We start from the raw sequence: 44,477 nt of genomic DNA, 5'->3' as shown, positions 1-44,477 counted from the left end.
GGAACTCCTTCGGATACGGCTTGGGCACTGCAACATCCTTCCAGGCCGCCTCTCAGCAAGCCAGGTCAGGTGTCACCTGTCCGTGCAGCAGTCCCATCCGTCCAGGCAAAGCGCCAGATGGGCATAGATACAGGCCAGAGCCGGAATCGCGCGACGCATGATCATGCCCTCCGGAGCCGTGTGCGCAGGTTCGAATCCTGCCGGGGGCACTCGCCACGCAGTCAGCAGGAAAAAGATGCTGAGCTGGGCGGATGCCGACAGGAGAGAGCGGGAGTCAGTCTCACTGACTCCCGCTCTCTCTCGTTGTCTCTCACTGTTCGCGCACTATCTGCGATACATGCGCGACACACTTCCAGGCCCCTCCGCAGCCGCCGCCTTGACCAGCCGGACTGGGCCCATGACACTCGATGTATGACATCTGTATGACAGAGCCGGGGAAGGAGCAACGATGACCCCTGAAACCCGAAACAAGAAGAGCAAGACAGGCGCTGCCAGCACGAAGCACGCCGAGACCAGCGTCACTCGCAACAAGGCCGCCAAGTCTGCCGCGATCTCCAGGACCCTGAAGCCTGCCGCCATCACCAAGAAGAAACCTGCTAAGTCCGGGCAGTACCGATCACCACGGTTGCCTGCGGGCAGCTACACCAGTTCCACCGAGGTGGCTCAAGTCCGGCTAAAGCCTGATGAGATGGCAGACCTGCGATTGGTAATGCAGTCGCTCAATCTGGCATCGGTCTCTGATGCACTTCGAGAGGGACTCCGCCTCCTCTCACGCGAGGCGGCAGAGGTGGCAGCCTCTGAAGAGATTCGGGCCTTCTATAAAGAAGATGCGGCCCCCATCCCAACAGGTGCATTGCTCGCCACTGCGGATGAACTGGAAGCGGCAGACGAATACGAATGGTGAATGTCGGGACCGCAGTGCGTGGCGAGGTCTGGGGCTGCGCTCTGCCAAGAATTGGTCCACACCCCGTAGTAATCCTCACGGTCAAACGCATCGCAGAGCCGCTAGCAGCCGTCACCGTCGCGGTGGTCACAGGCACGTCTGGACCCGCTGCAACTCATGTCCCGATCGGGCCCGAGTGCGGAGTAACCAAGTATCCCGAGTCCTATGTGAACTGTACCGACCTGCACACCGTACCTAAATCAAACCTCCGGAAACGTCTCGGTCTGCTAGATGCAAGCGAGCTGAAGCGAATTGAGGACTGCGTTCGCGTGATCCTAGGTTTGTCGTAGAGCATTCCGGCAATGGGGTTCCGCACCTTCTTCAGTCGCAGTCGATCCCATGGACCGAGGTCGCCCGGATAGGGAGGAGACGCCACCAAGCGCGGTGGTGAGTGGTGGGGCCTGTGCCCCGTCCGGGTCCACGGACGGTCACGCACGGATCCGGGCGTTCACCAGCAGCCGGTGGGACGCCGACTTCGAGGAGAAGTGGGCGATGATCCGCGAGTACTGGTCCCGCGCAGTCGCCGGTTGACGGCGCTCAGGCCGCAGTGGCTTCGGGCCGCTCCACGAGCAGTCCGCGTTCGAAGCGGGCTCCGGCCCGCACGAGGGCAACGAGATGAGGGGCGTTCACCGCCCGCCACCGGACCTGAGCGGGCTCGACGAGTTTGAAGACCGCGGCGGTCGCGGCAGCTGCGCTGCCGGCGCTCCTGGTGACCTTTGTACGCAGGCGAACTGTGGCGAAAGTCGACTCGGTTCGATTCGTCGTCCGCGAGTGGACCCGGTGCTCGCTCGGCCGGGAAGAAACGTAGAAGGCAGCAGCTTCCACCCAAAGCCGCTCCGGCCTTTGTTGCCGACAGCAGGCAGCCAGGCAGTGTCCGATGTGCCGAATCAATACGTGATGCCTACTCGGCAAACTTTTTAACCTGTTCAGCGACACGGATTCGAGGTGCCGTCCACGTGTGAGACGTGGCACACCACCTCGACACGAATGCGATTGGACAGTGAGAGCCCTGAACGGGATATCGAACGCGGGTGCCTCCAGCGCGCACCAGCAGAACCGCGATTTGGGGCCTCGCGCGTCCCTGTTAGGTTCGCTGGTGCTCACCCTGCTACTGGGTGCGCTGTCGGCGCTGATGACGTTTCCAGCGGCCCATCTGCGCTCCCTCCAGAATGGTGAGCGGGCTCGTGCGACGTTGCACACGAGCGGCTCGTGCATGGTCGGCCACTGCCAGGTCGACTTCGAGGCCGACGGGCGGACCGTCGTGGCGGATCTTCCGATAGGCAGCGGCGGGGGCAGGAGCTCTGTCGGCACCTCACTAACCGTTCGGTACCAGGCGGACGATCCCCACGTAGTCGCCCGTGAAGGTGATGTCGGGGGCGGCGGGGCAGCCGTACTGGTGGTGATGTCGGGCGGCGGCGCCCTGTTCTTTCTGGTGCTCTCGGTCGTCGCGGCTGTATTCGTGGTGCGGCAGCGACGTGCGGGCTCAAGTCCTGGAGTGGAGTCACCCGGCTGGCAGGCCAGTCCAGAGGCAGCCCGTCCCCTTGAGCGCTGACAGGCGCCGTCTTCGGGTGCGCCGGCGTCGCGGGTGGGGTACTGGCGGCCCGGCCGATGGCGAAGGCGGCGGACAGGGCGACGGTGACGCGGTCGGCGTCGGCCGGGCCGGTGATGACACGGTTCTCGAACACGTGGGTCCTCGCCCTCAAGGGGTAGCTGAGTCGAATGACGGAGCGTCAGTGGTCAGGTGATGAGGCAACGCCTTCGCACCCTCCGGCGCGGTGCCGGGGGGTGCGCTGGCTGGCATTGCTGGGTTACACGCTTGCCGTGGCCGGGCTTGCAGCCGTGTTCTGGCATTGGGTGAGGGGCAAGTCGTGGGACGACTCGCTGTCTTTCGCGCTGACAGTGACGGTGAGTGCGATTGGCGGCCAGTGGATGGCTGCGGTCATCCGGCTGAGGGCCGGGCGTGGCAACGGCTGATCGGCAGCCGTGGAATTGGTCGCGCTTGGACGTGGCCGTGCGGATGTTGACCGTGGTCCCGCCCCGGTGGCCGCGTTCGCTGAACACCTGCACGGCGATCCATCCGCCGAGGACGACGGCGGCGGGGGATGACGAGCGCCAGGCGGCCCAGGCGTTTCACCACCGTCTTCTGATCGCGTGAATCCAGCGCCGCCCACAGGTACGTGAGCGTCATGGCGAGTGTGAAGTCCACGTCCGGCATGATGTGTTCGCCGTTGACCTGCTCCTTGTACAGGTCGGCCGGGGCCGACCCCCTGGCCAGGTCCAGCGCAAGCAGGGAGCCCGCCGACGTCCGGCGAGGACGTCGGCGTCCGCGAGGTCCACCCCGGCGTCGGCCGGTCCCGCCGGTGCCCGACCTGCCACCCGTACGCGGTCGGACCGCCGCCGCCCAGTACCAGCGCCCTGTCCGCCACGTCCGCTCCACCCCTGCGCTTACCGGGGGCCATTCCCCCGTTCAGCCGCTCGGCCAGACGCCGGCAGGTGAGCGGGGAGTGGTCCCCGGTCGGGAGGGTCGCCTCACGTGCGGGCGAGCACCGTCCCCAGCACCTGGCGCAGCATCGCCTCCGGGTCGGGGGCGGGGCCCGGGGAGCGCCAGGCCACGAAGCCGTCGGGACGGATCAGGACCGCGCCGCCACGGGTCACTCCGTGGGCCCGCGCCCAGTCGGTCTCCTCGTCGTCCGGGATCAGGTCGGCCTCGGGTGTCCCGCCCACGCGGTACGGCTTCAGCGGGATCCGCGTCTCGGACGCCAGTCGGGTCGCCGCCTCGTGCCAGCCGGTGGGCTGGGCCGCGTCGCTGAGCAGGACGAGGGAGTCCTCGTAGAGGTCAAGGGTGGAGACGCGGGCGTCGCCCTTGCGCAGCCAGAGGTGGGGAGCCCTGCTGCCGGGGGCGCCGGTGAGGTCGAGGCCCTCCGGGACCACCGGGGTCGCCGGGTCGGCGCCGACCACCGCGCCCTGGGGGTAGCGGTAGCCGAGGGCGACGTTGAGGATGCCGCGCTGCGGGGCGCCGCCGGGACCGCCTCCGGGGCCACCACCGGGCGCGCCTCCTGTGCCACCACCGGGCGCGCCTCCTGTGCCACCACCGGGCGCGCCTCCTGTGCGACCACCGGGCGCGCCTCCTCTACCACCACGAGGTGCACCTCCTGGGCCGGCACCGGGCACACCCCCGGGACCATCACCGGACGCACCCCGGGAGCCACCACCCCGCGCACCCCCGGAGCCGCCACCAGACACGCCCCCGGGACCACCAGCCTGGGCACCCCCGGGACCACCACCAAACGCACCGCCCGCACCGCCCGCACCACCGGATGCCCCGGTTGCTCCGCCCGTGCCGGGGCCGCCCGGTGCCCCGCCCCCCATGAACGGCGGCGGTGCGAACCCGGGGTGGCTGTGTTCCACCGAGCGGGCGGCGGCTCGGGCGCTGGTGGCCTCCGCGACCGGGCGGCGTTCCGTGTCGTAGGTGTCCAGGAGGGCTTCGCCCGCCCAGCCCTCCAGCACCGCGGCGAGTTTCCAGGCGAGGTTGTGGGCGTCCTGGATGCCGGTGTTGGAGCCGAAGGCGCCGGTGGGGGACATCTCGTGGGCCGAGTCGCCGGCGAGCAGGACGCGTCCGGAGCGGTAGCTGCGGGCGACGCGCTGGGCGGCGTGCCAGGGGGCCTTGCCGGTGATCTGGACGTCGAGGCCGGGGTCGCCGATCGCGCGGCGGATGTGGGCGGCGCAGCGTTCGTCGGTGAAGTCCTCGACGGTCTCGCCCCGTTCGGGGTGCCAGGGGGCGTGGAAGACCCAGTTCTCGCGGTTGTCGACGGGCAGGAGGGCGCCGTCGGCGTTCTCGTCCGTCAGGTAGCAGACGATGAAGCGGCGGTCGCCCACCACGTCGGCGAGGCGACGGGAGCGGAAGGTGATGCTGACGTTGTGGAAGAGGTCGCCGGGGCCGCTCTGGCCGATGCCGAGCTGCTCGCGGACGGGGCTGCGGGGGCCGTCGGCGGCGACCAGGTAGTCCGCACGGACGGTGGTGTGCTCGCCGGTCTCGCGGCTTTTCACGATCGCCGTGACGCCCTCGGTGTCGGCCTCGAAGGAGAGCAGTTCGGTGCCGAAGCGCAGGTCGCCGCCGAGCTTGGTGGCGTGGGTGAGGAGTTCGGGTTCCAGGTCGTTCTGGCTGCACAGGCACCAGGAGCTGGGGCTGAAGCGGGCCAGGCCGCCTCCGGGGTCGATCTGCTTGAACAGCCACTCCCCCGCGTCGCCGGACAGCGTGGGCGTCTGCAGGATGCCGTGGTTGTCGGCCAGGGTGGCGGCGGCCCGGCGGATGTCCGGCTCTGCCCCGGCCACCCGGAAGAGCTCCATCGTGCGGACGTTGTTGCCGCGCCCGCGCGGGTGGATGGAGGTGCCCGCGTGGCGCTCCACCAGGGTGTGCCGGACGCCCAGCCGCCCCAGGAACACCGAGGTCGACAGGCCCACCAGGGATCCGCCGACGACGAGGACCGGGACGCGGTGGACCGCGGGGGCCGCTCCGTCGGACCGGTCGGCTCTTTCGTTCATGGTTGTTCGTCCTCCGTTGCGACAGGCGTGGGTGGCAGACGCGCCCGGCGGCATGTGTGAGTGACAGACGCGCCCGGCGGCATGCGCCAGTGACAGACGCGCCCGCGACACGCGTGAGTGGCGGACACGCCCCGCGACAGATGTGCGTCGGGGCCTTCATGCATGCCCCGTGAGGTCCGGCGAGGCCCGCCGCGGCGCAGGCTTCACCCGCTTAACCCTCCTGGTTCGCGGTCCCCGCGGGCACGGCCCACGATCGTGCTTACGCGTTCGTCGCACCCCGCCTGCCAGGCGCGCGCCGCGGCGATCGCCCCCCAGTCCACGAGGAAGTTCCCCGGAGAAGAGGTGGGCCGGATGACGGTCTCTCCCGTCGTAGCGACGGATGCCGCGTCGGCGGATGCCCCGAGCACGGACGCGACGGACGCGACGGACGTCACGGCGGCTTCGGCCGTCGCGGCGGCCGAAGCGGGCGGTGTGTCGATATCCGCGTTCGACGGATCCCGGGTGCGGGTCGTCCTGATGCTGGACATCCACGACGGAATGCAGCAGGAGTTCCTGGACGCCTACGAGCGCATCCGCGACCGGGTCGCCGCCGTTCCGGGACACGTCAGCGACCAGCTGTGCCAGTCCCTGGAGAATCCGACCCAGTGGCTGCTCACCAGCGAGTGGGAGAGCGCCGCGCCCTTCCTGGCCTGGGTCAACAGCGACGAGCACCTGGACACCGTCGAGCCGCTGCAGGACTGCGTCCGTGACACCCACTCGCTGCGCTACAGCGTGCTGCGGGAGACCGACGGCGCGCGGCCCGCGCCCGGTGAGCCGCGCTCCGCGCCCCGCATCGGGGGCAACGTCGTGCGCCACGCCCTCACGTTCACCGTACGGCCGGGCAGCGAGGCCGAGACCGCCCGGCTGCTGTCCGAGTACGTGTCGCCCGACGCGCACGTGGACGGCTCCACACGGCTGCTGCGCACCTCGCTGTTCATGCACGGCAACCGGATCGTGCGGGCCGTGGAGGTGCGGGGCGACCTGCAGACCGCGCTGCGCCACGTGGCCAGGCAGCCCGGGGTGCGGGCCGTCGAGGAGGCCCTCAACCCGTATCTGGAGCAGGACCGGGACCTCGGTGACCCGCGGTCCGCCCGGCGGTTCTTCACCCGGGCCGCCATGCCGGCCGTCCACCACGCGGCGTCCCGCGACCGGGCCGGCGCGCGCAGGCAGCGGCTCGCGCTGCTCTACCCGGTGCGCACCGGCGCCGGTGCGGAACTGGCCCGGCTGCTGGCGCGCCAGGACGCGTCCGCCGCGCGGGACCCGGACGGCCCGGTACTCGCCGCCACCGTCTTCCACCGCGACGACCTCGTCGTACGGCTCGTCGACGTGGACGGCGACCCCGAGGACGCGCCCGCCGCCGTGCTGGGCCTGCGCGGGCCCGACGGGGCCGCGGGTGCCGAGCGGCTGCTGGACACCGCCGCCGTCGGCGTCGACGGGTCGCCGGCCGAGGCCGCCACGCTGTCCCGGCTGCTCTCCCGGGTCCGTATGACTCCCCTGACCGACCGGCGTTCGACCGGCTCCTGAACCGCGTTCTCCGACCGCGCGGCCGACCGGGCCCGACGGCGCGCCCGCCGGTCCGCGCGGCCACCCCGCCCCCTCCTCCACTTCCTCCCGTCACCCCGGAGTGAACGACATGACAGACCAGCAGGTACGCATCGTCTCTCTCGGCGACATCGCGCCGAACCGCCGCCGCGGCGGAGATCTCCGCGCCCTCCTCACGCCCACCACCGCCGGGTCGACCAGCGGCTTCATGGGCGTGGCCATCGTGCAGCCCGGCGACCGCATCGCCGAGCACTACCACCCGTACTCCGAGGAGTTCGTGTACGTCACGGAAGGCGCCCTGGAAGTGGACCTGGACGGGGCGCCGCACTCGCTCGCCACCGGGCAGGGGCTGCTGATCCCGCAGGACATGCGCCACCGCTTCCGCAACACGGGGGACGTCGAGGCGCGGCTCGTGTTCCACCTGGGTCCGCTGGCCCCGCGGCCGGAGCTGGGCCACGTCGACACGGAGGACGCGCAGGGCAACGCGCTCCCGCACGACGGCGCGCACGCGGGTTGCGCCGGGCACGGGCGGTCCGCCGCCGCGGCCGAGGTGGTGTCGTGACCCGGCGACGGGTCGCCGTCACGGGCATAGGCGTGGTCGCCCCGGGCGGGATCGGCGTGCCCCAGTTCTGGGGCCTGCTGGCCGACGGCCGTACGGCGACGCGCCGCATCTCCCTGTTCGACCCGGCCGGCCTGCGTTCGCAGATCGCCGCCGAGTGCGACTTCGACCCGTCCGCGCACGGTCTCGGCCTCGCCACGGTCCAGCGGTGCGACAGGTACGTGCAGTTCGCGCTGGTGGCCGCCGCGGAGGCGGTCCGGGACGCGAACCTCGACATGGCCCGCGAGGACCCCTGGCGGGCGGGCGCCACGCTGGGCACGGCGGTGGGCGGCACCACCCGGCTGGAGCACGACTACGTCCTGGTCAGCGAGCGCGGCTCGCGCTGGGACGTGGACGACCGGCGGGCCGAGCCGCACCTGGAGCGGGCGTTCACCCCGGCCACCCTGTCGTCGGCGGTCGCCGAGGAGTTCGGGGTGCACGGGCCGGTGCAAACCGTCTCCACCGGGTGCACGTCCGGTCTCGACGCCGTCGGGTACGCCTTCCACGCGGTCGCCGAGGGGCGCGTCGACGTGTGTCTGGCGGGTGCGGCGGACTCGCCGATATCGCCGATCACCATGGCCTGCTTCGACGCCATCAAGGCGACCTCGCCGAACAACGACGACCCCGCGCACGCCTCCCGGCCCTTCGACGCCGAGCGCAACGGCTTCGTCATGGGCGAGGGAGCGGCGGTGCTGGTCCTGGAGGACCTGGAGCACGCCCGGGCCCGGGGCGCGGACGTGTACTGCGAGATCTCCGGCTACGCCACCTTCGGCAACGCCTACCACATGACCGGGCTCACCAAGGAGGGCCTGGAGATGGCACGGGCCATCGACACGGCGCTGGACATGGCCGAACTCGACGGCTCCGACATCGACTACGTCAACGCGCACGGCTCCGGCACCCAGCAGAACGACCGCCACGAGACCGCGGCCGTCAAACGCTCGCTGGGCGAGCACGCCTACGCGACACCGATGAGTTCCATCAAGTCCATGGTGGGCCACTCGCTGGGCGCGATCGGCTCCATCGAACTGGCCGCGTGTGTGCTGGCGATGGCCCACCAGGTGGTGCCGCCCACGGCCAACTACACGACCCCCGACCCCGAGTGCGACCTGGACTACGTGCCGCGCGAGGCACGGGAGCGGACGCTGCGGCACGTGCTGTCGGTGGGCAGCGGCTTCGGCGGCTTCCAGTCCGCTGTCGTACTGAGCGGCAGTGAAGGAGGGCTGCGATGAGCGGAGCACGACGGACCGACAGGGGGAGCCGGCGCGCGGTCGTGACCGGACTGGGCGTGGTGTCCCCGCACGGCATCGGCGTCGAGGCGCACTGGAAGGCGGTCGCGGACGGCGCCAGCAGCCTCGGGCCCGTCACCCGGGAGGGCTGCGAGCACCTGCCGCTGCGGATCGCGGGCGAGGTGCGCGGCTTCGACGCGGCCGAGACGGTCGAGGACCGCTACCTCGTCCAGACCGACCGGTTCACGCACTTCGCGCTGGCCGCGACCGAGCACGCGCTGGCCGACGCCCGGTTCGGCCGGGCCGACGTCGAGTCGCCGTACTCGGTCGGTGTGGTCACCGCCGCGGGCTCGGGCGGCGGCGAGTTCGGGCAGCGGGAGCTGCAGAACCTGTGGGGCCAGGGCTCGCGTCACGTCGGCCCGTACCAGTCGATCGCCTGGTTCTACGCGGCCAGCACCGGCCAGGTCTCCATCCGCAACGACTTCAAGGGGCCCTGCGGGGTCGTGGCCGCCGACGAGGCGGGCGGCCTGGACGCCCTGGCGCAGGCGGCACTGGCCGTGCGCAACGGCACCGACACGGTGGTCTGCGGCGCGACGGAGGCGCCGCTGGCCCCGTACTCGATCGTCTGCCAGCTGGGCTACCCCGAGCTGAGCCGGGCGGCCGAACCCGACCGGGCCTACCGTCCGTTCACCGAGGCGGCCTGCGGATTCGCGCCGGCCGAGGGCGGGGCCGTACTCCTCGTGGAGGACGAGACCGCGGCCCGGGAACGCGGTGCCGACGTGCGGGCGACGGTGGCCGGGCACGCGGCGACCTTCACCGGCCCCGGCCGCTGGGAACGGTCCCGGGAGGGGCTGGCGCACGCGATCGAGGGCGCGCTGGCAGAGGCGGGCTGCCGGCCCGAGGAGGTCGACGTGGTATTCGCGGACGCCCTCGGCGTCCCGGAGGCCGACCGGGCCGAGGCCCTGGCGCTGGCCGACGCGCTGGGCCCGCACGCCAGGCGGGTGCCGGTGACCGCGCCCAAGACCGGGACCGGGCGGGCGTACTGCGCGGCGCCGGTGCTGGACGTGGCGACGGCTGTCCTCGCGATGGAGCACGGACTGATCCCGCCGACCCCGCACGTGTCCGACGTGTGCCACGACCTGGAGGTGGTGGCCGGCCGGGCCCGGACCGCCGAGCCACGCACGGCCCTGGTCCTGAGCCGCGGGCTCATGGGCTCCAACTCGGCCCTCGTCCTGCGGCGGGGCGCCGTGCCGCCCGCGGACCGATGACCGACGGCCGAGGACCGACGGCGACGGCCGACGGTGACGACCGACGGCGACGACCAACGGCGACGACCAACGGCGACGACCGACGACCGACCACCACGACCGAGGCGAACCGACGCCGACCCCGATTGTGCGCCGCCCGCGGGTGAGCGCCGACCCGAGTCAAGGAGGACACCCATGACCGACCAACTGGACTACCAGGTGACCGTCGAGGAGCTGGCGACGCTGATGAAGCGCACGGCCGGTGTGCACGTCGACCCCGTCATGCTCCGGCAGCGGGCCGACGACGGTTTCGACACCTTCGGCCTGGACTCCCTCGGCCTGCTGGGCATCGTGGCCGAGCTGGAGAAGCGGTACGGGCTGGGCCTGCCCGAGCAGGCCGAGCGCTGCAAGACGCCCGCGGAATTCCTCGCGCTGATCAACGGCGCCCTGAAGACGGGAGTGTGACATGGCAGGGCACACCGACAACGAGATCACCATCGCCGCTCCGACGGAGCTGGTCTGGAACATGACCAACGACATCGAGAACTGGCCCGGGCTGTTCAGCGAGTACGCCTCCGTGGAGGTGCTGGAGCGCGACGGCGACCGCGTCACGTTCCGGCTCACCATGCACCCGGACGCCGACGGCAAGGTGTGGAGCTGGGTCTCCGAGCGGGTCGCCGACCCCGTCACCCGCACCGTCCGCGCCCATCGGGTCGAGACCGGTCCCTTCCAGTACATGAACATCGTCTGGGAGTACTCGGAGACCGCCGAGGGCACCGTCATGCGCTGGACGCAGGACTTCGCCATGAAGCCGGACGCGCCGGTGGACGACGCCTGGATGACGGACAACATCAACCGCAACTCCCGTACGCAGATGGCGCTGATCCGGGACCGGATCGAGCAGGCGGCGGGTGAGCGGCGGACCGCGTCGGTGCTCGCCGACTGACACCGGCCGACCGGCACCCCGGCCGGTACGACCGACCCCGACCGACACCGGCGAAGGGCAGCACCCCCCATGCACCACACACTGATCGTCGCCCGGATGGCACCCGGCGCGGCACCGGACATCGCGAAGGTGTTCGCGGAGTCGGACAGCGGCGAACTGCCGCACCTGGTGGGCGTCAACCGGCGCAGCCTCTTCGAGTTCGGTGACGACGTGTACCTGCACCTCATCGAGAGCCACGAGGACCCGGCCCCCACCATCGGCAGGCTGACCGGGCACCCGGAGTTCCGCCGGGTCAGCGAGCGGCTCGAGCCGTACGTCTCGGCGTACGACCCGGCGACCTGGCGCGGTCCGAAGGACGCCATGGCGCGCTGCTTCTACCGCTGGGAGCGGACCGCCGCCGGCTGACGGCCCGTCTCCCGCAGCGTGTCGGGGCCCGCCCGGAGAACGGGCGGGCCCCGACGCGCACGTGTGTCCGCCGGGCCCGCGCTTCGCGGACCTCCCGAGGTGCCGAAGGGTTGTACGGGCCGGTCGAAAGCGGCTGTGAGAAGCCCCACGTGGTGTTCCGTGACGTTCTCGTACATCTGTCCGCTTGGATCTTGGAGGTACGCACCAGTAGAGAGGACGCATGTCGTGGGCCGATCCACCGCCCGCCGGAGCACCCGAAGAACCGTGCCGGAGGGCGACGGGCGCCGGTCCCGCGCCCGCGGACGCGCGCGCCGCGGACCCGTCCGCGCGGTACCGGCCGTTCTCGCGCTGGGAGCCGTACTGCTCACCGCGGGTGCCGCCGTCGCGTACTGGCGGGACACCCGCCCCCCGGTGACGGACGACCAGGCGGCCGATGTCACCGAGGCCGTGGACGCCGCCGGGCGCACGGCCGGTCCCGGCGCCTCCACCGGAACGCCGTCGGCCGCGGTCTCGCCGAGCCCCTCCGCGTCGCCGTCCCCGAAGACCTCCCCCTCGGCCTCGCCCTCGGCCATCGCCATCCCGGCGACCGGACCCGGCACCTTCGTCACCGCCCGGGCCGACGGCACGACCGTGGGCACCGGCGGCCGCGTACGGCGCTACAAGGTCCTGGTCGAGGAGGGCGTCGACATCCGGCCGGGCGCCGCCGCCGCCGAGATATCCGACGTGCTCGCCGACCGCCGCGGCTGGACGCAGGACGGGACCGACTCCTTCCGGTTGGTCAGCACCGGCTCGTACGACTTCGTGGTGAAGATCGCCACGCCCGGCACCGTCGACCGGATCTGCGGCGCCGCGGGCCTGCTCACCCGGGGCGAGGTGAACTGCAGCGTCGGCACGGACGTGGTGGTCAACCTCAAGCGCTGGGTGCTGGGTTCCCCGGAGTTCGACGGCCCGATCCACGAGTACCGGGCGCTGATCGTCAACCACGAGGTCGGCCACCGCATCGGGCACGGCCACGAGACCTGTCCCGGTGCCGGACGGCCCGCCCCGGCGATGATGCAGCAGATCAAGGGCCTCAAGGGCTGCGTCGCCAACGCCTGGCCCTACGACGAGGACGGCGACTACCTGGGCGGACCCTCCGTGCCCTGAGCCACCACGGGCGGCGCGTTCGGCGGGCGGTTCGCGGGACAGCCCCCGGGGCTGGGGGTGATGATCGGTCCATGACCACCACAGCGCGCTTCGATCCCCGTGCCCTGCTGGCCGGGAGCCGGCTCGGCGTACTGGCGACGATCAAGTCGGACGGCCGCCCGCAGCTCTCGCCCGTCATGCCCGCCTACGACCCGGAGACCGGCGTCGTCCGGGTGTCCACGCGCGAGGGGCTGGCCAAGACGGCCAACCTGCGCCGGGACCCGCGGGCCACGCTGGAGGTGACCGCCCCGGACGGCAGGTCCTGGGCCACCGCGGAGGGCGTCGCCACCCTCACGGGCCCGGGCACCGATCCGCACGGGCCGGAGGTCGAGGCGCTGGTGGAGTACTACCGCGCCGCCGCCGGGGAGCACCCGGACTGGGACGAGTACCGGTCGACGATGGTGTCCGACCGCCGGGTGCTGCTCACCATCACGGTCGAGCGCGTGTACGGCGCCGATCTCGGCTGAACCGGCGCGGCACCGGGCCGCCGGCAAGTTTTGTGCCGGAGCGGTGATAGATCCGCCCGCCGTTTCCGTACCTCCTGGCGTACGAGTACGAGTACGAGTCTCTCGCTTCGCCCCTGGAGGCACCATGCGCCTGTCCCGCAGCAGGATCGGAGTCGTCGTCCTGTTCGGTGCGATGACCCTGACCCTCACCGCGCTGGCCTTCCCGGCCGTGCTCGGTCTGGACAAGGCCGACGGCAACCAGAACCGGGTGGTGGCCAGTACGAAGTTCGGTCCCCTCACCGAGGCCGACCGCGACTTCGTGGTCAAGGTCCGCGCCGCCGGGCTGTGGGAGTACCCGCTGGGCGAGATGGTGATGGAGCGCGGCACGACGAAGGCGATGAAGACGGCCGGCGAGCACCTGGTCGTCGGGCACGCCGGGCTCGACGCGATGTGCCGAGAGATCTCCCCCGAGCTGGGTATCACGCTGCCCAACCGGGCCTCCCCGCAGCAGGAGAACTTCGTGACGACGGTGGACGCGAAGAGCGGCAGGGAGTTCGACTCGTCGGCGGTCAACATCATGCGGGTGACCCACGGCCAGATCTTCCCGGCCATCGCCAAGATCCGCGCCAGCACCAAGAACACGCTCGTGCGGCAGCTCGCCGACCTGGCCAACGACACCGTCCTGGACCACATCACGGTGCTGGAGAAGACCGGGCTGGTCGAGTACGACCAGGTCACCTTCCAGCAGACCGGTCCGGCGAAGCTGCCCCGGGAGAGGGTCACCCCGCCTCCGCCGCAGCCGGGAGAGCGGGTGCTGGTGCTCAAGCCGCGCCCCGACCTGAACGTGAACACCGCCTCCCCGACGCCCACTCCGTCCCCGGCGGCGCCCTGAGTCGCGGGAGTCCTCCGAGTTCTGGGAGTCCTGGGAGTATCCGAGTCCCGGAGTCCCGGAGTCCCGGGAGTCCCGGGAGTCCCGTGCCCGTCAGGCGTCGCGGGTCGGGGTGAGGTCCGCCGCTGAGCCCGGAGGGTGCGGCTGGGCGTCGCCGGGGGCCGCGTCCGCGGGCTCCCCGCCCGCCTCGCTGAACACGGTGAGCGCCTCGATCAGGGCGGCCCGCTGGCCGGGGGCGAGCCGCTCGACGATCGCCGCGACCTCGGCGCGGCGCCGCGCGACGACGCGCTCGACGGTGCGCCCGCCTTCCTCGGTGAGGGTGAGGAGGGTCTCACGCCGGTTGCCGGGGTTGGTCTGCCGGTCGGCGAGCCCGGCCGCGATCAGCCGGTCGACCATGCGCATCGCCGTCGACGGGGCGACCTGGAGGTGGTCGGCGAGGTCGACCAGCTTGGTGGCGCCTCTGGTGGAGAGCACCATCAGCATCCGGAACTGGGGCAGCGTCACCCGCTCCTCCACCCCCGCGAGCGACCGCGCGGAGACCGCAACCAGCAGTCGCGACGCGTCCAGCACGGCCCTGGTGACCGCGTCGACGTCTTCCAGGCCCCCGACGGGCTTCTCACGCTCCGGCATGTGTCCTTTCTACCGCGCCGAAGCCGCCGCTCACTCATGTGTTCGCGGCAAGGGCACCACGATCACGGCCCGGTCACGACCGGTGGCTACGGGAACGGGCCGACGCCCCCGCGCGTTCAGCGGGTTGGCGGCCGACGGAGACCGCCGGCCATGACCATCCGGCGCCGGAGGGAGCGACACCGGCACGGTGCCGCGGCACGGGACGGCTCGGTTCAGGAGGCACACCGGCCGTCGGCGGGCTCCCGCGCCCTCCCGCCCGCGCCCGTCCGGGGCCGAACGAGAGAGGGAGAGCGGGACCATGACCGCTTCCGGACCGGGCGGCGGCGCCACACCGGGCGAGCCGGACGGTACGCCGTCCGTGCCGGAGTACGTCTGGCGGCTGTTCCTGGAGGACGACGAGCGCGCCATCCGCGCCTCCGCCCCCAGGGAGCCCGCCACACGGGACCGGACCCCCGGCCGGCGTCCGGATCCGTCGGCCGGCCCGGAACGGCCGGTGGGCCCCGAGTCGCGGGGAGCTGCCGAGTCGCCGGGAGGCCGTGAGCCGCGGGGAGGCCCGCAGCCGGGAGACGTCCAGGCGTCGCAGGAAGGCCCGCAGCCGCCGTCGGCCGTTCCGGGCCGGGACGCGGGCCCGGACACGAGCCGGGACGCGGGCCCGGACACAGGCCGGGACACGGGCCCGGACGCTCGCCCCTGGCCCTCCGCCCGCCCCGGACGCTCCACCCGCCCCGGGCCCTCCGGCCACCCCTCCGACACGGTCGGCGAGGCGTGGCGCCCGGAGGATCCGTGGCGCGGCCCGGCCTGGCGCGAGCTGGACGGCCGCGCCCGGCTGCGGCGGGCGGGCCGGGTGCTCGGCACGGCCGCCGCGGTCGCCCTCGCCCTCGCCGCCTGGTCACACCTGTCCACCGGCCCGGTCGCCCCGGGCACCGCACCGGCCGAAACGATCGGGCAGCACCGGGAGGAGAGTCCGGCCCTGCCCACGCCGGACTCCCGCGCGGGTTCTCTCACACCGACGGAGTCCACCGCCGCGGGCGCCGCGGTCTTCGAACCCGCGCCGTCCGCGATACCCCGGGCGTCCGACTCCCCTTGGACAGTCGACTGAACGTCTGTTTAGTATGCTGTACATGCGTTCAATCCCGGAGGACCGGACCACCCGCGCCCTCATCCGCGACGAGGCCCTCGGCCTGTTCGCCGCCCACGGCCCGGACTCGGTGACCGTGCGGCGGATCGCGACGGCGGCCGGTGTGTCGCCCGGACTCGTCATGCATCACTTCGGCTCCAAGGACGGACTGCGCCAGGAGGTCGACCAGTACGTCGTGGCGGTCTTCGAGGCCATGTTCGACGAGCTGACCGGCGAGGACGGCGCGGAGGTGTTCGACGCAGGCGCCGGAGCGGCGTCCTTGAGTGCGGCGTTCGCCCGCCACCTCCCGGTCGGCTCGCCCCTGCCCGGGTACCTGCGCCGCCTGCTGCTCGGCGACACGGACGCCGGACGGCTGCTGTTCGGCCGTCTCTACGAGGTGAGCCGCGCCGCCCTGGACGGGCTGGCGGCGGCCGGACTGGTCGCACCGGGCCGTGACCCGGCGGCCCGCGCGGCCATGCTGCTCGCCAACGACCTGGCCGTGTTCCTGCTGCGCGACCGCATCGGCGAGGTGCTGGGCACCGACCCGATGTCCGCCGACGGCATCGCCCGCTGGGCCCCCGAGGTGCTCAGCATCTACGCGGGCGGGTTGAACGCAGCGCCTCCCCCGGAGGCGCCCCCCGGGGCGTAGCAGGCCCGGAAGTCCGAAAGCGCCGGAAAACCCAGGAAGGCCACGGTGACCGCACATGCCGACCGAACCCGCACCCGAGCCGCCCGAACCGCCCATGCCGTCCGCACCCGAACCGCCCGTCTCCGCCGCCGTACTCAGCGCCCGTGACCTGCACAAGTCGTACGGCGCGAACCACGTCCTGCGCGGCGCCGGCCTCACCGTCGCCGCCGGGCAGCTGGTCGCCGTCGTCGGCGAGAACGGCGCCGGGAAGTCCACCCTGCTCAAGGCACTGGCCGGCACCCTGGCGCTGGACCGCGGCGAGGTCACCCTGTCCGGGACGCTCGGCTACTGCCCCCAGGAGCCGGTGCTGAGCGGCAGCCTGACCGTCGGGCAGCACCTGCGCTACTTCGCCGCCGCGCACCGCCTGCCCGGCCTGGAGCGCGCCCGGGAACTCGTCCACGCCCTGGGCTACGAGCGCTACGAGCGGACTCCCGCGGACGAGCTCTCGGGCGGGACCCGGCAGAAGCTGAACCTCACCCTGGCCCTGCTGCACGACCCCGATGTGCTGCTCCTCGACGAGCCGTACCAGGGCTTCGACTGGGAGACGTACCTGCGCTTCTGGGACCTGGTCGAGGATCTGCGCACCCGCGGCAAGGCCGTCGTGGTGATCACTCATCTCGTCTTCGAACAGGACCGTTTCGACCTGCTGGCCGACCTGGCCGGCGGCCGCCTCACCGCGCGCGCGGCGGCCGGAGAGGAGCACCGTCGTGTCGACGCCTGACCCGGCCGCCGGCCCGGGGCCGCTGTACGGGCAGTTCCCCACCGCCCTGCGCTTCTCGGTGCGCGACCAGACCCGCAACCGGCTCGCCGGGCTGCTGCTCCTGGTGTTCGTGCCCGTCTGGTACCTGGTGATGGACGCGATGGCCGCCGGCGAGGCACTGGACTTCAAGCTGTACTCCACCGGTGAGATGCTGCACGTCGACGGCGGGCACCTCACGCTGATCTCGGCGGGACTGAACTCGGTGACGATGATCGCCGGGTTCGTCGTCTTCGACGCCGTGCGCAAGGCGCTCGCGTTCGACCGGCGGCTCGTGTTCGCCGGGTACCGGCAGTCCACCCTCGTCGGCGCCAAGATCCTCGCCGTCTCCGCGGTGGCCACCGGCATCGCGCTCTACACCGCGCTGGCGGTGCTGTTCTTCTGGCGGCCGGCGGCGGGTGCCTGGTTCGGCGTACTCGCCGGGTTCACCGTCATCGCGCTCGCCTACGGCGCCTTCGGGCTGCTTCTCGGGGTGCTGGTCAAGCGGGACCTGGAGGGCTTCTTCCTGATCATCATGGGCGGGTTGATGGACACGTTCCTGCAGAACCCGCTGGGCAACCCGCTCGCCAACGAGCCGATCCTGCAGTGGTTCCCGTCCTTCGGGCCCATGCAGTTCGCGGCCGGCGGCGCGTTCGCGGACACCGCCCTGTGGGGGCACCTCGGTCTGGGACTGGCCTGGGCGGCCGGATTCAGCGCGGTGGGGCTGGGCATCTTCAGGTTCCGTACGCGCGACCGCACCCGCTGAGCGGAGTGAGCGCGCTCGTCAGGCGCTGCGTCTGCGAGAGGCCGTCTTCTTGGCGGCGCTTTCGGACGCGCTCTTGGCGGCGCTCTTGGACGCGCTCCTGGCGCCGCTCTTGGACGCGCTCTTGGCCGCGGGCTTCTTGGCGGTGCTCTTGGCCGCCGTCTTCTTCGCGGCCCCGGCGGACTTCGTCGCCGACTTCCCGGGCGCCGCCTTCTTCGCGGCCGTCTTCTTCGCGGCCGTGGACGTCGACTTCTTGCCGCCGGTCTCCTTGGGGGTCCGCCGGGACGAGGCCTTGCGCTGCGGCAGGGACCGGACCTCGGCCTCCTCGGCGGGCCCGGCGTCCTCGCCGTCCCGGGACTCCCGGGCCGCCCGCACGCTGCTCTCCAGCGCGGCCATCAGGTCAAGCACCTTCCCGGGCGCCGCTTCCTCGCGGGTCTCCGGGGGCGCCGCACCGGCGGCCTTGGCGGCGATGACCTCCTCGATGGCCTCCTTGTACTCGTCGTGCAGGTCGTCCAGGTCGATCTCGCCGAGGGTGTCCATGAGGGCGTCCGCGAGGTCCAGCTCCTGCTCGCGCACGGTGACACCGGCGTCCGGGGCGACGCCCTCGGGGGCGCGCACCTCGTCCGGCCAGAGCAGCCCGTGCATCGCGATGGCGTCGCCGACGACCCGGAGCATGCCGAGCCGCTCCCGGCCGCGCAGCGCGAACTTGGCGATGGCGACCCGGTTGCTGCGCTTGAGCGCCTCGCGCAGCAGCGTGTACGGCTTGGCGGCGGGGGCGCCGCTCGCGGCGAGGTAGTACGCGGAGCCCATCTGGAGCGGGTCGATGCGCTCTTCGGGCACGAAGGCCACGATCTCGATCGTGCGGGCCGTCGGGATCGGCAGCTGGGACAGGTCCTCGTCGGTGATCGGGATCATCGAGCCGTCGGCGTCCTCGTAGGCCTTGCCGATCTCGGCCTGGGTGACCTCGCGGTCCTCCAGTTCGCACACCTTGCGGTAGCGGATCCGGCCGCCGTCCTCCGTGTGGATCTGGCGGAAGGAGACCGCGTGGTTCTCGGTCGCGTTCACCAGCTTGATCGGGATGCTGACCAGGCCGAAGGAGATGGCGCCGTTCCAGATGGAGCGCACGTGCAGCACCTTTCCTGTCGGGCGGCTACCGGACGACCGTCGGGCGGTTTGTCCGCGTTTCGTGAGATTCTCATGGTATGGCGCCTATCACTGAGGTGGAGGGGCGGCGGGTGGCCCTCAGCAACCTGGACAAGGTGCTGTATCCCGGGACCGGCTTCACCAAGGGCGAGCTGCTGCACTACTACGCGACGACCGCGGAGGTGCTGCTGCCGCATCTGCGGGACCGCGCGGTGTCCTTCCTGCGGTACCCGGACGGCCCGGACGGCCAGGTGTTCTTCACCAAGAACGTGCCGCCGGGTACGCCCGACTGGGTCACCACGGCCGAGGTGCCCCGCTCCGAGGGCCCGGCCCGGATGGTGCTGGTGCAGGACCTGGCGAGCCTGATGTGGGCGGCGAACCTGGTGACCGAGTTCCACACCCATCAGTGGACCGCGGACGATCCCGGCGAGGCCGACCGGCTGGTGTTCGACCTCGATCCCGGGCCGCCCGCGACCGTGGTGCAGTGCTGCGAGGTCGCCATGTGGCTGCGGGAGCGGCTGGCGGCGGACGGGATCGAGGCGTACGCCAAGACGTCCGGGGCCAAGGGGCTGCATCTGCTGGCGGGGGTGCGGGGCGCGCCGTCGGAGCGGGTGTCGGAGTACGCGAAGGCGCTGGCGGTGGAGGCGGAGCGGGCACTGCCGAAGCTGGTGGTGCACCGGATGACGCGCAGCCTGCGACCGGGGAAGGTGTTCGTGGACTGGAGCCAGAACGCCGCGCGCAAGACCACGGCCGCTCCGTACACCGTGCGGGCCCGTCCCGTGCCGGCGGTGTCCACCCCGGTGACGTGGGGCGAGGTGGCGGGGTGCGGGCGGGCGGAGCAGTTCGTGTTCCGGGCGCCGGACGTCGGGCCGCGGGTGCGGGACCACGGCGACCTGCTGGCGCCGCTGCTGGACCGGCGGCGGGCGACGGCACTGCCCTGACAGGCGGCGGCCCGCGACGCGCGGCGGCCCCCGTGTCCGCCTGCCGCCGCCGCGTGCCCTCGGACGCGCTGCCAGATGGCGCGGTCCCGGGCCATGGCGTGCGGTGTCTCCACCTCCGCCGGTCTGAGCATCCGGCCCGGGCGGGGCGGGTCCGGCAGCTCGCGGTCCGTGAGGACGCGCACGGAGCGGGGCGGGGCGGCGACGGTCACGTGGCCGGCCGGGGGCCGGCGAGGCGCTGGACCCGGGCCGCAAGGTCGTCGTCCGCCGCCGCCACGGGTACCACCGGCCCGGTCTCGTCGTCGGGCACACGCTGATGCGGCGGGGGCAGCCGCGCCGGGGACCCGGTCCTGCCGGTCCGGGCCCGGCGCTCGCCGTGACGGCCCCACGACGACCTGTTCCTGCCGTACCTGCGGCCCGACCCGGCCACCGAGGAGGCCGGAGGGGCCGGCCGAGTGGCCCGGCGGGCCCGCGCGCACGCAAAATGGCCTTCCGTACGAAGATGCGTACGGCGCCGCCCGCAGCCGTGCGGGACCGCCGACGTCGGTCACCGAACCCCAGGAGTGCAGTGCTCCCGAGCCGCCGCGGGCGCCCCGCCCGCGTCCCCGCCGCCCTCGTGCTGCTCCTGGCGACCGCGGTGGCCGGTGCGCTGTCCGGCTGTGGAGACACCGGCGGACTGCGCGGTGCGGGGTCGACGCCGGCCGCGCGCGACCCGGCCCGGCTCTGGCCCGGTCTGGCGCCGGCGTCGAGTCCGGCCTACGACATCGGCGAGGTGGAGCACGCGCCGGTCAAGGGCGTCGCCGTACCCGGCGGCGACATCCGCGGGGCGGACCCGGTGGCCGCGGTACGGGCCGAGATCGCCGCGCATCCGGGCGACTACGCCGACGCCGGGGCGCGGTACCACCAGACCTCCCTGCGGATGGCGGACTGCGGCACGGACGGGACCGTCGACGAGCGCGGCGGCTGCCCGGTGCTGCGGCCGTACTTCCGCGACCTGACCGGTGACGGGCGCCCCGAGATGACCCTGGGTTTCCGGCTGCTGCCGGACAAGCTGACCGCCGTGCGCGTCTACACCGTCGAGAAGGACCGGCTGGTGCGCGTCATGTCCTACGACGACGCCGTGAGCGCGGTCGAGCTGGCCGGGCGGACGGTGATCGTCCGCTCGCCCTCGGAGGTCGCCGGCTACGAGTACCGCCTCCAGTGGACCTGGGACGCCGACCAGCGGGCCATGCTGCTGACCAGCGACGAGATGCTGCGCACCGCCGACGGCGAACAGCACACGAAGCGTCCCTCCGCGGCGACCGGGACGGCGTCGCCCTCGCCCTCGGCGGCACCGTCCGCGTCGTCCTCGGCGAGCGCCCGGTGAGGCTCGCCCTCCCGCGGTGGGCCGGACCGCTCGCCGTGAAGGCGGCCGTCTTCATCACCGTGATGTGCTGCGCGCTGGCCGCGCTGCTCGGTGTCCTGGTCCACGTCTCGGTGACCAACCAGACCGTGGGCCAGGCGCGTGACGTCGCCCTGTCGCGGCTGCGGGAGGCGACGGAGTCCTACGAGGCGGGGGACCCGCTGCGGCGTGGTGCCGGCGTCGATCCGCCGGGGCTGCCGCCGCGGCTGCGGGCGCTGGCCCGCTCGGGCCGGCGCGGCACGATGGTCGCCGAGCACGAGGGGCGCCCCACGATGTGGGCGGCGGGTCCCGCCGACGGCGGCCGGGCGCTGGCGGTGCGGGTCGACCACTCCCAGGGCAAGCGCACCATCGACGGTCTGGACGGTGCGATCGTGTGGTCGTCGGCGCTGGCGATCGGGGCGACTCTGCTGGTCGGCCTGTTCGCGGTGACGCGGGTGACGCGCCGGCTGCGCGCGACGGCGCGGGTGGCGCGCCGGATCAGCGCGGGCGACCTCGACGCGCGGGTCGACGATCCGCGGACTCGGCATCCGACGCGTCCGCAGGACGAGGTGGCGTCGGTCGCTTCCGCTCTGGACTCCATGGCCGCGTCGCTCCAGGGCAAGCTGCTCGCCGAGCAGCGGTTCACCGCGGACGTGGCCCACGAGTTGCGCACCCCGCTCACCGGTCTGCACGCGGCGGCCGAGCTGCTGTCGCCGGGTCGCCCCACCGAGCTGGTGCGGGACCGGGTGGCGGCGCTGCGCACCCTCACCGAGGACCTGCTGGAGATCTCCCGGCTGGAGAGCGGGCGGGAGCGGCTGGAGACGGAGCCGGAGGAGCTGGGCACGCTGGCCCGGCGGGTCGTGCGGGGCTCGGGCGCCGACACGCGCGTGGACGTCGTACGGGACGCGTGGGTGGAGACCGACAGGCGGCGTCTGGAGCGGGTGCTGGGCAACCTGGTCGCCAACGCGCACCGGCACGGGCGGGCGCCGGTGGTGCTGACCGTGGACGGCGCGGTGATCACCGTACGGGACCACGGGGACGGTTATCCGCCGTACCTTCTCGCGCACGGGCCGCAGCGCTTTCGCACCGAGGGCGGGACGAAGGGGCACGGGCTCGGGCTGACGATCGCCCTGGGGCAGGCGGAGGTGCTCGGGGCGCGGCTGGAGTTCACCAACCCGCCGGACGGCGGGGCGTTGGCGAGGCTGACGCTGCCTCAGCGGCCCTGACCCTGCCCTGCCCTGCCCTGCCCTGCCCTGCCCTGCCCTGCCCTGCCCTGCCCTGCCCCGGCACAGTTTCCGTCCTGGTCTCCTCCTAGCCCCGCCCGGCCGCGCGGTCCTCCCCGATGGCTCAGTGTGACGGGCGGCCCGTACGGGGCACTCCTAATGTGGCGGTCAGTCAGCTGAAGACCCGTTCGCTCCCGGGAGGTACGCCCATGCCCCTACTGTCCGCACCGGCCTCGCGCTCACCCCTGGTCCGCGGCCTCGCCACCGCCCTCGCGGCCGGCGCGCTCGTCACCGCCGCCGCCGTCACACCCGCCGCGGCGTCCGACGGGTGGGGCGGCGGCCCGGACTCCGCGTCCGCCGGCGTCGCCGGCGCGGGAAACAACGGAGGAGACGGCGGCGGCGACTGGGGCGGGAACGACGGCCGCCGGGAGCAGGGCCGCTACCGGGGCGTCGTGACGGCCGACCGGCTCGCCCTGCGCACCTCGCCGACCCGCGGCGGCGAGGTCATCCGGTACGCCCACCGGGGCGAGACCGTCCGCATCCACTGCAAGACCCCCGGCGGCAGGGTGCGGGGCAACCCCCTCTGGTACCTCCTCACGGACGGCACCTGGGCCTGGGGTGCGGCCCGCTACATCGACAACATCGGACCCGCGCCGCGCTGGTGCTGATCCGGACCGCGCGCGCACCACATCATTTGGGTAAGTTCCGGACATGACGAATGCCGGAACCGGAACCGGGATCACCGTGGCACAGGCGGACGCACCCACCCCCGTCGCCCGGCTCCCCCGGCGCCGGGGCATCGAACTCGCTCTCATCCTCATGGCCGTCCTGCTGTCGGTCTTCGGCTACTGCAACGTCGGCCTCGCCCAGCACGGCACCCTCCCGCCCGACGCCGCCGGCTACGGCGCCGGGCTGGGTGTGCTCGCGCTCCTGGCCCATCTGGCGGTGCGGCTGCGCGCCCCCTGGGCGGACCCGCTCCCGCTGCCCATCGGGGTACTGCTCAACGGGCTCGGCCTGGTCCTGATCTACCGGCTGGACCTGGAGACGCCGGGAGACCGGGCGGCCCCCGCCCAGCTGGTGTGGTCGACGCTGGGTGTCGCGCTGTTCATCGTGGTCGTCCTGCTCCTGCGCGACCACCGCGTCCTCCAGCGCTACGCCTACGTGTGCGTCGCCGCCGCGCTCGCCCTGCTCACCGTGCCGATCTTCTTCCCGGCGGTGAACGGCGCGCGCATCTGGATCCGGATCGAGGGCTTTTCCATCCAGCCCGGCGAGTTCGCGAAGGTGCTGCTCGCGGTGTTCTTCGCCGCCTATCTGGCGGCCAACCGCAGCGCGCTGGCGTACGCGGGGCGCCGTGTGTGGCGCATGCAGCTGCCCACCGGACGCGTCCTCGGCCCGATTCTCGCCGTGTGGCTGGTCAGCGTCGGTGTCCTCGTCCTAGAGCGCGACCTGGGCACCTCGCTGCTGCTCTTCGGCCTGTTCGTGATCCTCCTCTACGTCGCCACCGGCCGCACCGGCTGGATCGCCGTCGGCCTGCTGCTGGCCTCGCTGGGCGCGGTCGCGGTGGGCTGGCTGGAGCCGCACGTGCACAGCAGGGTGGAGGACTGGCTGCACCCCTTCGCGTCCATCGAGGCGGGCGACGGGCCCAACCAGCTGGCCCAGTCCCTCTTCGCGTTCGCGGCGGGCGGGGTGACCGGCACGGGTCTCGGCCTCGGGCACTCGATCCTGATCGGCTTCGCCGTCAAGTCGGACTTCATCCTGGCGACGGCCGGGGAGGAGCTTGGCTTCCTCGGACTGAGCGCCGTCTTCCTGCTGTACGGGCTGCTGGTGGAGCGCGGCTACCGGGCGGGGCTCGCCGCCCGCGACCCCTTCGGCCGGCTGCTCGCGGTCGGCCTTTCCTCGATCGTGGCGCTCCAGGTCTTCGTCATCGCGGGCGGGGTGACCGGGCTGATCCCGCTGACCGGCATGGCGATGCCCTTCCTGGCCCAGGGCGGCTCCTCGGTCGTCACCAACTGGGCGATCGTGGCGCTGCTGATCCGGGTGAGCCACGCCGCCCGCAGCCAGGCCGACGGGCGGGCGGCGCCGTGAGCGGGGAGGTGCCGCAGTGACCCGGCACATCCGGCACGCGGCCGTCTTCTGTGCCCTGCTGCTGGTCGCCCTGGTGGTCAACGCGGCCCGGGTGCAGATCGTCCAGGCCCCCGAGTACGACGACAACCCGGCCAACCGCCGCCCCGACATCGCCCGCTACCAGCAGCCGCGCGGCGACATCCTGGTCGGCGGCAAGGCGGTCACCGGGTCCCGGGACACCGGCGAACACCTGCGCTACGAACGGACCTACGCGGACGGGCCGATGTACGCGCCGATCACCGGCTTCGCCTCGCAGTCCTACGGGACGACACTGCTGGAGCACGCCGAGGACGGCCTGCTGTCCGGCGCCGACCCGATGCTCGCGCCGCTGCCGCTGTGGAACGACGTGACGGGGGCCCACAACCCGGGCGGCGACGTCGTGACGACGATCGACGGGGCCGCGCAGCGGGCGGCCTTCGAGGGGCTCGGCGGGCGCAAGGGCGCGGTGGCCGCGGTCGAACCGGCCACGGGCCGGATCCTGGCGCTGGTCTCCGCCCCCTCCTACGACCCCCAGTCGCTCTCCGGGAACAGCGCGGCCGCCACCCGGACCTGGGCCCGGCTGAACGGCGACCCGGACAAGCCGATGCTCAACCGGGCGGCGCGCCGGACCTATCCGCCGGGTTCCACCTTCAAGGTGGTCACCGCGGCGGCGGCGCTGGACGCGGGCGTGGTCCGCGACCTGGACGCGCCGACCCGCTCCCCCGACCCGTACACCCTGCCGGGGACGCGGACCAAGCTGACGAACGAGGCCGACGGGTGCCGGAACGCCTCGTTGCGGGAGGCCTTCGAGTGGTCGTGCAACACGGTGTTCGCCAAGCTCGGCGTGGACGTGGGCGTGCGCGACATGGCGGCGACGGCGGAGGCCTTCGGCTTCAACGACGACGGCCTGCGCGTTCCGTTCGCCGTCGCGCGGAGCACCTTCGACACCTCGGTGGACCGGGCACAGCTCGGGCTGTCGTCGATCGGTCAGTACAACACGCGGGCGACTCCCCTGCAGATGGCGATGGTGGCGGCGGCGGTGGCCGACGGCGGCCAGGTGCGCTCCCCGTACCTGGTGGAACGGACGCTGCGGGCGGGCGGCAGCCTGGTGGCGACCGCCGGGTCGCGGTCCTCCCGGGAGGCGATGCGCCCCGCCACGGCCAGGCGGCTCAAGGAGCTGATGACCGGCGTGGTGGAGAACGGCACCGGCGCGAAGGCGGCGATTCCGGGCGCCACCGTCGGCGGCAAGACCGGCACCGCCCAGCACGGCGTCGGCAACTCGGGCACGCCCTACGCCTGGTTCGTCTCGTGGGCGCGGGCCGACGGGGACATGGAACCGAAGGTCGCGGTCGCGGTGGTGGTCGAGGGCACGGCCGCGGACCGCGAGGGCATCAGCGGGGGCGGGCTGGCGGCACCGATCGCACGGGCGGTGATGGAGGCGGTGCTCGCTGGATGAGACGAGGGTACCGGCACCCCAGGCGCCCGACCTAACGTTCGGTACATGACTGACGTTCGGTACATGACTGCTGCCGCGCACGAACTCGCCCAGGTCAACATCGCCCGCCTCAAGGCACCCTTGGACTCCCCGCAGTTGAAGGACTTCGTGGACGCGCTCGACCCGGTGAACGCGACCGCCGACGCGGCGGAGGGCTTCGTGTGGCGACTGCGGAGCGAGGGCGGGGACGCGACCGACATCCCCGTCTTCGGCGACTCCCGGCTGATCGTCAACCTCACGGTGTGGCGGGACGCGAACGCGCTGACGACGTTCATGTACCAGGGACGGCACCGAGAGATGCTGGCGCGGCGGCGCGAGTGGTTCGAGCGGCCGGCAGAGGCGGTCACGGCGCTGTGGTGGGTGCCGGCGGGCCATCGCCCGACGGTCGCGGAGGCGGAGTCCCGGCTGCTCCACCTGCGCACCCACGGCCCCACCCGGTACGCCTTCACCCTGCGGACGCCCTACCCGGCCGGGGCGTCGGCACCCGTTCCGGGCGAGGTTGCGGAGGGACTGGGCCGCTCGGTCCAGTGAGCCGGCCACCACCCGCGTCTTTACTCGCGGTCAACAAGTTCCACGCAGGGGATTGACGAGCTTGCTGACAGGCAGTCTCATAAGACGGGTGAGTGACCGTGGGTAACACGATCCGTTCGACGAGGTGGGACAGCCATGACGACCCTGACGGAAGCCGACGCGCTCGAGGGCCTGCGCGACGCGCTCGGCCTGCTCAAGGACCGGGAGCAGGTGGCCGAACGGCTGCTCGACTCGTCCGCCAAGCACTCCTTCGACCCGGACAAGGAGCTGGACTGGGACGCGCCGTTCGAGGACGGCAAGTGGTTCTGGCCGCCGGAGCTGGTGTCGCTGTACGACACGCCGATGTGGAAGCGGATGAGCGAGGAGCAGCGCATCGCGCTCTCGCAGCACGAGGCCGCCGCGCTCGCGTCGCTCGGCATCTGGTTCGAACTGATCCTCATGCAGCTGCTGGTGCGGCACATCTACGACAAGGCGGCGACGAGCGCCCATGTGCGGTACGCGCTGACCGAGATCGAGGACGAGTGCCGGCACTCGAAGATGTTCGCCCGGCTGATATCGCGCGGTGAGACCCCGTGGTACCCGGTGAGCCCGGTGCACCAGCACCTCGGCCGCCTCTTCAAGACGATCTCCACCACGCCCGGCTCCTTCACCGCCACGCTGCTCGGCGAGGAGGTCCTGGACTGGATGCAGCGGCTGACCTTCCCCGACGAGCGGGTCCAGCCGCTGATCCGGGGCGTCACGCGCATCCACGTCGTGGAGGAGGCCCGCCACGTCCGGTACGCCCGTGAGGAGCTGCGCCGCCAGATGGTGACGGCCCCGAAGTGGTCGCAGGAGTTCACCCGGATCACCTCCGGCGAGTTCGCCCGCGTCTTCTCCAACGCCTTCGTCAACCCCGAGGTCTACCCGAACGTCGGTCTCGACAAGCGCGAGGCCCTGGCCCAGGTCAAGGCCAGCGGCCACCGCAGGGAGATCATGCAGACCGGCGCGAAGCGCCTGACCGACTTCCTGGACGACATCGGGGTGCTGCGGGGCGCCGGGCGGAGGCTGTGGAGGGCGTCGGGGCTGCTGGCCTGACACCCCCGTCCGCAACCGCGACGCCCGACCGTCACGCGGCCGGACCGCGGATCGAACACGGCCCGGACGACATCGGGGTACCGCGAGGCCCCGGGCGGCGTCCGCGGAGGGCGTCGGGGCCGTCGGCGTGGTCCCGCCGGTCCGGCCCGCTGACGTGGGTGGGCGCGGGGGTGTGCGGGTTACGCTGCGCTTCATGACCCCGCAGGCCCCCACTCCCGCCTACCGAAGGCTCAGTGTCGAGGAGCGCCGCGTCCAGTTGCTCGACGCGGCGCTCGCCCTCTTCGCGCACCGGCCGCCGGAGGAGGTCTCCCTGGACGACGTGGCCGAGCAGGCGGGGGTCTCACGGCCCCTGGTGTACCGGTACTTCCCCGGCGGCAAGCAGCAACTGTACGAGGCGGCGATGAGGTCCGCCGCCGACGAGCTGCGGCTGTGCTTCGACGAGCCCCGCGAGGGACCGCTGCTGGCCCGGCTGTCGCGGGCCCTGGACCGCTATCTCACCTTCGTCGACGAGCACGACACCGGCTTCAGCGCCCTGCTGCGCGGCGGCAGCGTGGTCGAGACCTCGCAGACCTCGGGCATCGTGGACGGCGTGCGCCGGGCCGCCGCGGACCACATCATGCGCCACCTCGACGTCAGCGAGCCCGGCCCCCGGCTGCGGATGACCGTCCGGATGTGGATCACGGCGGTGGAGGCGGCCTCGCTGATCTGGCTGGACGAGGACAAGCAGCCGCCCGTCGACGAACTGCGGGACTGGCTCGTGGAGCAGTTCCTCGCCCTGCTGACGGTCACCGGCCGCCGCGACCCGCAGACCTCGGCGCTGGTCGAGGCGCTGGCGGCGGACATCTGACACCGGTGCGCGGATCGCTGACACTGGTGCGGTGAAGAGCGAAGACACCCCCTTCGAGGGCGGCCCCATGGACGGGCGGGTGCTGCCCGTCCTGGCCGGGATGACCGGGCACCCGCCGAAGACGTACCGCATCCCGGTACCGGACCCGGCCGGCGGCCCGCCCACCGTGCTCGTCTACCGGCGCGTGCCCCGGGACTCCCGCGGCGGGCTGCGGTTCGCCCGGTGGAAGTACACGTACGACCCCGAGGGCCGGAAGGGTTCGGGCCGGAAGTGGCCCTGGTCGAAACCGGAGACCGGACCGGAGACCGGGCCGGAGACCGGACCGGCAACCGGGCCGGCAACCGGGCCGGCAACCGGGCCGGCAACCGGGCCGAACGCCGGACCGGGCACCGATCCAGACGCCACGCCGGACGGCAAGCCGGACGACGCCCACGGGTGACCCGGTTGCGCCGAACCGCGCACACTCGGCGCGCGAAGCCCCCGAAGGCGCCACATGCTCACCGTGCGGAGCGGACCCGCCGCCCCGCATCGGAGGTGATGGTGTGTCAGGAAGGCTTCTGCGTCTGGTGTGTACGGCGGCGCTCGCGGCCGGGATCGTCCTCGCACCCGTGCCCGCCGCGGCCGAACCCGGGCCCGGCGGGAGCGGGGCGGACGGCGGCGACCGCTCCGTGGCCGAGCTGCTGACGGATCTTCAGCGGCTGTACCGGGAGGCGGAGAAGGCCACCGAGACCTACAACGGCACCGAGGAGCGGCTCAGGCGGCAGCGGGCCGAGGTGCGGCGGCTGGACGCCGAGCTGGCCAGGACCCGGCTGTCCCTGCACGACAGCCGTGGTGCGGCCGGGCGGCTGGCCCGGCAGCAGTACCAGAGCAGCAGCGGCCTCTCCCCCTATCTGCGGCTGCTGCTGGCCCGCGACCCGCAGCACGCGCTCGACCAGGGGCACGTGATCGGCCGGCTGTCGCGGGAGCGGGCCGAGACGGTGGGACGCCTGACCGGCGACACGAGGAAGGCCGACGAGCTGGCCGGGCGGGCCCGCGCGGCGCTGGACGAACAGCTCGCCCTCGCCGAGCGCCAGGAGAAGGAACGGGACGGCGTGCGCGAACGGCTGCGCGCCGTCGAGGAACTCCTCGCCTCGCTCACCCCCGGGGAACTGGCCGCGCTGGCGGAGCTGGAGGAGAGCGGGGTCGCCGAGGAGCAGGAGCGGTTCCTCGCTTCCGGCGCGCTCGGCGACGACGGCAAGCCGTCCGCCGAGGGCGACCGGGCGGTGCGCTTCGCGGTGGAACAGGTCGGCAAGCCGTACGAGTGGGGCGCCGAGGGCCCGGGGTCGTACGACTGCTCGGGGCTGACCTCCGTGGCCTGGCAGCGGGCCGGGACGCCGATCCCTCGGACCAGCCAGGAGCAGTGGGCGCGGCTCGAGCACGTGCCGCTGGGCGAGCTGCGCCCCGGCGACCTGGTGGTGTACTTCCCCGAGGCCACCCACGTGGCGATGTACCTCGGGGACGGCATGGTCGTCCAGGCACCGCGCCCCGGTGCCGAGGTCGGGGTGTCCCCGATCGCCGCCAACCCGGTCCTGGGCGCCGTACGCCCCGACCCCGGCGGGGAGCCCGTGCGGCGGTACGTCCCGCCGAGGCTTCCCGAGGGTGCGACGGAGGGTTCAGACGCGGGGTACGCGGCCACCGGACCCGCCCGGTGAACGAGGCGCCGTCGACGGCACGGGCCGCAGCGGCGGTGCCCCGGCGCCTACGCGCCCGCGGCGCCCGAGACCTCCATCAGATAGCCCTCGGTCTTGGCCGGGTCGTAGAAGAAGTTCTCGAAGTCGGCCGGGTCGTTGAAGCCGTTGGCGAAGCGGTCGGCGACCGGCTGGAGCTGGCCGGCGGCGCCCAGCAGGTTCAGGATGTGCTCCGGCGGCGGGGCCAGCATGGCGTTGGTCCACTTGGTGACGTGCTGCGCCGTCTGCCAGTAGCGCTCGAAGGTCTGCCGCATCCAGGCCTCGTCGAACTCCTTCTCGCCCTGCTCCAGGATCGAGGCGAGGTAGGAGGCGGCGCACTTGGAGGCGGAGTTGGAGCCCTGGCCCGTGATCGGGTCGTTGGCGACGACCACGTCGGCCACGCCGAGCACCAGGCCGCCGCCCGGGAGGCGGCCGATCGGGTTGCGGACGGTGGGGGCGTAGCGGCCGGCCAGGGTGCCGCCGGCGTCGGTCAGTTCGACCTTGGTGGCCCGCGCGTACTCCCAGGGGAGGAACCGCTCCATGAGTTCCAGGGTCAGGGAGAGGTGCTCCGCCGGGTCCTTGACGTCCTTGAAGGCGTCGAGCGGGCCGCCGGGTATGCCCTCCCAGAAGAGGATGTCGGCGCGGCCCGAGGTGGTGAACGTGGGCATGATGAACATCTCGCCGACGCCGGGCACCAGGTTGCAGCGGACGGCCTCCGTCTCCGGGTGCTCGGGACGCGGGCCCATCCCGTGCACGTAGGCGACGGCGAGTGCCCGCTGCGGCTCGCTGTACGGGGAGCGGGAGGCGTCGCGGCCGAACATCTGGACCAGCTCGCCCTTGCCCGCCGAGACCAGGACGAGGTCGTAGGCGCGGGAGAAGTAGTCCAGGTCGCCGACGGCGGCGCCGTGGATGACCAGCTGGCCGCCGCGCTGGGCGAAGGTCTCCATCCAGCCGGCCATCTTCACCCGCTGGTCGACCGACTGCGCGAAGCCGTCGAGGTGCCCCAGCCAGTCGATCGCGCGCTGCGAGGGGCCCGGGTCGAAGGAGCCGGGGGCCGCCACGGACACGCCGAGTCCCTCGATCTTCGGGGCCTGGGACTCCCAGAAGTTCAGCTGGAGGTCGCGCTCGTGCTGGAGTGCCGTGTGGAACATGCACTGCGTCGACATGACCCGGCCGGTGCGGATCTCGTCCGCGGTCCGGTTGGACATCAGGGTGACCTCGTAGCCGTGCGACTGGAGGCCGAGGGCGAGCTGGAGACCGGACTGGCCGGCTCCGACGACGAGTATCTTCCGCATGCGGGGACGCTCCTAAGGGGGACTACTCGGGGGTTTCGTCGAGCGCGTGGCCCACGAGGGACAAGAGGGTCTCGATGGCCGAGATCCGACGGCGCGCATCCATGATCATTACAGGTATGTGCGCCGGGATCGTCAACGCCTCCCGCACGTCCTCCGCCTCGAACAGCTCGCTGCCGTCGAAGTGGTTGACCGCGACGACGTACGGCAGTCCGCAGCTCTCGAAGTAGTCCAGCGCCGGCCAGCAGTCCTTCAGGCGGCGGGTGTCGGCCAGAACGACGGCGCCGATCGCGCCGCGTACCAGGTCGTCCCACATGAACCAGAAGCGCTGCTGGCCCGGCGTGCCGAACAGGTAGAGCACCAGGTCGTCGTCGAGCGTGATGCGGCCGAAGTCCATGGCCACGGTGGTGGTGAGCTTGCCCGGGGTGTCGGTGAGGTCGTCGGTCTCCTCGCTCGCCTCGGTCATCAGCGCCTCGGTCTGCAGGGGCGTGATCTCCGAGACGGCGGTGACCAGCGTCGTCTTGCCGACACCGAAACCGCCCGCGACGACGATCTTCGTTGCGATCGGCGCACGGGTGGGGTCCGTCTGCCAGGGCTGCGCGGGCCCGTCGCTGTCGACGAGCGGGGGGACGCCGAACGCGGCGGCGTCAGAGACGGCGGAGTCCACTGAGCACCCTTTCGAGCAGAGCACGGTCCGGGCGGCCCGTGCCGTGGCCGGTCCCGGTGCCGTACACACGGATCTTTCCCTGGTCCGCCAGGTCGCTGAGGAGCACGCGGACCACGCCGAGCGGCATCTTCAGCAGCGCGGCGATCTCGGCCACCGTACGCATACGGCGGCACAGTTCGACGATGGCCCGCATCTCCGGCATCACGCGGGAGGTGAGCCCACCGTTCGTCAGTTCCTTGCGCTCCTCGGCGGCTTCGAGCGCGGCGGTGCCGGCGGTGGCACCGACGAACGTCTCGACGAGCAGGACGTGTCCGAAGCGCGTCCGGCCGCCGGTGAGCGAGTAGGGGCGTACGCGGGCCGGTTTGCGGTCCGCGCCGCGTACGGGGAGGTGTCCCCGGCCGTGTTTCCCGGGACTGCTGCTCATCGGGCGCTCCCCGTCGGCTCGGACTCCAGGGACTTCCGCAGCTCGCTGCGGAGTTCGGGGGTCAGGACGTGTCCGGCGCGGCCGACGAAAAGGGCCATGTGGTACGCGACGACGCTCATGTCGCAGTCGGCGGAACCGTGGACGCCGAGCAGCGAGCCGTCGCTGATCGACATCACGAACAGGCTGCCCTCGTCCATGGCGACCATCGTGTGCTTCACGGCGCCGAAGTCCATCAGCCGGGCGGCGCCGATGGTCAGGCTGCCCACGCCGGAGACGACGGTGGCGAGGTCGGCGGCGGAGCCGCGCGGGCCCGCGCGGGGGGTCTCGCGGACCTGCCGGGCCTCTTCGTTGCGCCCGGGGTCGGAGGACAGCAGCAGGAGCCCGTCGGAGGAGACCACCGCGACCGACTGGATGCCGGGCACCTCCTCGACGAGATTGGTCAGCAGCCAGTGGAGATTGCGGGCTTCACTGCTCAGTCCGAAGGTACTGGGCGCGGTCAACTGCTTGCCTCCTCGACAGTGCCCCCCGTGGCTTCTTCGGTGGTGCCGGCCGCGGTGGGCGGCGCCTCGTGCGGTTCCGTCCGGTCGGTGATCTCCGCCTCGACGTCGCGGCGGCCGGCCTCCGCCCCCCGGCGGAATCCTCCCAGGCGCCGGCGGAGCGCCTCGGCGTCGACGGAGCCCGGCGTGCGTGGGGGCGGCACCGCGGCGGGGGTGGTGAGCTTCGGGGTCCGCTTGGGCAGCCCCTTGCCGGTGACGGGTTCGTCCGGTTCGGCTCCGACCCGTTCGGGTTCGGCCGGTCCCGGTTCGGCCGGCGGGGCGGCCAGTCCGGGTTCGGCCGGTCCGTTTTCGGCCGGTCCTGGTTCGGCCGGTCGGACGGCCGGTCCCGGCTCGTCCGGTCCGTTTTCGGCCGGTTCGGCTTCGACCCGTTCGGGTTCCGCCGGTCGGACGGCCGGTCCCGGTCCGGCCGGTCCCGGTTCGGCCGGTCCCGGTTCGGCCGGTCCCGGTTCGGCCGGTACGGGTTCGGTGCCGGTCGGGTCCGCCGTCTCCGCCGTGTCCTGCGTACGCGCCGCGCCCTCGTCGGGCGTGCGGTCGTGGGCGTCGGGGCCGATGGCGTACGGACCGGGGGCGGGCCCGGGCCGGGGGGCGCGGGTCTCCGGCTCCGACCGGGGGGCGTGCGTGTCCGCCGCTGCCCGGGCCGGGGGCGCCTCGCCCGGACCGGCCGGGGGCGCCGGGTCGGTCCGGGCGTCCGGCGCCCGGACCGGCAGCAGGAGGGCCATGGTCGTGTCGTCGGGGAGATCGTGGCCGGGGGCGGCCCCGTCCCCGGGTGACGCCGCCTTTGGCGCGGGCTCCGGGTCGACCGCACCGGCCGGGGTCCCGTGCTCGTCCGGAGCGGAGTCGTGAGGGCGACCTGGGCCCGCCGGGCGGGTGGCGTCCGGGCTCGGGTCCTCGACACGGGCGGGTTCCGGGCTCAGAGCCTCGCGGCTGGGAACCTCGGAGATCGGCGTCTCCGGGCGGCCCGGGGTCTCCTGGTGCGCGGGCTCCGGCCCCGAGCTCTCCCGACTCACGGCCTCCTGGCCCACGGCCTCCGGGCTCACGGACTCCGGACCCGCGAACTCCGGACCCACGGCCTCCGGACCCACGGCCTCCGGATTCACGGCCTCCGAGCCCACGGACTCCGGGCTTGGGGCCCCGCGGCCCACGGCCTCACGGCTCGGGGTTTCGGGGCCCACGGCCTCACGGCTCGGGGTTTCGGGGCCCGCGGCCTGACGGCTCGGGGTCTCGGGGCCCGCGGCCTGACGGCTCGGGGTCTCGGGGCCCGCGGCCTGACGGCTCGGGGTCTCGGGGCCCGCGGCCTCACGGCTCGGGGTCTCGGGGCCCACGGGCCCCGGCTCCGTGGCCTCCGCCGCCGAGGCCGCGGGGGCCGTGTCCGCGTCCGCCCCGGCACGGCGTACGGCTTCCTCCGCCGAGGCGACCAGCGGGTCGGCGGCGGCCTCCGGACCCGGACCCGCTGCCCTTCCGGCGCCCTTCTCCGCCCGCCCGTGCAGGACGTTGGAGTTGGCCTCGGCGTCGGCACCGGGCAGGGAGAAGGAGCCGGTGCCGTCGGACGCGGGCACGTTCGGGGCCAGCGCGGCCGGCGGGGCCGCCGCGAGCAGAGGGCTCGGGAGCACGACGACGGCCGCGACCCCGCCCTGCTTCTGCTCCCGCAGCCGCACCCGCGCCCCGTGCCGGTGGGCGAGCCGGGCCACGACGTAGAGGCCGAGCCCGAGACCGTCCTCGCCCTCCTGGTCGTACGGCGCGTCCGGGTCGAAGTCGGTGAGGCGGGCGTTGAGCCGCTGGAGGCGTTCGGTGGCCATGCCGATGCCCTCGTCCTGGACGGAGAGCATCACCTCGCCGTTCTCGAGCAGCCAGCCGGAGACCTCGACGGGCAGGTCGGGCGGCGAGAAGGAGGTGGCGTTCTCCATCAGCTCGGCCAGCAGGTGGGAGAGGTCGTCGGCGGCGAATCCGGCCACGTGCGCGTGCGGCGGCAGCGCGGCGATGCGGACCCGCTCGTACCGCTCGATCTCGCTCACCGCGGCCCGGACCACGTCGACCAGCGGCACCGGTGAGGCACTGTGCTGGACGTGCTCGGTACCGGTGAGGACGAGGAGGTTCTCGCTGTGCCGGCGCATGACCGTGGCGAAGTGGTCGAGCTTGAACAGGGTGGCGAGGCGGTCCGGGTCCTGCTCGCGCTCCTCCAGGCTTTCGATGACGGCGAGTTGCCGCTCCACCAGGCCGAGGGTGCGCAGCGCGAGGTTGACGAAGGTGGAGCCGATGCTCTTGCGCACCACCTCAAGCTGGGCGGCGGACTCGGCGAGTTCGGCGCGCAGTTCCTCGCGGGTGTCGGCCATCTTCTGCCGCTGGCCGACGAGGTGCTTGCGGTCGGCCTCCAGGGTGTTGACCCGCTCGGCGAGCGTGACGGCGTGCGCGTGCAGGGCGTTGACGGAACGCACGACCTGCGCGAACTCGTCGTTTCGGCCGGTGAAGGCCACCGGCCCCTCGGCCGTCGGGTCCTCCGCGCCGGCCAGTCGGGCCGAGCCGCGGCGCAGCACCGACAGCGGGCGGGTGAGGGTGCGTGCCAGGGCGGTGGCGACACCGAGGGCGAGCAGGACCAGGGCGCCGAGAACGGCCACCCGGATCTCCAGCGCGGTGACGTCGTCGTCGCGCAGCTGCTCCAGCGCCTTGACACGCTTCTCGTACAGGGCCGACTCGGCGCCGCGCATCGCGTCGACGCGGGCGGAGAGCGCGGCGTCCAGCCTCTTGGTACTGGTGCCGAGGTCGCTGTCGGAGAGCGTCGGCTCGTCGGTGAGACCGGTGAGGTACTTCTCGGCGGAGTTGACCTCGGGTCCGGCGACGGTGGCGTCGAAGCTGCTCCGCGCCTCCTTGGGCGCGCCCTCGCGGAAGTCGGCGAGGGCGGCGTCGGAGCGCACCCGGGCCTGCTGGGCGGCGGCGGCGAGGGCGTCGCGCTGCTCGGCGTCGGCGTCCGAGGAGGTGGTCGTCTCGGTGGGCAGGCCGGTGAACGGGTCGATGACGGTCTGGGTGGTGCTCGGCACGTTCAGGGCCGCGAGCAGCAGACCGCGGGTGGCGGCGGCCTGCTGGACGGCGGTGTCCAGCTCGGCCAGGGCGTACGCGCCGGCGCCCGCGCGCGGCGGCATCTCCTCGCCCAGTTTCTCGGCCAGGGCGTGGAGTTCGGTGATCGCCTCCGAGTACGCCTGGTGGGCTTCGAGGGCGGTGCTCTTGCCGGTGAGCGCGGCCCGGCGCAGCGCCGCGACCGCGTCGAGGTCCTCGCGCAGGGAGGCGGGCGTGTCGGTGTCGGCGCGCAGCTCCTCCACCTGACGGTCGACGCGGGCGCTGCGCTGCTCGGAGGGCGCCTTGGACTCGGGGCGGCCGGCCGCGATGTACGGGGTGACCTCGTCGCGCTCGTCGGCGAGGGAGTGGGCGAGGGTCAGCGCGCCCTGGGTCTGCTCGGCGAGCGTCACCAGTGCCTGGGAGTCGTGCAGTTGCCCGGAGGCCGCCACGACCGACGGGGCTCCGGCCCCGGCGACGGCGGCCGCCACGACCGCGACGGCCCCGATGAGGCGGTTGCGTACGTGGGTGGGACGGCCCTTGCCGACGGGGGCCTCCGGCGGCGGAGGGGGGGAGGTGCCGGGGGTGCGCTGCGCGCTCCCCGCGGGGGCCGCCTGCTTGTCTGTGCGACGAGGCCGCGTCTTCTGCACCGGTGCTCGCATTCCTGACTCGTGTACCCGTGGGCCCGGGTGGCGCTCCGTCAACTGGCCGGCCGGGGGCGCGTGCACCCTCCGCCGAGCACTGGGCTGTTCCCCGGCCTCCGGCAGCGCGTCGGGCGGGGAGGCCGCGTGAGCGGGGCAGGCCCCCCACCGGTTCCCGACCCTCCCAGTGTCGGTGGGCGGTGAGCGCGCATCGTCCGACCCGCCACCCGAAGGAGTGAACCCCGGACGGGAGTTGGGGGCAAGTTCCCCCGGCGCGTGCCGGGCGGCGGGGCAGCGCGCCGGTTGGACGTCTGCGACGGGCGGTGGCACTATGTGCCGCCACGCGTTGCCCGCGCGTGGAATTCCCTCCCAAATCCGGCGCCTGACCTGCGCCGCTGCGAGGATTCCCGGCAAGTTGCCAGCCTTTTGCGGACGCTGTGAAGGGGTCGTGCAGACTGGCTCGATGCGTACGGAACTCGTCTCGGAACCAGGCCTGGCCGACCACCCCAACGAAGACTTCGCGTGCGTCGGACTACCGGCCTCGGGACAGGGCGGTTCACTCGTCGTGCTGGACGGCGTGACGCCGCCACGGACGGCGACGGGTTGTCGGCATTCCGTGCCCTGGTTCACGGCGCGCCTCGGTGGAGCACTGACCGAACTGACCGTTTCACTCCCGGATCTCCCCCTCACCGAGGCCCTGTCCCGCGCCATCGCTCGTACCGCGGCGGCACACGCGGATACCTGTGAGCTTTCTCACCCGCGCACCCCCCAGGCGACCGTGGTCCTCGCCCGCTGGTCCCCCGCCGCGGTCGAGTACCTGGTCCTCTCCGACTCGGCCCTGCTGGTGGAGGCCCCGGACGGCACCGTCACGCCCGTCCTGGACGACCGGCTGGCCCGGCTGCCCCGCTCGGCCCTCGTGACGGACGCGACGATCGACGCCAACCTCCGCAACAAGGAGGGCGGCTTCTTCACGGCCGCGGCCGATCCCGAGGTGGCGGCGCGGGCCGTGACGGGGGTGCTGCCGCGCGGCGGGGTGCGGACGCTGGCGGCGCTGACGGACGGGGCGGCGCGGTGGGTGGAGAAGTTCCGGGAGGGCGACTGGGCGGACTGCCTCGCGCTGGTGCGCAAGCAGGGTGCGCAGGCCCTGGTGGACCGGGTACGGGAGCTGGAGGGCGCGGACGCGGCGGGCGGCCGGGCGTTCCTGAACCGCAGCAAGACGCACGACGACGCGACGGTCGTCTACGCCGAACTGTGAACGGGCCGGAGCTGGCGCTGAACGCGTGGGCGCGCGACCGTGAACGGACGAGAGCCCTGCTCCGCACGGGCCGGGACCGGCCCCGCGCGGGCCGGAACCCGGCAGCCGGTGCGCCCGGCCTCGGCGCCGGCGGGGGAGGTCGAGTCGCGGCCCGACCATGCGGCGCGCCTGGTCGTCTCCGTGATTCGCGCCGGAGACGACCAGCAGCATCACCGGCGGGGCGATGAACGGCGTACACGGCGTGCCGCACGGCGCCCCGCCTCTGTCCGGGCCCGGGGACCCGACCGCGCGGGCGGAGGAGGCCGGGCCCCGCACGGTCGCGTACACGGCGTACACGGACGGAGGCCGGGCCCTGCGCGGCGCGTCCCGGCCCGCGGCTGGGGCTGGGGCTGGGGCTGCGGCTGCGGCTGCGGCTGCGGCTGCGGCTGCGGCTGCGGGACCCTGCCGCGGACGAACCGCCGCGTGCCCGGCGCTACTTCTCCATCCCGCGGTTCAGTTCGCGCAGCAGCCGGGCCAGCTCCGTCACCTCGCGCTGGTCCCAGTCGGCGAGCCGGCGGGCGTAACGGGCGCGGCGGGCCTCGCGGACCCGGCCGACGCGTTCCTGGCCCTCCGGGGTGAGGGTGACCAGCCAGGCCCGGCCGTCGGCTGGGTCGGGCTCCCGGGCGACGAGACCGAGTTCCTCCAGGGCTCGCAGCTGGCGGGACATCGTCGCCTTGCCGACGCCGATGTAGGCGGCGAGGTCGGTGGCTCGCTGTCCGCCGCACTCACCGAGCCGGACCAGAAGGCCGTACGCGGACGACTCGAGGTCGGGGTGGACCTCCCGGGCCATCTCGCCCTGGTTGGCCCGGGCCCGGCGCAGCAGGACCGTCAGCTCCCGCTCCAGGGCCAGGAACTCCGGTTGGTTCACACCACCGCCGGACACTCCACCCGCGACCCCGGGGTCGACTCCGCGACCGCCGTCGTTCCCGTCTTCCCGCACGTCAGCCCCTGCCTCGAATTTTCCCGCTCCTGAAAGTTTCCGCCACGGGCCGCCATCGCCCCAGCTCGCCAAGTATTTCGCAGGCTTAGACCAACGGCGGCTCCCGGCCCCTCTTCCCACCCCCCGTTCTACGTGCGTAGCGTCTTCACCGGACCCCCGAATGGCATGCGCACGCCACCCATGGGTCCTCCCCACACGCGCATCCCCCACCGAGCACCACCGAGCCATCGGAGGCACGTCATGCTCGTGCACAGACCCGGATCGGCCCGCGGCCGGCGTTTCGCCGTCAGCGGGGTCCTGCTCGCCGCGCTCTCCCTGGTATTCACCCTCCCGGCGCACGCCTCGTCGTCCGCCGACATCCCACCGCGCGGCTCCGCCCACATGGGCATGGGCGTCCTGGAACACGACGGGCGGCAGGGCACCCCCGTCCCGGGCGACGCCACCCAGACCGAGGGCGTCGACGTCTCCGGCCACCAGGGCAACGTCGCCTGGTCGACCCTGTGGAACAGCGGGGTCAAGTGGGCCTACGTCAAGGCCACCGAGGGGACGTACTACACCAACCCGTACTTCGCCCAGCAGTACAACGGCTCCTACAACGTCGGCATGATCCGCGGCTCGTACCACTTCGCCACCCCGGACACGACGAGCGGCGCCGCCCAGGCCAACTACTTCGTCGACCACGGCGGCGGCTGGTCCCGCGACGGCAGGACGCTGCCGGGGGCGCTGGACATCGAGTGGAACCCGTACGGGGCCGCCTGCTACGGCAAGACGCAGAGCGCGATGGTGACCTGGATCCGGGACTTCCTGAACCAGTACAAGGCCCGTACCGGCCGGGACGCCGTGATCTACACGGCCACCAGCTGGTGGACCCAGTGCACCGGCAACTACGGGGGCTTCGCCGCGAACAACCCGCTGTGGATCGCCCGGTACGCGTCCTCCGTGGGCACGCTGCCGGCCGGCTGGGGCTACTACACGATGTGGCAGTACACCTCGTCGGGACCGACGGTCGGCGACCACGACAAGTTCAACGGCGCGCTGGACCGAGTCCAGGCACTCGCCAACGGCTGACGGCGCCTCGGCGTACGGGTGAGGGCCCGGGTCCCCCGGAAACCGTCGTCACGGGACCCGGGCCTCCACCGCGTCCGGTGCGCGTCTGTCACGCCGCGACCGGGACCTCCGGCCGCGCACCGTTCGCCGCCGGTGCGAGCGCCAGTTCCAGGACCTGGCGGACGTCGGTGACGGCGTGGACGTCGAGCCCGTCCAGCACCTCCGCCGGGACGTCGTCCAGGTCGGGCTCGTTGCGCTTGGGGATGATCACCGTGGTGATCCCCGCCCGGTGCGCGGCGAGCAGCTTCTGCTTGACCCCGCCGATCGGCAGCACGCGCCCGGTCAGCGAGACCTCGCCGGTCATCGCCACATCGGTGCGGACCAGCCGGCCCGAAAGCAGCGAGGCGAGTGCCGTGGTCATGGTGACGCCGGCGCTCGGGCCGTCCTTGGGGACCGCGCCCGCCGGGAAGTGGATGTGCGCTCCCCGGTCCTTGAGGTCGCCCACCGGCAGTTCCAGCTCGGCGCCGTGACTGCGCAGGAAACTCAGCGCGATCTGCGCCGACTCCTTCATCACGTCGCCCAGCTGACCGGTCAGGGTCAGGCCCGCCGCGCCCGTCTCCGGGTCGGCCAGCGACGCCTCGACGTACAGGACGTCACCGCCCGCGCCGGTGACCGCGAGGCCGGTGGCCACGCCCGGCACCGAGGTGCGCCGCTCGGCCGGGTCCTGGGCGGCCTCGGGCACGTGGTGCGGCCGTCCGATCAGGGCGCGCAGATCGGCGTCGGTGACGGTGAACGGCAGCTCCCGTTCGCCCAGCTCGTGCTGGGCCGCGACCTTGCGCAGCAGCCGCGCGATGGACCGCTCCAGGGTGCGCACGCCCGCCTCGCGGGTGTACTCCCCGGCCAGCTTGCGCAGCGCGCCCTCGTCGACGGTGACCTCGTCCTCGTCCAGGCCGGCCCGCTCCAGCTGGCGCGGGAGCAGGTGGTCACGGGCGATGACGACCTTCTCGTCCTCGGTGTAGCCGTCGAGGCGGACCAGCTCCATGCGGTCGAGCAGGGCCTCGGGGATGGCCTCCAGGACGTTGGCGGTGGCGAGGAAGACCACGTCGGACAGGTCCAGCTCGACCTCCAGGTAGTGGTCCCGGAAGGTGTGGTTCTGGGCCGGGTCGAGGACCTCGAGCAGGGCCGCGGCCGGGTCGCCCCGGAAGTCGGAGCCCACCTTGTCGATCTCGTCGAGCAGGACGACCGGGTTCATGGACCCCGCCTCCTTGATCGCCCGTACGATCCGGCCGGGCAGCGCGCCGACGTACGTACGCCGGTGGCCGCGGATCTCGGCCTCGTCGCGGACGCCGCCGAGGGCGACGCGGACGAACTCGCGGCCCATCGCGTGGGCGACGGACTCGCCGAGCGAGGTCTTGCCTAAACCCAGTTGGGGGAGCTAAATTCCCCTCATGACCACGGAGCGAGTGACCGGCATGGCATACCACGCGGCAGGCTATGACAGGCAGTCCGAGGCGCGGAAGAATCAGAGCGCCACATCCCCCGCTGTCCAGCGGCGCAACAACCGGGCCGAGGCAGAACGCCGGGCCCGCGCTGGCGAGGACATTGTATGGGTCGGCCATTTCTCCGAAGCACTCGGCACCTCCGCTTTCCGCGTGGAAAAGGAGCGGCCGGAATTCGAGCGACTGCTAACCGCGTGCCGCCGAGGCCAAGTCAATATGATCATTGTTGACTACGTGAGCCGGTTCTCTCGCCTTGAGGTCATGGACGCAATCCCGATTGTCTCGGAGTTGCTGAACCTCGGTGTGGTCATCGTGTCCACCTCGGAGGGGACTTTCCGTAAGGGCAACCTTATGGACTTGATCCACCTCATGATGCGGCTTGACGCCGCCCACAACGAGAGCAAGAACAAGAGCCGGGCCGTCAGCGATGCACACAGCATGGCTAAGCGTCTCGGTGGATTCATGGGAAAGCCGCCGTACGGTTTCGAGCTGTACCCGCTTGAGGTCCCCAACCCGGACAACCCCAAAGAGATCATCGTTATTCAGAAACTCCGCCACGCCCGCACCAAACTTTCCGGCCCCTTCAAGACCGAGGGCGATGTTTTGCGGCAGGCGGCCAATCTGTTTGAGGCCGACATGGGCGGGGCCACACAGAACCGCCGAGGAGAGGGAAACCGCGCCGGTTCCCTTAACGGAATCTGCGTGGGTTTCCGTGAGTCCAAGGTTCCGACGCGCGGCCAAATCGTGGGCAAGAAGACGGCCGACAGCGAATGGGACCCTGCGGCCCTCAAGCGCATGTTGCGCGACCCGCTGATTGCCGGATTCGACCGAGACCCGATCAAGAATGATTCGGGGAAGGTGACCGGCTACCGGATCAAGCGCGACCCGGTGACCATGCGACCGATTGAACTTGAGTGCGGCCCGATCATTCCGCCCGCTCAGTGGTGGAAAATCCAGCCGGGCCTAGACGCTACCGGCCGAGGCAAGGGCCAGACTCGCAGCGCCGAGCAAGCACTACTTACCGCGATGGATCGCCTTTGGTGCGAGTGCGACAACGTGATGGTCGGTCACCGGAAATTGGCCAACCCTTCCAAGTCGTCGTACCACTGCAAGCGCGGAAACAAGATCAAGCCGGGCCAGCATGAGGGCACGGTCACGATCAACATGATGGGCCTTGACGACTACGTGACGCGTCGGGTGTTCGCCCTCATCACGACGGCCGAGGACGACCCCGAGACGGCCGACATCATGGCCGAGGCTGCGCGCCGGTGGGGTGTGCTGCATGAGGCCCCCGAGAAAGCCGGTGAGCGCTCCGAATTGCTGGCCGAAAGGGCGGACGCCGTGCGGGCCCTTGAGGACCTGTACGAGGACCGCAAGGCCGGTGGCTACTCGGGCAAGATCGGACGACGCGCATTCCTCAAGGCCGAGGCGGAAGCGTCCATGCGGATGGAGGCCGCCGAGGAACGGCTAGCCGAACTGGACGACAGCGCAACGCCCGTTCTCCCCATCGCCCAATGGACGGAGCGGGAAGACGGTTGGGACGGCGACCCCATCGGGGAAGGGACATGGTGGGCCAAGGCCAGCATTGACGACCGGCGCGAACTGATCCGGCTGTTCGTGGACCGGATCACGGTGCGTAAGTCCAACGTCATCGGGTCGGCCCCCGGAAAGAAAGCCATCATCGGCCCCCGCGTGGATATCACTTGGGCCGAGCCTCCGGCCGAGGAGAACGAGGACGCCGACAGCATGGCCGCCTAGGGCGGCACTGAGAGCCTTTCAGGGCCCCGGTGGGACAACTCCCCACCGGGGCTTTCCCGTGCCCGCAGACGACCGCACAGCGATTCCCTGACGGCCCGTCAGAAATGGTCAGGCTTAACCGGCTCGTCTCGGGGCCCGTAGCGCACTGCTTTACCGGCACACTCACTACAGGGTGAGACCGACGCGCAAGCGGCGCGATCTCTGATTACCAGAGGTGAGCAACACCCTTCCGGCCCCCGGCTACGCACCGGGGGCCGTTGTGTTCCCTGATTTGTGCAAGAAACACAACTCCGCTTCTTGCACAGCTTGCCGTGCATGTGTCGAGTGTCGTTCCCGCACCAACGCACCTCTAAGGCCGGACCCAAACCGCAAGGGTTACTTGCATGACTTGCATACCCCCTGGTCAGCGGGGAGTTCTCTCTATGTGTTTCTAGCTTCCGGCGTGCCTACTTCCTGCTACACCCTTGCTCAACAGCGCGATAAGGAGTCCCTTTCTCATGGTCCACCGAATCCGAACCAGTGACATTCCCGAGGTTTCCCGCATCCTGACGCGCATTGCCGCTACAGAGCCGCCGCCCGTCATGTGGTCCAGCGCTAAGGCTGGTTGGATCGACGCCAATTCCGCCCCGCTAGATCCTGCGCTGTGGCGTCCCCGCATGGCCGAGTACCTGTACGCCATTGACACGAACGGCCCCGCTTCCTACGGCCTCCCAGACTTGCCTATGCGTCCGGACGGCTAGCCGCTGTCTCTCGATGGTGGCCGTCTCAGAAGTTGGCACGACCTAGGCGAGTCCATCCGCTACCTGTCGGCACCCGTCGTGCGCGACCTTAACCCCGGGTATTCAGCGGAATTAAGGGATCTGACGCCCCGATAGCAGAAAGGTGCCGTTGACCTGCGAGGATGCGAGTGTCTAGATCGTATCCGCT

General features: G+C 72.5%; 41 protein-coding genes and 2 pseudogenes. 32 read left to right on the top strand and 11 right to left on the bottom strand.

From position 1 onward, the window contains the following. Positions 1-448 precede the first annotated feature (448 nt). Positions 449-904: a hypothetical protein gene (locus ACGFYH_RS33015; protein ID WP_393806845.1), complete on the top strand. Its 456-nt coding sequence runs from the start codon at positions 449-451 to the stop codon at positions 902-904. Next, the gene (locus tag ACGFYH_RS33010; RefSeq protein WP_393806844.1) at positions 898-1,233 is read left to right on the top strand and encodes a type II toxin-antitoxin system PemK/MazF family toxin; all 336 of its coding nucleotides are present in this window, start codon (positions 898-900) and stop codon (positions 1,231-1,233) included. Before ACGFYH_RS33015 ends, ACGFYH_RS33010 begins: the two co-directional genes overlap by 7 nt. Positions 1,234-1,480: 247 nt before the next feature. Here ACGFYH_RS33010 and ACGFYH_RS33005 read toward each other — a convergent pair. Continuing rightward, positions 1,481-1,735 (bottom strand): annotated as a pseudogene (locus ACGFYH_RS33005) (IS256 family transposase); the annotation flags it as partial. A 166-nt stretch (positions 1,736-1,901) separates the two neighbouring features. Between ACGFYH_RS33005 and ACGFYH_RS33000 the strand changes: the two are divergent. Next, the gene (locus ACGFYH_RS33000; protein WP_393806843.1) at positions 1,902-2,495 is read left to right on the top strand and encodes a DUF3592 domain-containing protein; all 594 of its coding nucleotides are present in this window, start codon (positions 1,902-1,904) and stop codon (positions 2,493-2,495) included. Positions 2,496-2,728: 233 nt separating this feature from the next. Then, the gene (locus ACGFYH_RS32995; protein ID WP_393806842.1) at positions 2,729-2,917 is read left to right on the top strand and encodes a hypothetical protein; all 189 of its coding nucleotides are present in this window, start codon (positions 2,729-2,731) and stop codon (positions 2,915-2,917) included. 555 nt (positions 2,918-3,472) lie between these two features. Here the strand turns inward: ACGFYH_RS32995 and ACGFYH_RS32990 are convergent. After that, the gene (locus tag ACGFYH_RS32990; RefSeq protein WP_393806841.1) at positions 3,473-5,485 is read right to left on the bottom strand and encodes an FAD-dependent oxidoreductase; all 2,013 of its coding nucleotides are present in this window, start codon (positions 5,483-5,485) and stop codon (positions 3,473-3,475) included. Positions 5,486-5,836: 351 nt separating this feature from the next. On the opposite strand from ACGFYH_RS32990, the gene ACGFYH_RS32985 reads away from it, so the two are divergent. The 10 genes from ACGFYH_RS32985 to ACGFYH_RS32940 all read left to right on the top strand — a co-directional run bounded on the left by ACGFYH_RS32985 (position 5,837) and on the right by ACGFYH_RS32940 (position 14,014). Beyond that, positions 5,837-7,048, top strand: coding sequence for a SchA/CurD-like domain-containing protein (locus ACGFYH_RS32985; RefSeq protein WP_393806840.1), 1,212 nt, complete (start codon positions 5,837-5,839; stop codon positions 7,046-7,048). Positions 7,049-7,157: 109 nt separating this feature from the next. Continuing rightward, positions 7,158-7,628: a cupin domain-containing protein gene (locus ACGFYH_RS32980; protein ID WP_393806839.1), complete on the top strand. Its 471-nt coding sequence runs from the start codon at positions 7,158-7,160 to the stop codon at positions 7,626-7,628. Then, positions 7,625-8,896 (top strand): beta-ketoacyl-[acyl-carrier-protein] synthase family protein, encoded by a 1,272-nt coding sequence (locus tag ACGFYH_RS32975; protein ID WP_393806838.1) that lies wholly within the window; start codon positions 7,625-7,627, stop codon positions 8,894-8,896. Before ACGFYH_RS32980 ends, ACGFYH_RS32975 begins: the two co-directional genes overlap by 4 nt. Beyond that, complete coding sequence (locus tag ACGFYH_RS32970; protein WP_393806837.1) at positions 8,893-10,161, top strand: ketosynthase chain-length factor; 1,269 nt, start codon at positions 8,893-8,895, stop codon at positions 10,159-10,161. The genes ACGFYH_RS32975 and ACGFYH_RS32970 overlap by 4 nt, the downstream gene beginning before the upstream one ends. 174 nt (positions 10,162-10,335) lie before the next feature. Beyond that, entirely contained in the window at positions 10,336-10,605 is a 270-nt protein-coding gene (locus tag ACGFYH_RS32965) for an acyl carrier protein (protein WP_393806836.1), read from the top strand. Position 10,606: 1 nt separating this feature from the next. Next, entirely contained in the window at positions 10,607-11,086 is a 480-nt protein-coding gene (locus ACGFYH_RS32960) for an SRPBCC family protein (RefSeq protein WP_393806835.1), read from the top strand. A 69-nt stretch (positions 11,087-11,155) separates the two neighbouring features. Then, positions 11,156-11,491, top strand: coding sequence for a TcmI family type II polyketide cyclase (locus ACGFYH_RS32955; protein WP_393806834.1), 336 nt, complete (start codon positions 11,156-11,158; stop codon positions 11,489-11,491). Positions 11,492-11,716: 225 nt separating this feature from the next. Continuing rightward, complete coding sequence (locus ACGFYH_RS32950; protein ID WP_393806833.1) at positions 11,717-12,637, top strand: DUF3152 domain-containing protein; 921 nt, start codon at positions 11,717-11,719, stop codon at positions 12,635-12,637. A 71-nt stretch (positions 12,638-12,708) separates the two neighbouring features. Beyond that, positions 12,709-13,143 (top strand): PPOX class F420-dependent oxidoreductase, encoded by a 435-nt coding sequence (locus tag ACGFYH_RS32945; protein ID WP_393806832.1) that lies wholly within the window; start codon positions 12,709-12,711, stop codon positions 13,141-13,143. 124 nt (positions 13,144-13,267) lie between these two features. Further along, entirely contained in the window at positions 13,268-14,014 is a 747-nt protein-coding gene (locus ACGFYH_RS32940; protein ID WP_393806831.1) for a DUF4142 domain-containing protein, read from the top strand. Positions 14,015-14,104: 90 nt separating this feature from the next. On the opposite strand, the gene ACGFYH_RS32935 is transcribed toward ACGFYH_RS32940, so the two are convergent. After that, a complete protein-coding gene (locus ACGFYH_RS32935; protein ID WP_393806830.1) occupies positions 14,105-14,641 on the bottom strand; it encodes a MarR family winged helix-turn-helix transcriptional regulator in 537 nt (178 codons plus the stop codon). A gap of 298 nt (positions 14,642-14,939) precedes the next feature. Here ACGFYH_RS32935 and ACGFYH_RS32930 point away from each other — a divergent pair, with 298 nt between their 5' ends. From ACGFYH_RS32930 to ACGFYH_RS32915, 4 genes are all read left to right on the top strand, one after another. Further along, entirely contained in the window at positions 14,940-15,740 is an 801-nt protein-coding gene (locus ACGFYH_RS32930; protein WP_393806829.1) for a hypothetical protein, read from the top strand. Between the two features lie 22 nt (positions 15,741-15,762). Next, positions 15,763-16,407, top strand: a complete 645-nt coding sequence (locus tag ACGFYH_RS32925; protein ID WP_393806828.1) for a TetR/AcrR family transcriptional regulator — start codon at positions 15,763-15,765, stop codon at positions 16,405-16,407. 94 nt (positions 16,408-16,501) lie between these two features. Continuing rightward, entirely contained in the window at positions 16,502-17,167 is a 666-nt protein-coding gene (locus ACGFYH_RS32920) for an ABC transporter ATP-binding protein (protein WP_393806846.1), read from the top strand. Then, positions 17,154-17,948 carry a hypothetical protein gene (locus tag ACGFYH_RS32915; protein ID WP_393806827.1) on the top strand — a complete coding sequence of 265 codons (795 nt, stop codon included), beginning with the start codon at positions 17,154-17,156 and terminating at the stop codon, positions 17,946-17,948. The genes ACGFYH_RS32920 and ACGFYH_RS32915 overlap by 14 nt, the downstream gene beginning before the upstream one ends. An 18-nt stretch (positions 17,949-17,966) precedes the next feature. Here the strand turns inward: ACGFYH_RS32915 and ACGFYH_RS32910 are convergent, their stop codons facing one another. After that, a complete protein-coding gene (locus ACGFYH_RS32910; RefSeq protein WP_393806826.1) occupies positions 17,967-19,070 on the bottom strand; it encodes a Ku protein in 1,104 nt (367 codons plus the stop codon). A 77-nt stretch (positions 19,071-19,147) separates the two neighbouring features. Here ACGFYH_RS32910 and ligD point away from each other — a divergent pair, with 77 nt between their 5' ends. The 11 genes from ligD to ACGFYH_RS32855 all read left to right on the top strand — a co-directional run bounded on the left by ligD (position 19,148) and on the right by ACGFYH_RS32855 (position 30,371). Further along, on the top strand, positions 19,148-20,029 hold the full coding sequence (gene ligD / locus ACGFYH_RS32905; protein ID WP_393806825.1) for a non-homologous end-joining DNA ligase: 882 nt from the start codon (positions 19,148-19,150) through the stop codon (positions 20,027-20,029). A 565-nt stretch (positions 20,030-20,594) separates the two neighbouring features. After that, positions 20,595-21,392, top strand: a complete 798-nt coding sequence (locus ACGFYH_RS32900; RefSeq protein WP_393806824.1) for a hypothetical protein — start codon at positions 20,595-20,597, stop codon at positions 21,390-21,392. After that, complete coding sequence (locus ACGFYH_RS32895) at positions 21,389-22,633, top strand: ATP-binding protein (protein WP_393806823.1); 1,245 nt, start codon at positions 21,389-21,391, stop codon at positions 22,631-22,633. The genes ACGFYH_RS32900 and ACGFYH_RS32895 overlap by 4 nt, the downstream gene beginning before the upstream one ends. A 206-nt stretch (positions 22,634-22,839) precedes the next feature. Next, the gene (locus ACGFYH_RS32890) at positions 22,840-23,298 is read left to right on the top strand and encodes an SH3 domain-containing protein (RefSeq protein ID WP_393806822.1); all 459 of its coding nucleotides are present in this window, start codon (positions 22,840-22,842) and stop codon (positions 23,296-23,298) included. A gap of 43 nt (positions 23,299-23,341) precedes the next feature. Then, entirely contained in the window at positions 23,342-24,715 is a 1,374-nt protein-coding gene (locus ACGFYH_RS32885) for an FtsW/RodA/SpoVE family cell cycle protein (RefSeq protein ID WP_393806821.1), read from the top strand. Positions 24,716-24,731: 16 nt separating this feature from the next. Continuing rightward, on the top strand, positions 24,732-26,189 hold the full coding sequence (locus tag ACGFYH_RS32880) for a penicillin-binding transpeptidase domain-containing protein (protein ID WP_393806820.1): 1,458 nt from the start codon (positions 24,732-24,734) through the stop codon (positions 26,187-26,189). 45 nt (positions 26,190-26,234) lie between these two features. After that, on the top strand, positions 26,235-26,759 hold the full coding sequence (locus tag ACGFYH_RS32875; protein WP_393806819.1) for a DUF3291 domain-containing protein: 525 nt from the start codon (positions 26,235-26,237) through the stop codon (positions 26,757-26,759). Positions 26,760-26,894: 135 nt separating this feature from the next. Next, positions 26,895-27,833: a diiron oxygenase gene (locus tag ACGFYH_RS32870; protein WP_393806818.1), complete on the top strand. Its 939-nt coding sequence runs from the start codon at positions 26,895-26,897 to the stop codon at positions 27,831-27,833. Positions 27,834-28,026: 193 nt separating this feature from the next. Further along, the gene (locus ACGFYH_RS32865) at positions 28,027-28,680 is read left to right on the top strand and encodes a TetR/AcrR family transcriptional regulator (protein WP_393806817.1); all 654 of its coding nucleotides are present in this window, start codon (positions 28,027-28,029) and stop codon (positions 28,678-28,680) included. Between the two features lie 31 nt (positions 28,681-28,711). After that, a complete protein-coding gene (locus tag ACGFYH_RS32860; RefSeq protein ID WP_393806816.1) occupies positions 28,712-29,119 on the top strand; it encodes a hypothetical protein in 408 nt (135 codons plus the stop codon). Positions 29,120-29,222: 103 nt separating this feature from the next. Continuing rightward, entirely contained in the window at positions 29,223-30,371 is a 1,149-nt protein-coding gene (locus ACGFYH_RS32855; protein ID WP_393806815.1) for an NlpC/P60 family protein, read from the top strand. Positions 30,372-30,418: 47 nt separating this feature from the next. Here the strand turns inward: ACGFYH_RS32855 and ACGFYH_RS32850 are convergent, their stop codons facing one another. The 5 genes from ACGFYH_RS32850 to ACGFYH_RS32830 are packed head-to-tail and all read right to left on the bottom strand — an operon-like array spanning position 30,419 to position 37,021. Next, positions 30,419-31,681, bottom strand: coding sequence for a styrene monooxygenase/indole monooxygenase family protein (locus ACGFYH_RS32850; RefSeq protein ID WP_393806814.1), 1,263 nt, complete (start codon positions 31,679-31,681; stop codon positions 30,419-30,421). 22 nt (positions 31,682-31,703) lie between these two features. After that, entirely contained in the window at positions 31,704-32,345 is a 642-nt protein-coding gene (locus tag ACGFYH_RS32845) for an ATP/GTP-binding protein (RefSeq protein WP_393806813.1), read from the bottom strand. Beyond that, positions 32,326-32,769 (bottom strand): DUF742 domain-containing protein, encoded by a 444-nt coding sequence (locus ACGFYH_RS32840; RefSeq protein WP_393806812.1) that lies wholly within the window; start codon positions 32,767-32,769, stop codon positions 32,326-32,328. The genes ACGFYH_RS32845 and ACGFYH_RS32840 overlap by 20 nt, the downstream gene beginning before the upstream one ends. Beyond that, positions 32,766-33,269, bottom strand: a complete 504-nt coding sequence (locus ACGFYH_RS32835) for a roadblock/LC7 domain-containing protein (RefSeq protein WP_393806811.1) — start codon at positions 33,267-33,269, stop codon at positions 32,766-32,768. Before ACGFYH_RS32835 ends, ACGFYH_RS32840 begins: the two co-directional genes overlap by 4 nt. After that, a complete protein-coding gene (locus ACGFYH_RS32830; protein WP_393806810.1) occupies positions 33,266-37,021 on the bottom strand; it encodes a nitrate- and nitrite sensing domain-containing protein in 3,756 nt (1,251 codons plus the stop codon). Before ACGFYH_RS32830 ends, ACGFYH_RS32835 begins: the two co-directional genes overlap by 4 nt. Before the next feature lie 454 nt (positions 37,022-37,475). On the opposite strand from ACGFYH_RS32830, the gene ACGFYH_RS32825 reads away from it, so the two are divergent. Next, entirely contained in the window at positions 37,476-38,267 is a 792-nt protein-coding gene (locus ACGFYH_RS32825) for a protein phosphatase 2C domain-containing protein (protein WP_393806809.1), read from the top strand. Positions 38,268-38,739: 472 nt separating this feature from the next. Here the strand turns inward: ACGFYH_RS32825 and ACGFYH_RS32820 are convergent, their stop codons facing one another. Next, positions 38,740-39,246, bottom strand: a complete 507-nt coding sequence (locus ACGFYH_RS32820; protein WP_393806808.1) for a MarR family winged helix-turn-helix transcriptional regulator — start codon at positions 39,244-39,246, stop codon at positions 38,740-38,742. A gap of 240 nt (positions 39,247-39,486) precedes the next feature. On the opposite strand from ACGFYH_RS32820, the gene ACGFYH_RS32815 reads away from it, so the two are divergent. Next, a complete protein-coding gene (locus ACGFYH_RS32815) occupies positions 39,487-40,314 on the top strand; it encodes a lysozyme (RefSeq protein WP_393806807.1) in 828 nt (275 codons plus the stop codon). An 88-nt stretch (positions 40,315-40,402) separates the two neighbouring features. Here ACGFYH_RS32815 and ACGFYH_RS32810 read toward each other — a convergent pair. After that, positions 40,403-41,716 (bottom strand): annotated as a pseudogene (locus ACGFYH_RS32810) (S16 family serine protease); the annotation flags it as partial. A gap of 25 nt (positions 41,717-41,741) precedes the next feature. Here ACGFYH_RS32810 and ACGFYH_RS32805 point away from each other — a divergent pair. Then, positions 41,742-43,550 carry a recombinase family protein gene (locus ACGFYH_RS32805; protein ID WP_393806806.1) on the top strand — a complete coding sequence of 603 codons (1,809 nt, stop codon included), beginning with the start codon at positions 41,742-41,744 and terminating at the stop codon, positions 43,548-43,550. The last annotated feature ends 927 nt before the right edge of the window (positions 43,551-44,477 follow it).

It is taken from the genome of Streptomyces sp. NPDC048392, assembly GCF_043200575.1.
GTDB lineage: Bacteria > Actinomycetota > Actinomycetes > Streptomycetales > Streptomycetaceae > Streptomyces.
The sequence above is the reverse complement of the archived record's forward strand: the minus strand, read 5'-3'. Positions and strand labels throughout refer to the sequence as shown.

Bases quoted from the DNA above. Each gene is read 5' to 3' on its own strand.
- ACGFYH_RS32925 (WP_393806828.1), top strand. From the start codon at position 15,763: ATGCGTTCAATCCCGGAGGACCGGACCACCCGCGCCCTCATCCGCGAC.
- ACGFYH_RS32945 (WP_393806832.1), top strand. From the start codon at position 12,709: ATGACCACCACAGCGCGCTTCGATCCCCGTGCCCTGCTGGCCGGGAGC.
- ACGFYH_RS32990 (WP_393806841.1), bottom strand. From the start codon at position 5,485: ATGAACGAAAGAGCCGACCGGTCCGACGGAGCGGCCCCCGCGGTCCAC.
- ACGFYH_RS33015 (WP_393806845.1), top strand. From the start codon at position 449: ATGACCCCTGAAACCCGAAACAAGAAGAGCAAGACAGGCGCTGCCAGC.
- ligD (WP_393806825.1), top strand. From the start codon at position 19,148: ATGGCGCCTATCACTGAGGTGGAGGGGCGGCGGGTGGCCCTCAGCAAC.
- ACGFYH_RS32870 (WP_393806818.1), top strand. From the start codon at position 26,895: ATGACGACCCTGACGGAAGCCGACGCGCTCGAGGGCCTGCGCGACGCG.
- ACGFYH_RS32890 (WP_393806822.1), top strand. From the start codon at position 22,840: ATGCCCCTACTGTCCGCACCGGCCTCGCGCTCACCCCTGGTCCGCGGC.
- ACGFYH_RS32815 (WP_393806807.1), top strand. From the start codon at position 39,487: ATGCTCGTGCACAGACCCGGATCGGCCCGCGGCCGGCGTTTCGCCGTC.
- ACGFYH_RS32940 (WP_393806831.1), top strand. From the start codon at position 13,268: ATGCGCCTGTCCCGCAGCAGGATCGGAGTCGTCGTCCTGTTCGGTGCG.
- ACGFYH_RS32955 (WP_393806834.1), top strand. From the start codon at position 11,156: ATGCACCACACACTGATCGTCGCCCGGATGGCACCCGGCGCGGCACCG.
- ACGFYH_RS32885 (WP_393806821.1), top strand. From the start codon at position 23,342: ATGACGAATGCCGGAACCGGAACCGGGATCACCGTGGCACAGGCGGAC.
- ACGFYH_RS32865 (WP_393806817.1), top strand. From the start codon at position 28,027: ATGACCCCGCAGGCCCCCACTCCCGCCTACCGAAGGCTCAGTGTCGAG.
- ACGFYH_RS32970 (WP_393806837.1), top strand. From the start codon at position 8,893: ATGAGCGGAGCACGACGGACCGACAGGGGGAGCCGGCGCGCGGTCGTG.
- ACGFYH_RS32825 (WP_393806809.1), top strand. From the start codon at position 37,476: ATGCGTACGGAACTCGTCTCGGAACCAGGCCTGGCCGACCACCCCAAC.
- ACGFYH_RS33010 (WP_393806844.1), top strand. From the start codon at position 898: ATGGTGAATGTCGGGACCGCAGTGCGTGGCGAGGTCTGGGGCTGCGCT.
- ACGFYH_RS32965 (WP_393806836.1), top strand. From the start codon at position 10,336: ATGACCGACCAACTGGACTACCAGGTGACCGTCGAGGAGCTGGCGACG.
- ACGFYH_RS32980 (WP_393806839.1), top strand. From the start codon at position 7,158: ATGACAGACCAGCAGGTACGCATCGTCTCTCTCGGCGACATCGCGCCG.
- ACGFYH_RS32920 (WP_393806846.1), top strand. From the start codon at position 16,502: ATGCCGTCCGCACCCGAACCGCCCGTCTCCGCCGCCGTACTCAGCGCC.
- ACGFYH_RS32805 (WP_393806806.1), top strand. From the start codon at position 41,742: ATGACCACGGAGCGAGTGACCGGCATGGCATACCACGCGGCAGGCTAT.
- ACGFYH_RS32960 (WP_393806835.1), top strand. From the start codon at position 10,607: ATGGCAGGGCACACCGACAACGAGATCACCATCGCCGCTCCGACGGAG.
- ACGFYH_RS32875 (WP_393806819.1), top strand. From the start codon at position 26,235: ATGACTGACGTTCGGTACATGACTGCTGCCGCGCACGAACTCGCCCAG.
- ACGFYH_RS32930 (WP_393806829.1), top strand. From the start codon at position 14,940: ATGACCGCTTCCGGACCGGGCGGCGGCGCCACACCGGGCGAGCCGGAC.
- ACGFYH_RS32985 (WP_393806840.1), top strand. From the start codon at position 5,837: ATGACGGTCTCTCCCGTCGTAGCGACGGATGCCGCGTCGGCGGATGCC.
- ACGFYH_RS32935 (WP_393806830.1), bottom strand. From the start codon at position 14,641: ATGCCGGAGCGTGAGAAGCCCGTCGGGGGCCTGGAAGACGTCGACGCG.
- ACGFYH_RS32840 (WP_393806812.1), bottom strand. From the start codon at position 32,769: ATGAGCAGCAGTCCCGGGAAACACGGCCGGGGACACCTCCCCGTACGC.
- ACGFYH_RS32850 (WP_393806814.1), bottom strand. From the start codon at position 31,681: ATGCGGAAGATACTCGTCGTCGGAGCCGGCCAGTCCGGTCTCCAGCTC.